The 56,532-nt window shown below is 64.1% G+C and carries 52 protein-coding genes, 2 pseudogenes and 3 riboswitches (1 of these 57 only partly in view); of the genes and pseudogenes, 33 read left to right on the top strand and 21 right to left on the bottom strand.

Annotated features, from left to right (window positions below):
• Window positions 1–330 carry the 5' end (the start) of an FAD-dependent oxidoreductase gene (locus PQR42_RS26575; protein WP_408388142.1) on the bottom strand. It extends 1,230 nt beyond the left edge of the window, so the window shows 330 of its 1,560 coding nt (coding positions 1–330); the start codon lies at window positions 328–330; the stop codon falls past the left edge of the window.
• Window positions 331–608: 278 nt separating this feature from the next.
• Between PQR42_RS26575 and PQR42_RS26570 the strand changes: the two genes are divergently transcribed.
• The 3 genes from PQR42_RS26570 (at window position 609) to PQR42_RS26560 (ending at window position 4,375) form a co-directional block, all read left to right on the top strand.
• Window positions 609–2,777 carry a hybrid sensor histidine kinase/response regulator family protein gene (locus tag PQR42_RS26570; protein ID WP_408388140.1) on the top strand — a complete coding sequence of 723 codons (2,169 nt, stop codon included), beginning with the start codon at window positions 609–611 and terminating at the stop codon, window positions 2,775–2,777.
• 143 nt (window positions 2,778–2,920) lie between these two features.
• Window positions 2,921–3,217 (top strand): hypothetical protein, encoded by a 297-nt coding sequence (locus PQR42_RS26565; RefSeq protein WP_408207460.1) that lies wholly within the window; start codon window positions 2,921–2,923, stop codon window positions 3,215–3,217.
• A gap of 135 nt (window positions 3,218–3,352) precedes the next feature.
• Complete coding sequence (locus PQR42_RS26560) at window positions 3,353–4,375, top strand: alpha/beta hydrolase (protein WP_408388138.1); 1,023 nt, start codon at window positions 3,353–3,355, stop codon at window positions 4,373–4,375.
• A gap of 15 nt (window positions 4,376–4,390) precedes the next feature.
• Here PQR42_RS26560 and PQR42_RS26555 read toward each other — a convergent pair whose 3' ends face one another.
• Entirely contained in the window at window positions 4,391–4,810 is a 420-nt protein-coding gene (locus PQR42_RS26555) for a secondary thiamine-phosphate synthase enzyme YjbQ (RefSeq protein WP_408180162.1), read from the bottom strand.
• A gap of 57 nt (window positions 4,811–4,867) precedes the next feature.
• Window positions 4,868–5,188, bottom strand: coding sequence for a thioredoxin family protein (locus PQR42_RS26550; RefSeq protein ID WP_408388136.1), 321 nt, complete (start codon window positions 5,186–5,188; stop codon window positions 4,868–4,870).
• 250 nt (window positions 5,189–5,438) lie between these two features.
• Between PQR42_RS26550 and PQR42_RS26545 the strand changes: the two genes are divergently transcribed.
• From PQR42_RS26545 to PQR42_RS26525, 5 genes and pseudogenes are all read left to right on the top strand, one after another.
• The gene (locus PQR42_RS26545) at window positions 5,439–5,735 is read left to right on the top strand and encodes a DUF2628 domain-containing protein (RefSeq protein ID WP_408207454.1); all 297 of its coding nucleotides are present in this window, start codon (window positions 5,439–5,441) and stop codon (window positions 5,733–5,735) included.
• A gap of 149 nt (window positions 5,736–5,884) precedes the next feature.
• Window positions 5,885–6,400 (top strand): hypothetical protein, encoded by a 516-nt coding sequence (locus tag PQR42_RS26540; RefSeq protein WP_408207452.1) that lies wholly within the window; start codon window positions 5,885–5,887, stop codon window positions 6,398–6,400.
• 173 nt (window positions 6,401–6,573) lie between these two features.
• The gene (locus tag PQR42_RS26535) at window positions 6,574–7,902 is read left to right on the top strand and encodes a sugar efflux transporter (RefSeq protein WP_408493969.1); all 1,329 of its coding nucleotides are present in this window, start codon (window positions 6,574–6,576) and stop codon (window positions 7,900–7,902) included.
• 360 nt (window positions 7,903–8,262) lie between these two features.
• Window positions 8,263–9,312, top strand: a pseudogene (gnd, locus tag PQR42_RS26530) (phosphogluconate dehydrogenase (NAD(+)-dependent, decarboxylating)); the annotation flags it as partial.
• Between the two features lie 17 nt (window positions 9,313–9,329).
• A complete protein-coding gene (locus PQR42_RS26525) occupies window positions 9,330–10,022 on the top strand; it encodes an HAD family hydrolase (RefSeq protein WP_408388132.1) in 693 nt (230 codons plus the stop codon).
• An 84-nt stretch (window positions 10,023–10,106) separates the two neighbouring features.
• On the opposite strand, the gene PQR42_RS26520 is transcribed toward PQR42_RS26525, so the two are convergent.
• Both PQR42_RS26520 and PQR42_RS26515 read right to left on the bottom strand, forming a co-directional pair.
• Entirely contained in the window at window positions 10,107–10,643 is a 537-nt protein-coding gene (locus PQR42_RS26520; RefSeq protein ID WP_408207444.1) for an ankyrin repeat domain-containing protein, read from the bottom strand.
• A 124-nt stretch (window positions 10,644–10,767) separates the two neighbouring features.
• On the bottom strand, window positions 10,768–10,893 hold the full coding sequence (locus PQR42_RS26515) for a hypothetical protein (protein WP_408207442.1): 126 nt from the start codon (window positions 10,891–10,893) through the stop codon (window positions 10,768–10,770).
• A 401-nt stretch (window positions 10,894–11,294) separates the two neighbouring features.
• Between PQR42_RS26515 and PQR42_RS26510 the strand changes: the two genes are divergently transcribed.
• Window positions 11,295–13,688: a phosphoketolase family protein gene (locus tag PQR42_RS26510; RefSeq protein ID WP_408388130.1), complete on the top strand. Its 2,394-nt coding sequence runs from the start codon at window positions 11,295–11,297 to the stop codon at window positions 13,686–13,688.
• Window positions 13,689–13,701: 13 nt separating this feature from the next.
• Window positions 13,702–14,862: an acetate/propionate family kinase gene (locus tag PQR42_RS26505; protein ID WP_408388292.1), complete on the top strand. Its 1,161-nt coding sequence runs from the start codon at window positions 13,702–13,704 to the stop codon at window positions 14,860–14,862.
• Window positions 14,863–14,864: 2 nt separating this feature from the next.
• Here PQR42_RS26505 and PQR42_RS26500 read toward each other — a convergent pair whose 3' ends face one another.
• Complete coding sequence (locus PQR42_RS26500) at window positions 14,865–15,125, bottom strand: BON domain-containing protein (RefSeq protein ID WP_408207438.1); 261 nt, start codon at window positions 15,123–15,125, stop codon at window positions 14,865–14,867.
• Window positions 15,126–15,241: 116 nt separating this feature from the next.
• The gene (locus tag PQR42_RS26495; RefSeq protein ID WP_408207436.1) at window positions 15,242–16,453 is read right to left on the bottom strand and encodes a D-amino acid dehydrogenase; all 1,212 of its coding nucleotides are present in this window, start codon (window positions 16,451–16,453) and stop codon (window positions 15,242–15,244) included.
• Window positions 16,454–16,637: 184 nt separating this feature from the next.
• Window positions 16,638–16,731: riboswitch (glycine riboswitch) on the bottom strand.
• A 211-nt stretch (window positions 16,732–16,942) separates the two neighbouring features.
• Here PQR42_RS26495 and PQR42_RS26490 point away from each other — a divergent pair.
• Window positions 16,943–17,575, top strand: coding sequence for a LysE family translocator (locus PQR42_RS26490; protein ID WP_408207434.1), 633 nt, complete (start codon window positions 16,943–16,945; stop codon window positions 17,573–17,575).
• A 16-nt stretch (window positions 17,576–17,591) separates the two neighbouring features.
• Here the strand turns inward: PQR42_RS26490 and PQR42_RS26485 are convergent, their stop codons facing one another.
• Window positions 17,592–18,824 carry an MFS transporter gene (locus PQR42_RS26485; protein ID WP_408207432.1) on the bottom strand — a complete coding sequence of 411 codons (1,233 nt, stop codon included), beginning with the start codon at window positions 18,822–18,824 and terminating at the stop codon, window positions 17,592–17,594.
• Window positions 18,825–19,119: 295 nt separating this feature from the next.
• On the opposite strand from PQR42_RS26485, the gene PQR42_RS26480 reads away from it, so the two are divergent.
• Window positions 19,120–19,515 (top strand): PaaI family thioesterase, encoded by a 396-nt coding sequence (locus PQR42_RS26480; RefSeq protein ID WP_408207430.1) that lies wholly within the window; start codon window positions 19,120–19,122, stop codon window positions 19,513–19,515.
• A 9-nt stretch (window positions 19,516–19,524) separates the two neighbouring features.
• Here the strand turns inward: PQR42_RS26480 and PQR42_RS26475 are convergent, their stop codons facing one another.
• Together PQR42_RS26475 and PQR42_RS26470 are read right to left on the bottom strand one after the other, a co-directional pair.
• Window positions 19,525–20,052: a GNAT family N-acetyltransferase gene (locus PQR42_RS26475; protein WP_408388128.1), complete on the bottom strand. Its 528-nt coding sequence runs from the start codon at window positions 20,050–20,052 to the stop codon at window positions 19,525–19,527.
• Window positions 20,053–20,060: 8 nt separating this feature from the next.
• Complete coding sequence (locus PQR42_RS26470; protein WP_408388126.1) at window positions 20,061–20,633, bottom strand: helix-turn-helix domain-containing protein; 573 nt, start codon at window positions 20,631–20,633, stop codon at window positions 20,061–20,063.
• A 294-nt stretch (window positions 20,634–20,927) separates the two neighbouring features.
• Here PQR42_RS26470 and PQR42_RS26465 point away from each other — a divergent pair, with 294 nt between their 5' ends.
• A complete protein-coding gene (locus PQR42_RS26465) occupies window positions 20,928–21,632 on the top strand; it encodes a YceH family protein (RefSeq protein ID WP_408388124.1) in 705 nt (234 codons plus the stop codon).
• Window positions 21,633–21,637: 5 nt separating this feature from the next.
• Here PQR42_RS26465 and PQR42_RS26460 read toward each other — a convergent pair whose 3' ends face one another.
• The 7 genes from PQR42_RS26460 to PQR42_RS26430 all read right to left on the bottom strand — a co-directional run bounded on the left by PQR42_RS26460 (window position 21,638) and on the right by PQR42_RS26430 (window position 28,312).
• A complete protein-coding gene (locus PQR42_RS26460) occupies window positions 21,638–22,156 on the bottom strand; it encodes an SLATT domain-containing protein (protein WP_408388122.1) in 519 nt (172 codons plus the stop codon).
• A 104-nt stretch (window positions 22,157–22,260) separates the two neighbouring features.
• Window positions 22,261–23,541, bottom strand: a complete 1,281-nt coding sequence (locus PQR42_RS26455) for an acyl-CoA dehydrogenase family protein (RefSeq protein ID WP_408207420.1) — start codon at window positions 23,539–23,541, stop codon at window positions 22,261–22,263.
• 141 nt (window positions 23,542–23,682) lie between these two features.
• The gene (locus tag PQR42_RS26450; RefSeq protein ID WP_408207418.1) at window positions 23,683–24,588 is read right to left on the bottom strand and encodes an ABC transporter permease; all 906 of its coding nucleotides are present in this window, start codon (window positions 24,586–24,588) and stop codon (window positions 23,683–23,685) included.
• 2 nt (window positions 24,589–24,590) lie between these two features.
• Window positions 24,591–25,505: an ABC transporter permease gene (locus PQR42_RS26445; RefSeq protein WP_408207416.1), complete on the bottom strand. Its 915-nt coding sequence runs from the start codon at window positions 25,503–25,505 to the stop codon at window positions 24,591–24,593.
• A 96-nt stretch (window positions 25,506–25,601) separates the two neighbouring features.
• Window positions 25,602–26,897 carry an ABC transporter substrate-binding protein gene (locus PQR42_RS26440; RefSeq protein ID WP_408207414.1) on the bottom strand — a complete coding sequence of 432 codons (1,296 nt, stop codon included), beginning with the start codon at window positions 26,895–26,897 and terminating at the stop codon, window positions 25,602–25,604.
• A gap of 87 nt (window positions 26,898–26,984) precedes the next feature.
• Complete coding sequence (locus PQR42_RS26435; RefSeq protein ID WP_408388120.1) at window positions 26,985–28,043, bottom strand: ABC transporter ATP-binding protein; 1,059 nt, start codon at window positions 28,041–28,043, stop codon at window positions 26,985–26,987.
• Entirely contained in the window at window positions 28,040–28,312 is a 273-nt protein-coding gene (locus tag PQR42_RS26430) for a hypothetical protein (RefSeq protein ID WP_408388118.1), read from the bottom strand. The genes PQR42_RS26435 and PQR42_RS26430 overlap by 4 nt, the downstream gene beginning before the upstream one ends.
• 45 nt (window positions 28,313–28,357) lie before the next feature.
• Here PQR42_RS26430 and PQR42_RS26425 point away from each other — a divergent pair, with 45 nt between their 5' ends.
• From PQR42_RS26425 to PQR42_RS26415, 3 genes are read left to right on the top strand one after another with little or no spacing between them, the layout of a single operon-like run.
• Window positions 28,358–29,323, top strand: coding sequence for a polysaccharide deacetylase family protein (locus PQR42_RS26425; protein WP_408388116.1), 966 nt, complete (start codon window positions 28,358–28,360; stop codon window positions 29,321–29,323).
• On the top strand, window positions 29,320–30,054 hold the full coding sequence (locus PQR42_RS26420) for a GntR family transcriptional regulator (protein ID WP_408388114.1): 735 nt from the start codon (window positions 29,320–29,322) through the stop codon (window positions 30,052–30,054). Before PQR42_RS26425 ends, PQR42_RS26420 begins: the two co-directional genes overlap by 4 nt.
• 9 nt (window positions 30,055–30,063) lie before the next feature.
• A complete protein-coding gene (locus PQR42_RS26415) occupies window positions 30,064–30,654 on the top strand; it encodes a flavin reductase family protein (RefSeq protein ID WP_408207406.1) in 591 nt (196 codons plus the stop codon).
• A 19-nt stretch (window positions 30,655–30,673) separates the two neighbouring features.
• Here PQR42_RS26415 and PQR42_RS26410 read toward each other — a convergent pair whose 3' ends face one another.
• A complete protein-coding gene (locus PQR42_RS26410) occupies window positions 30,674–32,260 on the bottom strand; it encodes a gamma-glutamyltransferase family protein (RefSeq protein ID WP_408388112.1) in 1,587 nt (528 codons plus the stop codon).
• Between the two features lie 408 nt (window positions 32,261–32,668).
• On the opposite strand from PQR42_RS26410, the gene atzF (PQR42_RS26405) reads away from it, so the two are divergent.
• The 9 genes from atzF (PQR42_RS26405) (at window position 32,669) to PQR42_RS26365 (ending at window position 41,947) form a co-directional block, all read left to right on the top strand.
• On the top strand, window positions 32,669–34,507 hold the full coding sequence (atzF, locus tag PQR42_RS26405) for an allophanate hydrolase (RefSeq protein ID WP_408388290.1): 1,839 nt from the start codon (window positions 32,669–32,671) through the stop codon (window positions 34,505–34,507).
• A 23-nt stretch (window positions 34,508–34,530) separates the two neighbouring features.
• The gene (locus PQR42_RS26400) at window positions 34,531–35,628 is read left to right on the top strand and encodes a BMP family ABC transporter substrate-binding protein (RefSeq protein WP_408388110.1); all 1,098 of its coding nucleotides are present in this window, start codon (window positions 34,531–34,533) and stop codon (window positions 35,626–35,628) included.
• Window positions 35,629–35,682: 54 nt separating this feature from the next.
• Window positions 35,683–36,798 carry an ABC transporter permease gene (locus PQR42_RS26395; protein ID WP_408388108.1) on the top strand — a complete coding sequence of 372 codons (1,116 nt, stop codon included), beginning with the start codon at window positions 35,683–35,685 and terminating at the stop codon, window positions 36,796–36,798.
• A complete protein-coding gene (locus tag PQR42_RS26390) occupies window positions 36,791–37,717 on the top strand; it encodes an ABC transporter permease (RefSeq protein ID WP_408207398.1) in 927 nt (308 codons plus the stop codon). The genes PQR42_RS26395 and PQR42_RS26390 overlap by 8 nt, the downstream gene beginning before the upstream one ends.
• Window positions 37,718–37,778: 61 nt before the next feature.
• On the top strand, window positions 37,779–38,471 hold the full coding sequence (gene biuH, locus PQR42_RS26385; RefSeq protein ID WP_408388106.1) for a biuret amidohydrolase: 693 nt from the start codon (window positions 37,779–37,781) through the stop codon (window positions 38,469–38,471).
• Window positions 38,472–38,473: 2 nt separating this feature from the next.
• Window positions 38,474–40,084: an ABC transporter ATP-binding protein gene (locus tag PQR42_RS26380; protein ID WP_408388104.1), complete on the top strand. Its 1,611-nt coding sequence runs from the start codon at window positions 38,474–38,476 to the stop codon at window positions 40,082–40,084.
• A complete protein-coding gene (locus PQR42_RS26375; protein WP_408388102.1) occupies window positions 40,081–40,776 on the top strand; it encodes a cysteine hydrolase family protein in 696 nt (231 codons plus the stop codon). Before PQR42_RS26380 ends, PQR42_RS26375 begins: the two co-directional genes overlap by 4 nt.
• Window positions 40,767–41,153 (top strand): oxalurate catabolism protein HpxZ, encoded by a 387-nt coding sequence (gene hpxZ, locus PQR42_RS26370; protein ID WP_408388100.1) that lies wholly within the window; start codon window positions 40,767–40,769, stop codon window positions 41,151–41,153. The genes PQR42_RS26375 and hpxZ overlap by 10 nt, the downstream gene beginning before the upstream one ends.
• A gap of 35 nt (window positions 41,154–41,188) precedes the next feature.
• Window positions 41,189–41,947, top strand: a complete 759-nt coding sequence (locus PQR42_RS26365; protein WP_408388098.1) for a GntR family transcriptional regulator — start codon at window positions 41,189–41,191, stop codon at window positions 41,945–41,947.
• Between the two features lie 30 nt (window positions 41,948–41,977).
• On the opposite strand, the gene PQR42_RS26360 is transcribed toward PQR42_RS26365, so the two are convergent.
• The 3 genes from PQR42_RS26360 to PQR42_RS26350 all read right to left on the bottom strand — a co-directional run bounded on the left by PQR42_RS26360 (window position 41,978) and on the right by PQR42_RS26350 (window position 45,030).
• Window positions 41,978–43,021 (bottom strand): rod shape-determining protein, encoded by a 1,044-nt coding sequence (locus PQR42_RS26360; protein ID WP_168790462.1) that lies wholly within the window; start codon window positions 43,019–43,021, stop codon window positions 41,978–41,980.
• A gap of 158 nt (window positions 43,022–43,179) precedes the next feature.
• Window positions 43,180–44,247 (bottom strand): ABC transporter substrate-binding protein, encoded by a 1,068-nt coding sequence (locus tag PQR42_RS26355; protein WP_408388096.1) that lies wholly within the window; start codon window positions 44,245–44,247, stop codon window positions 43,180–43,182.
• 166 nt (window positions 44,248–44,413) lie between these two features.
• A riboswitch (guanidine-I (ykkC/yxkD leader) is annotated at window positions 44,414–44,552 on the bottom strand.
• A 109-nt stretch (window positions 44,553–44,661) separates the two neighbouring features.
• Window positions 44,662–45,030, bottom strand: coding sequence for a MarR family transcriptional regulator (locus tag PQR42_RS26350; protein WP_408388094.1), 369 nt, complete (start codon window positions 45,028–45,030; stop codon window positions 44,662–44,664).
• 156 nt (window positions 45,031–45,186) lie between these two features.
• Here PQR42_RS26350 and PQR42_RS26345 point away from each other — a divergent pair, with 156 nt between their 5' ends.
• The 8 genes and pseudogenes from PQR42_RS26345 (at window position 45,187) to PQR42_RS26310 (ending at window position 56,224) form a co-directional block, all read left to right on the top strand.
• A complete protein-coding gene (locus tag PQR42_RS26345; RefSeq protein ID WP_408388092.1) occupies window positions 45,187–46,077 on the top strand; it encodes a sugar phosphate isomerase/epimerase family protein in 891 nt (296 codons plus the stop codon).
• Window positions 46,078–46,086: 9 nt separating this feature from the next.
• Entirely contained in the window at window positions 46,087–47,148 is a 1,062-nt protein-coding gene (locus PQR42_RS26340; RefSeq protein ID WP_408388090.1) for an isopenicillin N synthase family dioxygenase, read from the top strand.
• Between the two features lie 457 nt (window positions 47,149–47,605).
• A riboswitch (guanidine-I (ykkC/yxkD leader) is annotated at window positions 47,606–47,740 on the top strand.
• A 57-nt stretch (window positions 47,741–47,797) separates the two neighbouring features.
• Window positions 47,798–48,553, top strand: coding sequence for an urea amidolyase associated protein UAAP1 (locus PQR42_RS26335; RefSeq protein ID WP_408207377.1), 756 nt, complete (start codon window positions 47,798–47,800; stop codon window positions 48,551–48,553).
• Window positions 48,554–48,564: 11 nt separating this feature from the next.
• Window positions 48,565–49,221: an urea amidolyase associated protein UAAP2 gene (locus tag PQR42_RS26330; protein WP_408207375.1), complete on the top strand. Its 657-nt coding sequence runs from the start codon at window positions 48,565–48,567 to the stop codon at window positions 49,219–49,221.
• Window positions 49,218–52,814 (top strand): urea carboxylase, encoded by a 3,597-nt coding sequence (uca, locus tag PQR42_RS26325; RefSeq protein WP_408388088.1) that lies wholly within the window; start codon window positions 49,218–49,220, stop codon window positions 52,812–52,814. The genes PQR42_RS26330 and uca overlap by 4 nt, the downstream gene beginning before the upstream one ends.
• Window positions 52,811–54,253: pseudogene (atzF, locus tag PQR42_RS26320) on the top strand (allophanate hydrolase); the annotation flags it as partial. The gene uca and the pseudogene atzF (PQR42_RS26320), both read left to right, overlap by 4 nt.
• Window positions 54,254–54,278: 25 nt before the next feature.
• The gene (locus PQR42_RS26315) at window positions 54,279–55,250 is read left to right on the top strand and encodes an ABC transporter permease (protein ID WP_408388086.1); all 972 of its coding nucleotides are present in this window, start codon (window positions 54,279–54,281) and stop codon (window positions 55,248–55,250) included.
• A 59-nt stretch (window positions 55,251–55,309) separates the two neighbouring features.
• Window positions 55,310–56,224 (top strand): ABC transporter ATP-binding protein, encoded by a 915-nt coding sequence (locus tag PQR42_RS26310; RefSeq protein WP_408207367.1) that lies wholly within the window; start codon window positions 55,310–55,312, stop codon window positions 56,222–56,224.
• Window positions 56,225–56,532 lie beyond the last annotated feature (308 nt).

Below are 56,532 nucleotides of genomic sequence, written 5' to 3'. Positions count from 1 at the left end.
CGCCGGCCGGGGGAGTTTTTCCGGCGTGACCATCACGTCGTCGCCAGACACGACCACGGGATAGCGGTCGAGCGCGACCAGCGCGGGCGGTTCGAGCACGTTGCCGGTGGCGACGTCGAACGTTCCCTTGTGCCACGGGCAGATGATCCGGCCGTGGCATAGCGCGCCTTCTTCGAGTGGCGCGCCGGCGTGCGGGCAATCGGCGGAATAGGCGCGCACGGTATCGCCGTCGCGCACCAGCAGAATTTTTTCGTCGTTCACCACGACACGTTCAGCGCGGTCGGTTCGCAATTGCGAGAGCTGAGCGACGCATCGGGCAGTCGTGGGCATGGCCGGTTCCTCGCGGACGGTGGAATGAGCAAATTAGCAGCGCAGGCGGCGTGCGGCGTGCATGGGCACGCCGCGGTGCAGCACGCCTTTCACGTCGCCGAACTCCAATGGTTCAGCAATCCATGTGCCCGAATGCGCGCGGCGGCTCGAGCGCTATTTCCTCGCCCATCACGCTATGGAGAACGGCCGAAGTGCGGTAAATTCCGGAAAAGGAAATAGCGCACGAACATGCACCGGGCATGCCGTGCCGTGGCGTCCCTGACCTGTGTTGACCATTCATGGAGATCGTGACCGTGCAGCGTGCGGAACGTGCCGCAGTCGATTTCCCCATGCCTTCGCGCAATTTCGCGGCGACGCGGCGCATGCTGCTGATCCTCCTCGCCGTTTCGATCGTGTTTCCCCTGATCTGCCTCGCGGGCTACGGCTACTTCGATTACCAGCGCCGGATCGCCGATTCGAACGACATGATCGACCGTCTCGCGCGTGTGGCCGAGGAACAGGCCGTCAAGGTGCTGGATCTGAACCAGCAGATGTCCTCGCGCATCGTGGAACTGCTCGGCGATGACGGCGACGCACAGATTCGCGCGCGCGAAGCGATGTTGCACGACCGTCTGCGCGGAATCGGCGGCGACTTTTCGCAGGTCGCGTCTATCTATCTGCTTGGCGCGACAGGCGACCTGCTGGTGTCGAGCCGCACATTTCCCGCGCCCGCCATGTCGATCGCGCAGCGCGAAGACTTTACGAGCGCGAGAGCGATGCGCCCACAGCCGTATTTTTCGCTGCCGATGTTCGGCCCACTCTCGCAGACCGATGTGTTCACCACCGCGACGGGCCGCTCGGGTGCCGACGGTCAGTTCCTCGGCGTGGTCTCGGTGGCGCTGCGCAACGAGTACTTCTCGCGCTTCTATCGTGAACTGACCAACGGCGATTCGTCGCTGGCGCTGGGCCTGTATCGTCAGGACGGCAATCTGCTGGTGCGCTATCCGCCGTGGCCGGCCGGCGCGAAGCCCAGCCCGCGGAGCAAATTCACCCAGGCGTTGCGTGACAAACAGCTATTCGGCCACGTCCGTCTGAATTCCACGGTGGACGGTGTGGAGCGCCTGCTGGCGTTTCGCCGCGTCGGCGACTATCCGCTCTATGTGATGAGCGCCTACGCGACGTCGTCGATCGGCGAAGCGTGGCGGCGGCACTTCATCATGATCGCGGCACTCACCGCTGCACCCTGCATTGCCATCTGGCTGCTGGTCTTCTACTCGCTGCGTCAACTGGAAGGCGAGCGCCGCGCGTGGGAACGCTGGCAGGGCGAAGTGGCAATGCGTCTCTCCGCCGAAGCCTCGAGCCGGCAACTGCAGCGCATGGGCGCGCTCGGCAATCTCGTCGCGAACGTCGCGCACGATTTCAACAATCTGCTCATGGTGGTCTCCGCCAACACGGAGCTCGCGCGGCTCAAGCGCTTCAACAACGTCGAGAAGGAAGTGCTGGCGGTGGAGCGTGCCACCGCCACCGCCGAATCGCTTACGCGGCGCCTGCTGAGCGTGGCGCGCAAGCAGCCGCTCAAACAGCAGCCACTCGAGCTCGCCACGTGGCTGCCCGCCGCCGCGCCGCTGATCGACGCCGCGCTCGGCGACAACGTCGAGCTCGCCTTGAACATGGTCGATCACGTCTGGCAGGTGCTGGCCGATCCGACCGACCTCGAATTCGCCATCATGAATCTGGCCGTCAACGCGCGCGATGCGATGCCGCGGGGCGGACGCTTTGTGATTCGTTGCCAGAACAACCGGCTGGTCGGCAGCGATACCTTGCTGCCCGACGGCGAATACGTGCTGATCGCCTGTTCCGACGATGGCGAGGGCATGCCCGAGGCCGTCGCGCGGCGCGCCTTCGAGCCGCTCTTCACCACCAAGCTGCGCGGTTCGGGCACGGGCCTCGGCCTCGCGCAGGTGCTTTCGATGTGCGAACAGGCGGGCGGCACGGCGAAGATCGACAGCGTGCCGGGCAGCGGGACGACGGTCAGGCTGTATTTGCCGCGGTATCGCGAACGCCAGAAGACGTCGCTGGCGCAAGCCGAGACAGTGCAAGCTCCGGTGCCTGCGCCGAGCGGCGTCGTCCTGCTGGTGGAAGACAACGAGGATGTCGCGGCGGGCGTGGCGGCCGTGCTGGAGACCTTCGGCTGCGAGGTGCGCCATGAACCGACCGCCGACCAGGCGCTCGACGTTCTCACGGGCGGCGCACGCTTCGAGCTCGTGCTGTCCGACATCCAGATGCCGGGCAAGCTCAACGGCATCGACCTCGCGGAGAAAGTGCGCAGCGCGTGGCCGTCGCAGAAGATCGCCTTGATGACCGGCTATGCGGACGAACTCGAACGCGCGCGGCGGCTCGGCGTGGCGATACTCGCCAAGCCGTTCAATATCGACGAATTGCACGCGCTGGTGGCGTGTGAACCGTAAGGCTCGCCATTCACGGCGTACGGCCTGGCATGTTCGAAGTGTTTCATGACTCGCGGCACACCCCTTGCTGAGACGAGAACGAGGTATGCGTATCTGGCCGTACCGGCCGGCGCAACCCGCTTCTTTTCGCACAGGAGAAAGTCATGAACCTCAGAAACAAGACTCGCAGCGCAGTCCTCATCTCGGCCTTGCTCGCCGCTTCCTCAATCGCGATGGCGCAAGGCAGCGGGGGCGGCGGTGGCGGTCCGGCGGGCAACGACCCGAACGCGGGCACCAATGCCGGCGCGACCCGTGAAGGCGGCGACATGCAGGCATCGGGCGCGATGGCGCATTCGAAGTCGACTAAGAAGCATCACATGAAGTCGTCGAAGGCGAAGCCGGCAACCGACTCGACCAATATGCCGGGCGCGGACGCGAGCAGCGATACGAAGGGGCAGTAATGCCGCTGTAGCCCGCGTTGCATGCCATCCATAGGTACAGCGCTTGCTGAAATTGACCGCATGCACGGTTGTCGAGCGCCGGTCCTGAAAGCCTCCGATGAGTCCGTGCCCTTCATTTTCTGCAGGAGCATGGACATGACACTCGGCGATACGATCAAAGGCATGGTCGGCATGGATCCAACGGGACATGCCGATCCCGACATGAAAGCGGTGCTCGACGCGCTCAAGAGTCTCAACCCGAAAGCCATCGAAGATTGCACCGTGGAGGAGGCGAGGCAGCAGCCCACGCCCGCCGACGCCGTCAAAAAGCTGATGCAGGACCCCGCGTTCAGCGCGCGGCCTGCGCTGGAACTGGAGGCGGTGCGCACACGAGACATCATGATTCCCGGCGCGGCCGGCAGCAATTCGGCGCGGGTCTACACGCCGCAAGGCGAGGGACCGTTCCCGCTGATTCTGTATTTTCACGGCGGCGGCTGGGTGATCGCCGATCTCGATACCTACGATGCCACGCCGCGTTCCATGGCCGCCCAGAGCCGCGCGATCGTGGTGTCGGCGCATTACCGGCAGGCGCCGGAACACAGGCTGCCGGCGGCTCACGACGACGCGTTCGCCGCATGGGGCTGGCTGATCGGGAATGCGATGAGCGTCGGCGGCGACCCGGACAAGATCGCGATCATGGGCGAGAGCGCCGGCGCAAATCTGGCGATCAACGTATCGATCCGCGCGCGCAATACGGGCATCCGCATGCCGATGCACCAGGCGCTCATCTATCCGGTGGCGAGCAACAACATCGTGTCGATCTCTTATGAAGAGAATCGCAATGCCAGGCCCTTGAACAAGCCGATGATGCTGTGGTTCATGCATAACGTGATCAACAGCGAGAGCGATCTCACCAGTCCGTTGATCGACGTGGTGAGCGCGAATCTGTCACGCTTGCCGCCGGCGGTGGTGGTGACGGCGGGCATCGATCCGCTGCGCTCGGACGGCGAGAAACTCGCGCAGAAACTGCACGGCGCGGGCGTACCCGTCGAGCATCGCAACTATCGGGGCGCGACGCACGAGTTCTTTGGCATGGCAGCGGTGGTGCAGGCGGCGCGCGACGCGCAGGCTTTCGTGTCGCTCGCGCAGCGCCAGGCGTTCGGCGGGGCGCCGCTGTGAGCCGGTGAGCGGTCGTCATTCGCCGATCAGATGCAGCACGATGTCCCGATGCTGCGTGTGACGGCGATGTTCGAACAGATACAACCCTTGCCAGGTGCCGAGCACCATCTGCCCATGTTCGACCGGCACCGACAATTGCACTTGCGTGAGCGCGGTGCGCAAATGGGCCGGCATGTCGTCCGGGCCTTCGGCGTCGTGTTCGTAACGCTCGGCGTCTTCGGGTGCGAGGCTCGCGAAGTAGCGCTCCAGATCGCGCTGCACCGATGGGTCGGCGTTTTCCTGAATCAGCAGCGAAGCGGACGTATGGCGGCAAAACAGCGTCAGCAGGCCGGTATCGATGCCTTGCGCGGCGACGAAGCGGCGCGCTTCGTCGGTGAATTCGACGAGGCCGCGGCTGCGGGCCTTCACGCTCAGGTGGTGGATGGCTTGTCGCATGATAGGTGTCGGGTGGACATGGCGCGGCGCATAACAGGCAGCGTGCGCCGCTCGACCTCAGAGCGACGTCAGAACGTCCGCGATTGCCGCGGCGTTGGCCGGGCGGACCACGCGCGCGACTTCCGTGCCGTCGCGCATCAGGATCAGCGTGGGCCAGAGTTTGACCTTGAACGAGCGGCCGAGCGGCCGGCCCGGGCCGTCTTCGATCTTCAGATGCCTGAGGCCGTTGTGCGGTTCGAGGGCCTGGGCAATCGACGCTTGCGCGCCCTGGCAGTAGCCGCACCAGTCCGTGCCGAATTCGACCAAGGTGGCGCCCGGCAGGGCGTCGAGCTGGGCTCGCGAAGGGGCTTTGGAAGAATAGGCTGTCTGGGTTGCCATGCGTGCTCCGGAGCGGTTTAACCTGTACGCGCAGGGGACTGCGCTGCCGTGGCGTCCCCTGCGGGTGGATTTGCCAAGAGTAGCAGCTATGCGCGGGATCGTCAGTGAGCGTGGCTTTGCCCAATGCGCGGCACGGCACGCGGCGGCGTGAATTTCACGCAAACGCATATTCTTGCCGGCATGGCGTGTTAAACATTCGTCCGATGCTGCCGGCAGGCGGCGAATCAATCGAAGGCAGGAAAGGACAGAAATGGGCGAAAGGATTTATCTGCGGTACCCCGGCAAGGACGAAACCGTCGCGGTGGCTACCGGTTTCAGTTGGGGCGCGTGTCTGCTGGGCTTCGTCTGGGCCTTGTCGAAGAAGATGTGGTTTGCCGCTTTCGTCATGCTGTCGATCAACCTGCTGCTCTTCTGCTCCGGTCTGTGGGGTGAAACCGCCGACCTGATCGGACTCGTGCTGTCGGTGCTGTTCGGTATCGCTTGCGGTATGTATGGCAATCAGTGGCACCGCTGGACGCTGGAAAAACGCGGTTACGTCGTGCAGTAACGTGAGCTGCAAGGGGCGCTCGGGAATCGCAGCGCGGGAGCGGATATTGCTAGCCAGACGCCGCGCGTGCATGCACCGAAGCGAAGCGAAACGAAGAGAACGGAGCGCGCACCGTCGAACATATTCCCAACGCGTCATGGAGGCATCCCATGCCCAATGCAGTTGCACCACGCCGTTCCGCCGTGTTATCCAATCTGCTGCGCCGCAACCTGGCCGGCGCGGCGTTGGCCGTGTCGCTCGGCGTCGCGCCGTTTGCGCATGGCGCCGACGCGGCGAGCACCGCGCCGGGCGCGGGCATGGCCAATGCACCCGGCGCGTCGAGCGCCACGGCACCGACAGCTTCCACGGCTGCAGCGCCCGACGACACCTTCCTGCTCACCATTTTCCTGCGTCACGACGAGTCCAAGCCGCTGCCGAAGATCAACGACCAGTTGCGCGCACAAGGATTCTTCAAGACCTTTCCGCCGCCCGGCATCGAAGTGGTGTCGTGGTACGTGATGATGGGCATCGGCCAGGTGGTCACGCTGCGCGTGCCGGCGAGCCGTCTGCGCGAAGTCAACCGGGCGATCGAAACGACCGCGTGGGGCGGCTATCGCACCGAGTTTTATCCGACCTATGACTACAAGGCGCAAGCGCAGCACATGCGCGAAACGGACGGCAAGTAGCGTGCTGTACGCGGTCAGTTGTCCGGCAACGGTATGGTTTGCAATTTTGGGATGTGGTGGCGCGGGTTTACGCGCCCGCGAGCTAAGCCGATAATGCCCCGGTCGTTCCGGCCACGAAGTTTGCGGCGTGCATTGCGCGTCGCAGGCTCGCTCTCCCTGACCCACCGCCCCTCGTGTTAAAAACCTCACGTTTTTTCGACCTGCTGCGCATTCCTGGCTTCAAGCCGCTCGCCGCCGCGACGCTCATGCTCGGTGTGGCGATGTCGTTCACCGCTCCCTATCTCCCCCTGTTCGGCGTCGAGCGCGCCGGCATGACGCCGTTCAGGCTCGGCATCTTCATGACGCTGATCGCGGCGAGCGGGGTGCTCGCCAGCACTTTCGCGGGCCGCTGGAGCGACGCGAGCGGCCGGCACCGGCCCTTGCTGCTGGCCGCGCTGATCGCGGCGGCGCTCGGCTATCTGTGCTTATGCGTCGTGCGTGACTACCGGCTGCTGCTAGTAGTCGGGATCGTTTTTATCGGCGCGGGCGGCTCGGCCATTTCGATGGTGTTCTCGTTCAGCCGCGCGGCCTTGCCGGTAGCGGACCCGGCGGAGCGCGTCTTTGCCAGCGCGACCTTACGGACCATTCTGTCGGCGGCGTGGGTGTTCGGGCCGTCGGTGGGCGCGCTGGTGCTCGCCGCCAGCGGCTTTTACGGGCTCTTCCTGTTCGCCGCCGCCAGTTTCGGCGCCTGCGCGACGATTGTGTGGCGCATGCGGGAGCCGCAGGGCCATCTGGGCGATCACACGGTGGAAGACACGGCGTCGGAGCCGTCGGCCTCGATCACCGTGCCGCCGCTGACCACGCCCGGCGAAGAGGCGCACGAGGATTTGCCGGGCGTCGCCTCGGCCAACGACATCGGCCGCGCGGTCGCCGCGCTCACCTTGCTCGGCCTTGCCGCGAACGCGACCATGATCGTGCTGCCGCTCTACATCGTGCACGGGCTGAACGGCACGCATCTGGACGTGTCGGTCATGCTCGGCCTCGGCGCCTTGATGGAGATTCCGATGATGCTCGCGCTCGGCGCCAAGTCGTCGGCGCTGCACAAACCCAATTGGCTGGCCGCCTGCGCCGCGGTGCACGCGGTGTATTTCGTCGGCATGTCGCTGGCGGGAAGTGTCCACGTGCTGATTCCGATGCAGATGCTCAACGCATTCGTGGTCGCCGTGACCTCGTGCCTCGGCATGACCTATGTGCAGGATTTGATGCCACAGGCGCCGGGCCGTGCCACCGCGCTGTTCTTCAACGCGGCGCGCGTCGGCTCGATTCTCTCGGGCGTGTTGTCGGGCTTGCTGGTGCAGGCGTTCAGCTATCGCGGCACGTTTCTGTTCTGCGGCCTGCTGGCGCTGTGCGCGCTGGTGCTGTTCGCCGTGCCGGGCTATCGCTATCCGTTGATGTGGAACGCCGTGAAGCGTTTTACACGTTCGCAATATGGCAAGCTCCAGGCACGACAGCGACAGCGCTAGACGCGCCGGCTTCAACGGCAAACAGGAATTGTAAGAAGGCAGTCGGCCGAATCGAAGCCTGCGCGAGCGCCATGCCGCGCAACCCCGACGCAAGCTCACGCGCCAGAAACTTTACGCCGCGCAAAACCTCTGCAAAAAGGCGTATTGTCTTTCGATGCATGCGGCGATGCCCGCTTCGCTGCAAAAGCGAAGCAGGGCTGCTACGGTGTGTCCGGCGCACGCGAAAAAACACCACTACAGTAAGCTTAGCCAGGTGCGATCCCTGACGCCGCCACTGAAGCGCTCAGCGAAAACGCAGCACAGCCGCAGTAGAACGAAGCAAATCATCGAGGCAAATCCAGCAGCGCAACGAGGCACTTTCCGGAGCGAGATATGCAGCTAGGCATGATTGGATTGGGACGCATGGGCGCCGACATGGTGCGGCGCCTGACGAAGGGCGGTCAGCACTGTATCGCCTACGACGTACAACCGGCGGCGGTGGAGAAGCTGAAACAGGACGGCGTGGCGGGCGCGGCGTCGCTGGAAGACCTCGTCGCGCAACTCGAGAAACCGCGCGCCGTGTGGCTGATGGTGCCGGCCGCCGTGGTCGACATGACGCTGGAAAAACTCGTGCCCTTGCTGGAGCCGGGCGACATCGTGATCGACGGCGGCAACTCCTATTACCACGACGACATCCGCCGCAGCGCCGAACTGGCCGAGCGCAAGCTTCACTATGTGGACGTCGGCACGAGCGGCGGCGTGGCGGGTCGCGAGCGCGGCTACTGCCTGATGATCGGCGGCGAGCCGGAGATCGTGAAGCGGCTCGAACCGATTTTCGCGACGCTCGCGCCGGGTGCCGGCTCAGAGCCGGCCACACCGGGCCGTGTCGCCGGCTCGAGCACCGCGGATCAAGGCTTCCTGCATTGCGGGCCGCAGGGCGCGGGGCACTTCGTCAAGATGGTTCACAACGGTATCGAGTACGGCATGATGGCCGCGTATGCCGAGGGCTTGAACATTCTGCATCACGCCGACGCCGGCAAGCACGCGCGCGAGGCCGACGCCGAAACCTCGCCGCTGCGCCGTCCCGAGCTGTACCAGTACGACCTGAATCTCGCCGACGTCACCGAGGTCTGGCGGCGCGGCAGCGTGATCAGTTCCTGGCTGCTCGATCTGATCGCCGGGTCGCTCGTTAGCGACGTCGATCTGAAGAACTACGCAGGACGCGTATCCGATTCGGGCGAGGGGCGCTGGACCGTGGCGGCCGCCATCGACGAAGGCGTGCCCACGCCGGTGCTGAGCGCGGCGCTCTTTGCCCGCTTCAGTTCGCGCGGCGAGGCGGATTTCGCGAACCGGGTGCTCTCGGCCATGCGGAATGATTTCGGTGGCCACGCCGAGAAATCGGCCACGCCGTCCGATAAGCCGAAAAGCTGATTCCAGGGAGCCGCGCGATGCAAGCCACCACCTCCACGCCGCACGACGTCGTATTTTTGTTCGACTGCGACAACACCTTGCTGGACAACGACCATGTGCTCTCGGATCTGCGCGCGCACATGATGCGCGAGTTCGGCGCGGAGAACAGCGCGCAGTACTGGGAAATCTTCGAAAACCTGCGCGCCGAGCTCGGCTATGCCGACTACCTGGGCGCGCTGCAGCGCTATCGCTCGGAGCATCCGCGGGACACGCGGCTGCTGTTGATGTCGTCGTTCCTGATTGACTATCCGTTTGCGAACCGCCTGTATCCGGGCGCGCTGGATGCGCTCCGGCATGTGGGCGAGCGCGGTCCCACGGTGATCCTCTCCGACGGCGACGTGGTGTTCCAGCCGCGTAAGATCGCCCGCTCGGGGCTATGGGACGAGGTCGAAGGGCGGGTGCTGATCTACATCCACAAAGAGCTGATGCTCGATCAGGTGATGGAGTGTTACCCCGCGCGCCACTATGTGATGGTCGACGACAAGCTGCGCATTCTCACGGCGATGAAAAAGGCTTGGGGCGCGAAACTGACAACGGTGTTTCCCCGCCAGGGGCACTATGCATTCGATCCGAAAGAGATCGCCAGCAATCCGCCGGCGGATGTGACGGTGGAGCGGATCGGCGAGTTGGCGGAGATCGACGTGGAGTCGCTGTTGGCCGAGAAACGCTAGAGGGTTCGCGGTGCTCGCGCGTCTCCATGTACGTGTCATGCACTTGGAGACGCGCGAGCGCCGCATGCAAGCATGCGGTTCGCTTTATGAACCGAGTTCCTTGAGGCGCGCTTGCGCATCGCCGGCGCCCATGCGGCCCGCTGCATCCAGTGCGGTCACACCGTTCGCATCGCGAGCCTTCGGGTCCGCGCCATGCGCAATCAGCAATTCCATGATCGCCGTACGATTGAACATCGCCGCAATCATCAACGCGGTGCGTCCGTCCGGCGACGCTCCCTCGACATCCGCACCATGCGCGAGCAAGGTTTCGATCACGGTGTCGAAGCCCTTGAACGCCGCGCCTGCAATCGGCGTCTGTCCGTTGTCGTTACGCAGATCGGGGTCGGCGCCGTGTTCGAGCAGCGTGCGCACGGCGTCCACGTGACCGTGGTAGCTGGCGAGCATGACGAGGCTGTCACCTTTGTCGTTGCGCAGATTCGGTGGCACGCCTTTTTCGATCACCGCCGCGAGCATGGCGGCATCGCCGCTTCGCGCGAGGTCGAAAACCTGCTGCGCCAGTTCGAGCAGTTCCGGGTCGATCGGCTGGCCGGAGGGCGGGGAAGTCTCAGCGTGGTCCGTCAATGGAGTCTCCTTGCAATCAGGCTGGGCGCCCCAGGTCTCGGGAAGGCGGGAGACCACACGTGAAGGCGCCGGAAAGATTGCTCAGGATACACATTTTGCGCCGGCGACGCCCGCGCAGCGGCACTCACGCGTGGCCGAACAGCTTGACCAGCAAGCCGAACACGCCGATCAGAACGGCGACACCCGCAAACAGGAACACGAATGTCAGAACAAGGATCAACGGCGCTTTGAGGCGGCTGGGTATCGGCATGATTGAGTGTTCAGATAGGGGGCGAGCAAGGCGGGATGCGCCAGATGCGGTCCGCCGTCGCGCATGCAGCATGCGAAGCTTAAAGGCATTCACTTAATATGGGCTTAAAGTCTGGCGCATGAGGCGTGAGGCTGAGGGTTGTCACGGTCGCGAAGTCGCAGATGGATCAAGCTTTGGACGATTGCGCCGAACCATGCGGCGCGCTTCCTGTCACACTGACGATCAACGGACAAGGGCGCTAAAGCCCGCCGCCAACACGGGTCGTTGCCCGTACGCTTTTCTTATGTCATCCGCATGACAGGATGGCCGGCATCGCTGATTTCTTTCGCGCCGGCCACCTCACGAATCACCGTTGCCGCATCCGCCAACCTGCCTGACAGTCCTTTTCAAGGAGTGACGCCATGGCTGAAGCAACCTCCCATCCCACGCCGCCGCAAACTTTAGACGCCGACACGTTGCGCAACATGGATCGCTACTGGCGGGCCTGCAACTATCTGTCGGCCGGCATGATCTATCTGCGCGACAATCCGCTGCTGCGCGAACCGTTGAAGCCCGAGCACATCAAGAACCGCCTGCTGGGCCACTGGGGTTCGGACCCGGGGCAGAGTTTCCTGCTCGTGCATCTGAACCGGCTCATCAAAAAGCTCGATCTGAATGTGATCTACGTGGCCGGCCCCGGTCATGGCGCGCCGGCCACGCTGGCTCATTGCTATCTGGAAGGCCATTACTCGGAAATCTACCCCGACCGCAGCCAGGACGAAGCCGGCATGCAGCGCTTTTTCCGGCAGTTCTCGTTTCCCGGCGGCATCGGCTCGCACTGCACACCGGAGACGCCCGGCTCGATTCACGAAGGCGGCGAACTCGGCTATAGCCTCTCGCATGGCTACGGCGCCGCGTTCGACAATCCCGATCTGATCGTCGCCGTGATGATCGGCGATGGCGAAGCGGAAACCGGCCCGCTCGCCACCTCGTGGCACTCGAACAAATTCCTCAATCCGATCCGCGACGGCGCGGTGTTGCCGGTGCTGCATCTAAACGGCTACAAGATCGCCAATCCGACCATTCTCGCGCGCATTCCCCGCGAGGAACTCGAGGCTTTGCTGACCGGCTACGGCCACAAACCCTATTTCGTCGAAGGCGACGATCCCGCCGTCATGCATCAGCAGATGGCGGCGACGCTGGAGCAGTGCATCGTCGAAATCCGCGCGATCCAGCAGCGTGCGCGTGAAAGCAACGACGCGTCGCGGCCGCGCTGGCCGATGATCGTGCTGCGTTCGCCCAAAGGCTGGACCGGCCCGAAGGAAGTCGACGGACACAAGGTGGAAGGTTCGTGGCGCGCGCACCAGGTGCCGGTGCTCGATCCTGCGACCAACGGCAAGAGCCTGAAGTTGGTCGAAAGCTGGCTGCGCAGTTACGAGCCGGAAACGCTGTTCGATGAAGCAGGGCGCCTCGTGAAAGAACTGCGTGAACTCGCGCCCGAGGGCGCGCGCCGCATCAGCGCCAATCCGCATGCGAACGGCGGTCTGCTATGCAAGACGCTCGACATGCCGCCGTTTCGCGATTACGCGGTGGCGGTGAAAAAGCCGGGCGGCTCGTACACGTCGCCGACCGAGGTGCTCGGCAAGTTCCTGCGCGACGTGATGCGCAACAACATGACGAACTTCCGCGTGTTCGGCCCCGACGAGACCGCGAGCAACAAGCTGACCGCGATCTATGAAGCGTCCGAAAAAACCTGGCTCGCGCAAACCGAGCCGAGCGATGCGGACGGCGGCGAACTCGCGGTGGACGGCCGCGTGATGGAAATGCTCAGCGAACACACGCTCGAAGGCTGGTTCGAAGGCTACGTGCTGACCGGCCGCCACGGTCTGTTCGCCACGTACGAAGCGTTCGTCCACGTGATCGATTCGATGTTCAACCAGCACGCCAAGTGGCTGGAGAAAGCCAAGCGCGATCTCGGCTGGCGGCAGCCGGTGCCGTCGATCAACCTGCTGATCACATCGCTCGTGTGGCGTCAGGATCACAACGGCTTCACCCACCAGGACCCCGGTTTTCTCGATGTCGTCACGAATAAAAGCCCGGACGTGGTGCGCATTTATCTGCCGCCGGACGCGAACTGCCTGCTGAGCGTCGCCGACCATTGCCTGCGTTCGCGCGATTACGTCAACGTGATCGTCGCCGACAAGCAGCCGCATCTGCAGTATCTCGACATGGACTCGGCGGTCACGCATTGCACCAAGGGCATCGGCATCTGGGATTGGGCGTCGACGGATCAGGGCGTCGAGCCCGACGTGGTGATGGCCTGCGCGGGCGACATCGCGACCATGGAGGCGCTCGCCGCCGTGCAGATTCTGAAGGAGCAGTTCGCCGACCTGAAGATCCGCTTCGTCAACGTGGTCGACCTGTTCCGCCTGATGCCCGAGCATGCGCATCCGCATGGCCTGTCCAATCGCGATTTCGATTCGTTGTTCACCGCGACCAAGCCGGTGATTTTCAACTTCCATTCGTATGCGTCGCTGGTTCACAAGTTGACCTATAACCGCACGAATCACGACAACCTGCATGTGCACGGCTATCACGAGAAGGGCAACATCAACACGCCGCTCGAACTGGCGATCATCAATCAGGTCGACCGCTTTTCGCTGGCGATCGACGTGATCGATCGCGTGCCGAAGCTGCGCGGTGTCGGCGATCATGCAAAGGAATGGTTGCGCGGCCAGATCATCGAGCATCTGGCTTATGCGCATGCCGAGGGCATCGATAAGGAAGAAATCCGCAACTGGACGTGGAAAGGCTGAGCGAGGCATGACCATGCACACTGAAAACAGCGCTGACGATCGAACGATTCTGGTGTTGAACAGCGGTTCGTCGTCGCTGAAGTTCGGGCTGTTCAGGTATGAGGGCGATGACGAATCCCTGTTGCTGGAAGGCAGTGCGGAAGGCATCGGGCGCGACGACGGCAGTTTGCGGATCAAGGCGCCCGATGGCCGCGTGCTGGTGCGGCAGGAGCGCGTGCTCGAATCGCAGATCGACGCGTTGCAAAAGCTCGCGCAGGTGCTCACGGAACAGCACCATGCGCGGCCTTCGGCGGTGGGGCATCGGGTGGTGCATGGCGGACCGCATTTGCGCACGCATCAGCGCATTACCGCCGATGTGCGCCGTCAATTGCATGATGCCGTGCACTTCGCGCCGCTGCATATTCCGCCGGCGCTTGCCTTGATCGACGAGGCCGAGAAGATTTTCGACGACGCGCCGCATTTCGCCTGTTTCGACACGGCGTTTCACGCGACGCTGCCGCCGCGCGCGGTACACCTTGCGTTGCCGCGCCGCTATGCGGAAGCCGGCGTGATGCGCTACGGCTTTCACGGGCTCTCGTACGAATCGCTGGTGACGCGGCTCGGCGCCGACTTGCCGGCGCGCGCGGTGTTCGCGCATCTCGGCAACGGTTCGAGCGTATGCGCATTGCGCGACGGTAAATCGATCGACACGTCGATGGGTTTGACGCCGACCGGCGGCGTGCCGATGGGCACGCGCAGCGGCGATCTCGACCCGGGAGTGCTGCTGTATCTGATGCGCGTGGAGAAGCTCGATGCCGGCGCATTGGAGACCTTGCTGAATCGCCAGAGCGGCCTCGCCGGTTACGCGGATGGCGAAAGCGATATGCAAGCGCTGGAAAAACGCGCCGCGGCGGCCGATGCCAATGCGTCGCTGGCGCTCGATGCGTTCGCGACCGCCGTGCGCAAGACCATCGGCGGCTATGCGGCGCTGCTGGGCGGAATCGATTTGCTGGTGTTCACCGGCGGCATCGGCGAACACAGCCAGGAGATTCGCAAGCGCGTGTGCGACGGGCTGGCTTTCATGGGGCTAACGGAAAACGATCCGGCAGGCAAGGTGAGGGCGATTCACACCGAGGAGGAAAAGCAGATTGCGCGGCATTGCCGCGCGCTATTGCGTCAGGCAACGAAGGGCTGAACTCATTTGGCCTTGACGACCGTGTGATCCGACACGCCTGTTACCCCGAAGAGGCGTGTCACGTCTTCGAGCGCCGCGGCGCGTTGCTGATCGCGTTGCAGTTCGCCGCGCAGCGTGATGCGGCCGCGCGAGACGTGGACTTTCACAGCGTGTTCGGGGACCGCGGCGTCCCAGGCGAGACGCCGGGTCGCCTCCGCGGCGATCTGCGCGTCGCTCAGGCGTGCGCTGTCCGCTTTATGTTTCGCGGAGCGGGCATGCGGCATGGGTTCTCCACAGAAGTGATGCGAATGGGAGAACACTAGCAGAAACGGGAGATTTTGCATTTGGCGACGGCAGTCATGTCGAGCGGCCGCCGCCAGCCAAATCCCCGCAGCGGGCGCTACTGAATCGCGCCTGCCAACACCTGCGCCGTCGCGGCCGACAACGTCCAGCCCAGATGTCCATGCCCGGTGTTATAGAACACACCGCGCCGTTTGCCACGGCCCACCTTGGGCAACATGCTCGGCAACATTGGCCGCAAGCCCGCCCACGGAATCACGCGCGAGGTCGACACCTCGGGGAAATAACGCCGCGTCCAGTCCACCAGCGGCGCGATCCGGTCCGACCGGATATCGCGGTTGAAGCCGTTGATCTCCGCCGTGCCGGCCACGCGAAAGCGATCCACGCCGAGCCGGCTCGTGACGATCTTCGCGCTGTCGTCGAGCAGGCTGACCCACGGCGCGCGCTGCTGGCTGAGTTCGTCATCGAGGCAGACCGTGATCGAATAGCCTTTGACGGGGTAGATGTTCACGTGGTCGCCCAGCATCGACGCGAAATCGCGGCTCTTCACGCCCGCGCACACGACGATCCGCTCGAACGCGAACTGCTGCGACTCGCCTTCGAGATCGACCATCAGCGTAAAGCGGCCCTCGGCAGGCTGCTCGATCGACGTGATCTGCGCGTCGTAATGAAACTCGACGCCGTGCCGCACGCACGCCTCAGCAAGCCCGCGCGTGAACTTGTGAATATCGCCGGTCGAATCGGACGGCGTGAAGAAGCCGCCGTAAAAATCGCCGTGCAATGTGGGCTCGATGCCATGCAGTTCGCTCGCCGTCACCGGATTGCGGTCGAGTCCGCCTTCGCGCAGCAGTTCGTTTACCTTGCTCGCGGCATCGAACTCCTTGCGGGTCTTGTAGATGTGCAGAATGCCGCGCCGTTCGAGATCGAAGTCGATGCCCTCGGTCTCGGCGATCGAAAACAGATGCTCGCGCGCGGCAATCGCGAGCCGCACGGTTTCAACGGTGTTCGCCCGGTAATGCGGAATCTCGCGCAGGAATTCGCCCATCCACGAGTACTTGTGCCAGGTGGGCGTGGGATTGAGCAGTAGCGGGGCGTCGCGCGTGAGCATCCAGCGCAGGCCTTTCATGACGGTGGCCGCGCTGTTCCAGACTTCGGCATTGCTGGCGGATAACTGGCCGCCGTTGGCGAACGAGGTCTCCATCGCCGCATAGCGATGGCGCTCGAAGACGGTGACGTGGTGGCCGCGCTGAGCGAGGGCGTGAGCGGTCGTGACGCCGGTAATGCCGGCGCCGATAATGGCGATTCGTGACATGACATGGTCCAGAGTAGTTGAGCATCACCGGTGTCGATTTCGTGTCGAAACCGGCGTCGATGCCCCATCTGTCCATGTACCTGAGAGTTTCTTCCCCGCGGCAGCCGGGCCCGATGCGAGCCGTGTGCGGGGAATCCCCTTCGGTGGGCGCACAGGGGATTCCAGTGCGCCGCTCTCCAGATGTTCCTGCTGCGCGGTCCTTTTGCCTGAGAGTTTCCGGGGCGGTTGCTCCGTCGGCGTCGTCACGAACGTCTGACGATCTCTCCCGCGCTGCATTGCAGAACGGTTCGACAATACCGTTCAAAAAATTCCACCGCAAGTCTTTCCTGCGATGCACTGCGCAAGCGGTGGTTTGAAGCCGCGCGTCTGGAGATGAATGCGGCTCATGCTTCGATGCGAATTTTTCAAGCCCGGCTGCGAGGCTGAAATCGCCGGCATCGGCTATATTGGGCATCGCTGCCCGACTTCCAATTCACAGAGGAGAATGACGTGCCCGCCTTCCCAACGCTGCTCGCCTTCGGTCTGGTCTCGCTCGGCATGGTGCTCACGCCGGGGCCGAACATGATCTATCTGATCTCGCGATCGCTCTGCCAGGGCCGGCGCGCGGGTCTCATCTCGCTCGGCGGCGTCGCGCTCGGCTTCGTCTTCTACATGTTCTGCGCCGCGTTCGGCATTACCGCGCTGCTGTTGACGGTGCCGTACGCCTACGACGCGTTGCGCTTCGGCGGCGCGCTTTATCTGCTGTATCTGGCATGGCAGGCGGTCAAGCCGGGTGGCCGTTCGCCGTTTCAGGTGCGCGATCTGCCACACGACAGCCGCCGCAAGCTCTTTACCATGGGCCTCGTCACCAACCTCGCGAATCCGAAAATCGCGGTGATGTACCTGTCGCTGCTGCCCCAGTTCATTTCGCCGGGGCACGGCAGCGTGCTTGCGCAGTCCATCGCGCTTGGCTGCGTGCAGATCGTCATCAGCGTGACGGTCAATGCGCTAATCGCCAGCATGGCGGGTTCGATCGCGGTGTTTCTCGGCGGCCGGCCGGTGTGGCTGCAGGTGCAGCGCTGGCTGATGGGCACGGTGCTCGCCGGACTCGCGGTGCGCATCGCGCTCGATTCGCGTCGTTAAGCTGTCTTGAGGCGCGCTATCCGTTACGCGCCACGACCGAACCTCTGAACACCCAGCCGTTGAACAGCGCCCCGCAGAGCATCAACGCGCTGGTGATCAGAAACACCGCCTGCATGCCGAAATGCGCGCCTGCAAAGCCGCCCGCTAGCGGCCCCGCCACCTGTCCCGCGTAATTCGCTGAAGTCGCATAGCCGAGAATATAGCCGGCCGAGCGGTCGGGCACGTTGTGGCGGATCACGCTCGTGATAGACGGCAGCAGGCCGGCCAGCGCCAAGCCCATCAGAAAGCGCAGCGCCACCAGTTGCCAGCCGCTCGTGACGAATGCCTGCGGCACCAGCAAGGCCGCACACACGGCGAGACACGCCACGATCACCTTGGGCGCGCCGATGCGGTCGGCCAGACGCCCCACACGCGACGCCGCCAGCACGCTGCCCAGCGCCGAAGCCGACATCACGAAGCCCGACACGAGCGTGACGTGCCTTGCGTCGTGCACCAGTTGGCCGACGTACACGGTGATGATCGGCTCGATGGACATGTTGGCGAACATCAGCAAGCCGGCGGTGAACAGCATCGCCAGCACGGGACGCAGGTCCGGCACGGTGGCCCAGCCGGTCGGCGTATCCGCCGCGCGCGTTTTGCCGCGCGTGCGTTCGACTGGTTGCTCTTTCACAAGCAGCGTGGTTGCGATGAACGCGCAGAAGATCATCGTGCCGGCAATGAAAAACGTATTGCGGATGCCGATCAGCGGCGGCAACGCGCCGCCCACCAGCGGGCCGACCAGACTGCCCGCCATCACGCCCGAAGCCAGCGTGCCGAGCGCCCAGCCGGTGCGCGAGCGCGGCGTCTGCGTGGCGATCATCACGGTCGCGCCCGACGCATAGCCGCCGACGAGACCCGCCAGAAACCGCAATCCCACCAGTTGCCAGACATTCTGGGCGAGCCCGAGCAAGGACATCACGATGGCCATGCCGAGGCTCGCGCGAATCAGGATCAGCTTGCGTCCGTAGCGATCGGCCATGCGTCCCCACAGCGGCGACACCAGCGCGGCGGCGAGAAACGTCGCACCGAACGCGACGCCGGACCACTGCACGGCGGCCGCGGCCGTATGGACGCCGAGCTGCTGCACATAGAGCGGCAGGAAAGGCAGCAGCAACGTCATCGCGACGATGGTCGTGAACGAGCCGAACAGGCAGACATAGAGATTGCGCTGCCAGTGCGGTGCGCCGTCGGTGGGAGAGGTTGAACTCATCGAGCCAGGATGGGATGCGGGCGAATGACGTCGGGCCGCGGACGCGGCGAAAAACCGATTGTGCCTGAGAGCGGGCAATCGGACCGGTGAAGCGGGCAGGGGCGCGGCCGATCAATGAGCCATCGAGCGACGCATCACGGGCAAACCGATAACGTTAGCCGGCGCAGTCTGGTGCTGCCCTGACGATGCGGCCATGAACCCTGGTATGCTGACTATTGCGCCATTGCGCCATTGCGCCATCGATCTCGCACCACGCACGCCGCGCATTTTTCACCTTGAACACAAAGGTACGCCCATGTCCGACTTTCCCATCGACAACCCGTTTCTCGAATCGCTCGGCGTTCGTCTCACGCAATGGCGCGATGGCTACGCCGAACTGCTCATGCCGATCGACGCGAGCAAGCTCAATCGCCAAGGTGTGCTGCAAGGCGGCGCGATCGCGACGCTGCTCGACGCGGCGGCGGGCTATGCCGGACTCTTTGCGGCAAGCGGCGCACCGGCGCGGCATGCTTTCACGCTCTCGCTGACCACCAATTACCTGGACAAGGGGCTCGGCGAATCGGTCACCGCGAAAGGTTTTCTGGAGCGCGCGGGCCGCTCGATTTTCTTCTCGCGCAGCGAGGCCTGGGTGGACGGCAAGCTGCTGATCGCCAGCGCGCAGGGCACGTTCAAGTATTCACGGACGGCTTGATACAGAGGCTCATAGCGCCTTGTACATGATGGTGGTCGCATCGAACTCATGGGTGTGCGTGCCACGCGCGTATCCCGGGATCACGCCCGCCGTCCGATAACCCAGCCCGGTATAAAGCGGCTCGGCGTGGTCGCCGGTGCGGGTGTCGAGCGTGAGCAGGCTGCGCTGCAATCCATGCGCATGGCGTTCCAGTTCCGTCATCAGCGCCCGTGCGATGCCTTGACGGCGAAAGCCTGGATGGACCAGCAGCTTGCGCACCTCGGCGCGATGCCGCTGATTCGGCATCGTGTCGTAATCGAGTTGCACGGTGCCGGCGATCGTCTCGCCCTGACGCGCGACCAACAGCACCAGCCCGCCGGCACGCAACGAAGCCAGCACTTTGCCGCGCCAGAACGCTTCGCTCTCGTCGACACTGCACGGCATGACGAAGCCGACGCTGGCGCCGTCATGCACGCAGGCACGCAGCAATGCGCCGAGTTCTGGAAGATGGCGCGCGAGGTCGTCGGCGGTGAATGGGGTGATGGTGGTCTTGCTCATACGCTGGCTCACACGATGAAGAGAATGTAGCGGGCCGCGCTATGCGCGGGCGTCACGAAAGCGCTGGGGCCGAACAGTTGATAGCGCAGGCAGTCGCCTGGTTGCAGGTCGTGGGTCTGGCCGTCGACGGTGATTTGCAACTGCCCTTCGAGCAGGATCAGGTGATGTTCGAGGCCGGGCCGCGGCGACGCGTCGTAGGTGATGCGCACGCCCGCGTCGAGCTCGCATTCCAGCGCCTCGCCGCTCAGCGCCTGGGCGGGCGGCGACACGGAGCGCCGCCGGAAGCCGACACTCGCGTCGGTCCAGAGCGACTGGGCGTCGCGCGGCACGAGCGGCGCGAAGTCTTCCTCGACCATGTGCATGAGGCGCGACATCGGCAGGCCGTACGCGACGCAAAGCTTGCCGAGCACGCTGGCCGTCGGGCTCACGGCGGCGTTTTCGAGGCGCGACAGCGTCGCGCGGCTGACGCCGCTGAGCTTCGCGAGGTCGTCGAGCGACCAGTTGCGCTCTGCGCGCAGCGCCCGCAGACGCTGGGCGATGCGGCGGTCGATGGCGTTGTCGTCGGGAGGTGTGTTTTCCATATTCGGGAAAATATCTCGAATATGGGATTGGATCAAGAAGGAAAAAAATGCACGGGGCCGTGCGACCGGCCACGCTCGTCGAGGGCGTCGCCTTACCCATGAAAATCCACAGTCACCGTCTGCTCGTCTCGTGTCACACGAGCCTCACGCGCGCTTCTCCGCAGCGGAGATTCATACACCTGCGCGGTCTGAGCCGTTTATCATAGTGCCCACAAACCAGAAAGCGCCGCCCGGCTGTGCAGCGGTAAAGCACATCATCCACGAGACCCGGCGGCTCATGCCGCGACATCATCCATGAACTCCACTCCCGACGCTTCTTCCCGTCCTTCGATCCGTGCGCTGACCTTGCTTGAAGGACGCGTGCTCGGCGTGCTCGTCGAAAAGCAGCACACGGTGCCGGACAGCTATCCGCTTTCGCTGAACGCGCTGACTTTGGGCTGCAACCAGAAAACCGGCCGCGCGCCGGTGATGAACGCCACGGAAGCCGAGGTGCTGACCGCCATCGATGGATTGAAGCGGCTCAGCCTCGTGATGGAAGGCAGCAGCAGCCGCGTGCCGCGTTTCGAGCACAACATGAATCGGGTGCTGGGGCTGCCGAGCCAGTCGGCGGCGTTGCTCACCACCTTGCTGCTGCGTGGTCCGCAAACCGCGGCCGAATTGCGCCTGAACAGCGCGCGTCTGCATGGCTTCGCGGATATCTCGTCGGTCGAGGCGTTTCTCGACGAACTCGCGGCCAACGACCCGCCGCGGGTCGCGAAACTCGCTCGCACGCCGGGCGAGCGCGAGAACCGCTGGACGCATCTGCTATGCGGTGAAGTGAGCGCGAGCGAGTTGGCGCAGCCGGGTGCTGAAGACGACTCGGTGCCGCTGTCCGCGTTCGAGGCGGTCAAGGCCGAACAGAAGCGTCTCGCCGATGAAGTGAGCCGGCTGCAGATCGTGGTCCGCCGCATGGCAGCGGAATTGGGCATCGATGCAGCGGATCTCACCTCTGGAGAGTGAAGCCTTCAGGTATCGCGGTTGCGCTGCGGATCCGCTGACAACGTCCGCTGCGTGCGATAAAAAACACGCGGCGGCACATTGGGCGAATCTTCGGCGAGCCGGTCGAGTTCGTCGCGGATCGCGGTGAGGTAGTGGCCGTCGCGCGCGTCGGCATCGCCGGCGAAGATCGCTTCGAGCCTGCGGCGCACCGCGCCATAGCGCGCGCCGGCCGCGCGATGCTTTTCGGCGCGCTCGGCGTAGCGCAGGAACGTCTGCAGCGCGGCGGAGACCGCTGCCGTCACGCTCACGAGGCCGATGAAAATCCTGAGCGCCGGCGAAACCGCGGACAAGTTCAGCGATGCGAACACCGCCGTGCCCACGAAGGCGGTGAGGGCGGTCACCAGCCAGCCGACCTGGCGGTCGCGCGCCGATAGCAGATCAGCCATGTCGTAGTGGCTCATCTGGGATTCGCGCGCACGCCGGATCCATTTCAGCAGAAGCTGGTTCTCGTCGACCGGAGGCTCGTAGGCAGGCAGATTCTTCATGTCGCTCGTCAGGCTGTTCGGTTGCGCAAGCTTAGCGCATGCGTCTGACGATACTGTGCCACATGAAGCCGGCGACCCGCGAACCGGTCGCGCGATAGCGGTCTTTATGCCGGTGCCGCGGCTAGTTCCGTCGCCGATGCTGCTTGCCGCGCCACCCCGAAGCGCTCGCTATGCGCGTTGCCGTTCAGGTAAAAATCACCGATCGCGGCCTCGCGAATGATCGCGGGATTGTGCGACGCCAGCACGCGAGCATTGCGCCAGTAGCGATCGAAGCGGCGCGTCTCGCTGGTCGCCGATGCCCCGCCCACCTCGAACAGCAGCGTCGCCGCTTGCAGAGTTTGCTCGATGGCGATCTGTTGCGCCTGGAAGGTCTGGATGTCCAGGTGGATGTACGTCTGTTCGTTGGTGCGGCCTTCGTGTCGTGCGACCGAGACATCATCGATGGCACGCGCGAGCGACGCGCTGATGCTCTGTGTCGAGTAAGCCAGGCTCGCGAGGCGGCCGACCACGCGATGCACGAGCGGATTGTCACGCGGGCTCGATTCGCCCGGCACACCGAACGTGCGGGTTTTGGCCTGCGTGAACGCGACCGCATCGCGCAACGCCGCGCGGCTGATCCCCGCGAGGTTCGCGACATGCAGCGCCTGGTAGTAAGCCGTGAGCAGGCTGTTGCGACGCGGCTCCGAGGCGTTATAGCGCCGGTAGAGATTGTCGAGCGAGACTGGCACATGGGTAAAGCGCGCCGTGCCGCTGCCCGTGAGCCGCTGCCCGAAGCCGTCCCAATCGTCGATACGTTCGACGCCTGGCGTGTCGGCTTTGACGAGCACGCGCACATCGCTCTGGCCGTCGTGCGCGGTGACGTCCACCCAATCCGCGTACAGCGTGCCGGTGGTGTAGTACTTCTCGCCGTCCAGATACCATGCGCCATCGGTTTGCGTCAGACGCACGCTGTTGTTGGTGACGCCGGTGCGCTCCGACACCGCGCCACCGACAATCTGCCCTTGCGCCACCCGCGTGAGCCAGCGGTCGCGCAGCGATTCGTCGCCTTGTTCCAGCAGCGATTCGATAAAGCCACCATGCACGCGCAGGATTTGCGGCAGATTCGAATCCGCTTCGCCGAGGCGCGTCACCAGCGCGAAGAACTGCGCGAGTGAGATGCCTTCGCCGCCGTATTGCCTGGGCACGCGCAGTTTGGTGTAGCCCGCTTCGCGCAGCCACTCGACGGGCGCATAAGCAAGTTCGCGATGCTGCTCGCGTTCGACCGCGCCCTCGGCGATACGCGCGAAAACCGGCGCGAAGCGGCGGGTCAGCGGGTCGTCGCCGAAAAGTTGCGCGGCGTCGGCGATGCTGTGATCTGGGTTCGTTGCTGATTGAACTGCGGACATGGGTTCTCCGAAACAGGGTGCGCGCGAGGCGCAATCAGAGAACGGTAAGGGACGCGACAGGGTGCTAGCAACGAAGTATTTGGCCGATTCTTAGCAGCAGGAGTGAAATGGTTTTGGTGCGCGCCACGGCAAGCACACGGCTTATTTCAATCCCGCCACCGCACGCCTGCGCGCCAGCAATCGCACCACAAGCAGACACACGCCCATCACGGTCAGCGACAACACCGTCGTCATGGTGCCCAACGCGTAGATCACCGGCGTGGTCACCGACGTGGTGAGCCCCTGAAGCTCCAGCGGCAAGGTGTTCTGATCGCCGATCGCCTGCGAGGTGCGGGCAATCTCGTCCCATGAGAGCGTGAAGCCGAACATGGCGACACCCACCACCGACGGCCCGATGATCGGCAGCACCACGTGCCGGAAACTCTGCCACGGCGTCGCGCCCAGATCGCGCGACGCTTCTTCGTAAGCGGGATTGAAGCGGTTGAACACCGCGAACATGACGAGCAAACCGAACGGCAGCGTCCATGTCAGATGCGCGCCGAGTGCCGAGGTAAACAAGCCCATCGAAGTGGTGTAGCTATCGGCGAAAGACTGATAGCCCCACGCGGAAGCGAAGTACTTCACGCCATTATCCAGCAGACGGAACGTCAGGCCGATGCCGAGCGAAACGATAATGGACGGCATGATCAGACTGGCCACGGAGACATAAAACACCGCTGTATCGCCGCGAAACTTTCTGCGAAACGCGAGGCCCGCCGCGACGGAAAACAGCACCGTCAGCACCGTGACCGCCAACGCGAGCCGCACGGAACGTCCGAACGCGCCCCAGATATCGACATCGCCCACACCGTCGCGCAGCGCGGCGAACCAGTGCAACGACACACCGCGCATTGGAAAAGTCAGGCCGCCCTCCGGGCCCTGAAACGACAGAATGAAAATCGTGATCACGGGTCCGTAGAGAAACAGCACGAACAGCCCGAACAGCAGCGCGAGCCAATAGAAACTCGCCGGACGGCGTTCCCGATGTTTGAGGCGAATGGCCTGCATCTTCACAGCTCCTTGCGGATGTCGACGACCCGCGTCAAACCCCACACGATCATCAGCACGACGGCGAGCAGCATGATCGCGTTGGCGGCTGCCGCGGGAAATTGCAGGTAGCCGGTTTGCACCTGAATGATCTTTCCCACCGATGCGATCTGCTGGCCGCCCATCACGCCGACGGTCAGAAAATCGCCCATCACGATCGTGATAACGAAGATCGAACCGATCACGATGCCGGTTTTCGACAGCGGCAGCACGACGTCACGGACCACTTGCCAGCCGCTCGCGCCGGCATCGCGCGCGGCTTCGAGCAGCGACCGGTCGATACGCATCATCGCGTTGAAGATCGGCACGATCATGAAGAACGTGTAGAGGTGAACGAAGGCGAGCACCACCGAAAAGTTCGAATACAGCAGCCATTCCAGCGGCTGATCGATCAGATGCGCGCCGAGCAAGGCCTGATTCACGAGACCGTTGCGTCCGAGCAGCGGCATCCACGAAATCATGCGGATCACGTTCGAAGTCCAGAACGGAATCGTGCAGACGAGGAACAGCACGGTCTGCATGCTCGTGGTGCGCACATGAAACGCGAGAAAGTAAGCGATGGAAAAGCCCAGCAGCAACGTCACTGTCCACACGATCGCGCAGAACTTGAGCGTCGACCAGTACGTCTTGAAGGTGACGCAAACGTCGGTCAGCGACGAACAGCCGTTGAAGATCGCCGCGTAGTTTTTCAACGTGAACGCGGGAATGATCTGGTATTCGTTGAAGTCCCAGAAACTGACGATCAGCGTGATGACCAGCGGCACGATGAAAAACAGCAGGAACGTCAGCGAAAGCGGCGTCGCCTGCAGCCACGCCGGCGCTCGGCGGTGTTTGACGGGTTCGTCCCGCGCGTGCGAGGAAAGGTCGATCGTTGCCATGGGCGTATTTCTAAAGAATGGACTATGCGTTCATTCGGACAGGTGGTGACAGCCGGCGTGTCGCGTGCCGGCTGTCGTATCGAACCGCCGCGCCGATCAGGCCGCGATGAACTCGTTCCACTTCTGGACCATGTAGATGTTCTCGTCCATCACCGCGTTCCAGCAGGCAATCGCGCCCATGCGCTGGTTGTACGAGCCGCCGTCGCGCACGGTGCCGGTCTTTTCGAGCAATTGGCCGTCCGGCGCCTTGATGTCCTGCGCAGCCGGTTTGCCTTCGATCCAGTAGTCCCACTCGTATGGCTGCATGTGCGTCTTCGCGGTCTCGAGCACGCCCGAGTAATAGCCCTGACGCATCAGATACGCACCCGCCCAACCGTCCTGGAACCAGTTGACGAACTCATAGGCGGCGTCGAGCTTCTTGCCTTGCAGCGAACGCGGGAAACCGAAGCCGGACGCCCACGAACGATAACCTTCCTTAAGCGGCTGGAATTTGCAGGCGACACCCATGGTGCGGACTTTCGTCACGGCAGGCGACCACATCGACTGAATCACCACTTCGCCCGAGGCCATCAGGTTCACGCTCTCGTTGAAGTCCTTCCAGAATGCACGGAACTGGCCGGCGCGCTTCGCTTCGATCAGGATCTTGATGGTCTGATCGATCTCGGCCTTGGTCATGTTGCCTTTGTCGCCGTATTTCATGTGACCCATCGCCTCGATCGCCATGGCCGAATCCATGATGCCGATCGCGGGAATGTTCAACAGTGCAGCCTTGCCCTTGAACTGCGGATTGAGCAGTTCCGCCCAACTGTCGACGGGCCGCTTGATCAGGTCGGGGCGAATGCCGAGCGTGTCCGCGTTGTAGGTCGTGGGAATCAGCGTCATCCACTCGGTGGGCGTGGCGGAGAACGCCGTGGAGCGCGGACCGGTGAGGAACATCACCTTCTTCGGCGCGGTGCCTTGATCGCCGATCTTCTTGCCGTTGACTTCGCCACGCGTGAGCACCGGCGTGATCTTGTCGGCGAGCTTGATGCGCTTCGCGTCCATGCCGGCCAGCGTGCCGGCCGGAATCAGCTTCTTGAGCGCGAAGTATTCGGTGTCGACGATGTCGAACGAGTTCGGTTGCGTGATGATGCGTTTGGCGACGTCGTCGGTGGTCACCGGCACGTATTGAATCTCGATGCCGGTGTCTTCCTTGAATTTCTTCGCGATGTCGGCGCTTTGATTGACCGCTGTGCCGAGGTAGCGCAATGTGATTTTTTCCTGCGCGTGCACGTACGGAAAACCGGCAATGCCGGCCGCCGCCACCGCGCCCTTGATGAACGTGCGGCGCGACAGGCCTTTTTCCTTCACATCCGTTGCGGCCGCTGCCGGGCTTTCGTTCGTTTCACTCATTGCTTTCTCCTCAGTTGACGTTCGATTGACGTTTGGTTATCGCTTGTTCGAAGTTGCAGTCACGGATGGACGACGCGGGTTCGATACTCACGCCGCGAGCGGATGCGCGTGCCGCTCTTCCCACCAGACCACCACGCGTGCCTCGGGACCGAGCCGCGCCGGGTCGTAGTCGCCGTCGCTCACGAGCGAGACCAGTTCGGGCGACCCGTCGAGCGGATCGAGCGTCACGCGCAGATGCGTGCCCTGATATTCGGCTTCACGCACCGTGCAAGGCACGCCACCGATACGCGTCATGCCGTTGTCGCCGCTCGCGTTCTGCACCGGCGTAATGCCATGCGGCACGACGCGCAGATGATCGGCGCGCACGGTAAACGACCGGCCATGGGTATTGAAGACGTTGTGACCGCCGAGAAAGCGCGCGACAAATTCGGTGCGCGGACGGTTGAAGACTTCATGCGGCGTGCCGCTTTGTTCGATACGTCCATGACTCATCACCACGACGAGATCGGCGAGTGCCATCGCTTCTTCCTGCGAATGGGTAACGTGCACGAAGGTAATGCCGAGTTCCTTTTGCCAGCGCTTGAGTTCGGCGCGCATCTGCACGCGCAGGAACGGGTCGAGCGCGGAGAGCGGTTCGTCGAGTAACAGGCAGCCCGGCTGATTCAGCAGCGCGCGGGCGAGCGCGACGCGTTGCTGCTGCCCGCCGGATAGCTGCGCTGGTTTGCGTTCGGCGTACGCGGACATGGCGACCAGTTCGAGCAACTCTGCGGCGCGCTTGCGCCGCGCGTCTTTGCCGATGCCGCGCATTTTCAGGCTGAACGCGACGTTGTCGAGCGCACTCAGATGCGGAAACAGCGCGTAGTTCTGGAACACCATCGCTGTGCCGCGAGCAGCGGGCTCGGCGCGCGTGACGTTACGGCCGGCAATCAGAATGTCACCTTCGGTGACCGATTCATGCCCGGCGATCATGCGCAGCGTCGAGGTCTTGCCGCATCCCGATGGTCCGAGCAGGCAGCAGTACTGGCCGCCGGCGATGCGTAGATCGATCGCGTCGACGGCGAGCGAGTCGCCATATTGCTTCGACACGTGCACCAGCTCGATGTCGGCGGCTTTGGTTTCGAGCACCGTTGAGGCAGGCTGAATCATGAAGGGGTGTCCTCGTAATCGGCGAAGAGCGGGCACACAAAAACCAATGCCGCGCCTGAACGACGGCAAGCAAATGCAAGACATGTGCCATCGTTTGCTTCGAGCGCTTGATTGATTGCCGACACGCCGGTGTGCTTAACGTCTACGAGTTGGCTCACATATTGCAAACGATCCTCAGCGTCGATCGTTAGCGATTCCAACGATTCTTTTGCGCGATCACGGTGCGTGCCGGGTCCGTCGCGGGGCATGAACTGGCCATTCCGGTTCATGCACCGATGCGGCTCAGCGCTTTTCCTCACCCACGGCTTCTTCAAATGAACGACACACGGAACATGCCCGCCGCAGAGAGCCGCGCGCGTCAATTGCTCGCCACGCATGGCCGCTTCGCGTACCGCCCGATCACCGACAGCGACGCGTACCGCTGGCCTGGCGGCAGCGGGCTCGCGGTCTATCTGGGTTTCAACATCGAACACTTTGCCTTTGGCGAAGGACTCGGCGCCGCGCTCGGTCCGGTCTCGCCGCAACCGGATGTGCTGAACCATAGCTGGCGCGAGTACGGCAATCGCGTCGGTGCGTGGCGCTGCATCGAACTGTTCGATCAACTCGCGTTGCCCGCGGGGACGCTCATCAACACCGCGCTCTACGATCATTGCCCGGAGTTGATCGCGGCCTGCGTGGCGCGCGGCGACGAACTGATCGGCCACGGCCACACGAACGCGCACCGCCAGAGCGATCTCGACGAAACCGGCGAACGTGAGCTGCTTCTGCATTGCCGCGAACGGATCGCTGAAGTGTCCGGCACGGCGCCGCACGGCTGGCTTTCGCCGTGGATTTCGGAGTCTCATCTGACGCCCGATCTGCTCGCCGAGACCGGCTATCGCTATACGCTGAACTGGTGTCACGACGATCGTCCCGTGCGAATGGCCACACGCGGTGCGCCGCTGTGGTCGATTCCGTATCCGCAGGAACTCAACGATTTGCCGATGATGGTGGGCCGCCATATGGATGGCCGCGCGTTCGCCGACATGATCATCGACCAGTTCGACGAGATGCTCGAACAGGCCAATCGCGGCGCGCAGCCACAGGCGCTCGTGATGGGCATCGCGCTCCATCCGTATCTGGTCGGGCAGCCGTATCGCTTGCGGCATCTGCGCCGCGCGCTCGAGCATATCGCCGCGGCACGCGCCCGAGGCGACGTGTGGATCACCACGCCGGGCGCGATTGCAAATCATATGGACGTGATGGAGCGGGACGGCCTCGTGCGCCCGGCCGTCGCGTGAACGCGAAAGCCGGCGCGGCCACCGCGAAGAAAGCCGTGAAAGACGACGCGGATCTCGACGCACGCATCTACCAGTCGATTTTCGACGGCGTGCTGAATCATCGTCTGACGCCGGGCACGAAATTGCCGGAGCCCGAGTTGTGCCAATTGTTCGGCGTGGGCCGCGCGGTGGTGCGGCGCGTACTGGAAAAGCTCGCGTATGACGGCATCGTCGTATTGCGGCCGAACAAGGGCGCGGTGATCGCCGAACCGACGCCCGAGGAAACGCGCGAGATCTTCGAGGCGCGACGCTCCGTCGAACGGATGCTGGTCGAGCTGGCCGTGCAGCGCGCGAACGCCAAAGACATCAAGGCGTTGCGTCAACAGCTCGCGAGCGAACATGAAGCGATGCATCGCTTCGATCAGCCTTCCTGGGCGACGCTCGCCAGCGGTTTTCATATGCGCATCGCCGCGCTGGCGGGCAACTCGATTCTGCAAAACTATCTGAAGGAACTGGTCTCGCGCTGCTCGCTGATCGTCGGCGTGTATGAGCCGCCAGGACATGCGCCGTGCGAACACGCGGAGCACGCGGCGATCGTCGATTGCATCGAGGCGCGCGATGCAGCGGGCGCGATCGCGCATATGGAAGCGCATCTGCGCGACCTCGAAGAGCGGATCGAAACCTCGCGGATGCGTGGCGAAAAAAGCCTCGGCCAGTTGCTCGGCATTACCGCATCAGCGACTCCCAACTAGGCGGTGGACATGGAAATCGACTTCGAAGCGATCACCGAATACCAGCGTTACAAGCTGATGGCGAGCCTGATCGTGCCGCGTCCGATCGCGCTTGTCACCACGCTCGGCGCGGACGGCACGATCAACGCCGCGCCGTTCTCGATGTTCAACATGCTCGGCGAGGAGCCGCCGATCGTGATGATCAGCGTCAACCGCGTGGCCGACGGCACGCTGAAGGACACGGCGGTGAATATCGTGCGCACCGGCGAGTTCGTGGTGCATCTCGCGGACGAAGCCATCGCCGGGAAAATGCATCGCTGTGGGGAAAGGCTGCCGCCGAATGTGAGCGAGCTTGCCGAGGTCGGCTTGACGCCGGTGCCGAGTTCGCACGTCAAGCCGCCACGCATCGCCGAAGCGCCGGTCGCGTTCGAGTGCACGACGTGGGAGACGCTGGAGACGACGAGCCGGCAAATTTTCATCGGACGCGTGCATCGGCTGCACGCGCGGGACGAACTGATCGATACGAAAAGGTGGCGCGTGCGCTTGCAACACTATTTCCCGGTGGGCCGCTTCGGCGCGAGCGACTATGTGACGACGCGCGACCGCTTCACGTTAGAGTGACGCGTCGGCGCCCGGTGCGTCACACCGCAAGTGCCCGGCCGTCGCTGCGAGGATCGTGCGCGCCCGTGGCCGACCCGTCCGCCTCGATGCGAATCACGCCTGGATGCCCCGCCAACGGACTTTGCGCATCGATCGCGCTCACTTCATGTCCACGTGCGGCGAGTGCTGCGAATACCTCGGCACCGGCGTCTGCTTCGAGCTTCAATGCATCGCGCGTGTCGGAGAAAGTCTTGCCGAGCAGAAAGCGCGGACGGGCGAGGGCGGTCAGCGGGTCCATGCCGTAGTCGATCAACCGCGTGAGAATCGCGGCCAGCGTTTGCGGCTGACCGTCCGCGCCTTGCGTGCCGAATAGCAGTTGCGGGCGACCATCCTTCACATACATGCCGGGGTTGAGCGTATGGAAAGGCCGCTTGCCCGGCTGCACGGCGTTGTGATGCGCGGGATTCGTGCTGAACGACGCGCCGCGGTTGTGCCACAGAATGCCGGTGTCGCCCGCCACCACGCCACTGCCCCAATCGAAGTAGACCGTTTGCAGCACGCTGACGCTGCGGCCTTCGCGATCCGTCGCGCCGATGAACACCGTATCGCCCGGACGGAAAACATGCGGCCATGCTCGCGCTTTGCGCTGATGGATCGAGCGGGCGTGAGCGTCGAGTGTGGCGGGGGAGAGCATCTCGTCGACCGGCACGATATTGAACTCGGGATCGCAGACGAAACGATCACGGTCCACGAACGCGCATTTAACGGCTTCCACCAGCAGGTGATAGTAATCGGCGCTGCCTTCCGGAATCGATCCAAGATCGAAGCGCTCCAGGGTGCCCATGATCTGCAAGGTCGTCACGCCTTGCGTGGGCGGGCGCAGGCTCACCAGTTCACCACCGCGATAAGTGACACGCAGCGGCGCTTCATTCCGCGCATGCGTGCGGGCGAGGTCGCTAGCACTGAGTGGCGAACCGGCTTGCCGGAGACCATGGGTGATTCGCTCAGCCAGGTCGCCTTCATAGAATTCGCCTGCGCCGAAACGCGCGATCCGTTCGAGGGTCTTTGCCAACGCCGGTTGCACGAAGCGCTCGTCGATCGCGGGAATATGGCCGTGCGGCATGAAGGTCGCCGCGAAACCTGGCAACGCCTGCAATTCGTCGGCGCGCATGGTTTGCCAGAAATGCTGTGACGGTGTGACGGGATAGCCGTCGACGGCAAGTTCGAGCGCACGGTCGAACAGCGACGACCACGACTGCTCGCCGCCCCAAACGCTTTGGCTGATTTCGTAAGCCTGATGCCATGTATCGACGGTCGCGGCGGTGGTGATCGCGGACGCGGGACCGCGCAACGGGATCGCACCGTTGAACGCCGGCAGTTGCGCCACGGCCTGGCCAATGCCCGATAACGTGCGCATCGTCCCTTGCCGGTCGCCGATCACCCAGAAGGCGTCGCCGCCGAGTCCGGTGAAATGCGGATACGTCACACACAGCGCCGCGCCGATCGCGATGGCGGCTTCGATGGCGTTGCCGCCCGCGCGCAGGACGTCGCGGCCGGCCTCGCTCGCTAACGCGTGCGGACTGGTGACCATGCCGCCATGCGTGCCGGCGGGGTTCGGATTGTGCATCGAGGCTCCGCTACTGAGGGTTCGCCGGAAGGTGCCGCGAGTATAGGTCGCCAATTTTTAGCTTCGGTGATACGCGTGAGCGGCAAGATCACAAAACGAGGCGCGTGAGATGGTGCGCGCATTCATCACGGCCGGCACATCGCAGCCCGCGTTGCCGACGCGCGAGTCGGCGCGAATCCAGGGCGCGGGAGCCCCGAGTTGGTGAGCGCTGCACCATCGGAAGCGCGGAGCGGCGTGGTTTCATGGGCGGCGCGGTTGCTGTGACTGAAGTGGTGAAGTGCCTCCTGGCTTGGCTTTGAACCGAATCTACACGGCGGAAAAAGCAATTGGCATAGCTCCTGCTAATTCGAGTCCAAACTTGTATTCAAGATTGAACTCAAGGAAAAACAGGTGTCTATTTCTTCCCCCATGACGGTCAAAGGTCTGCTCGCGGCATACGCTGCGGGAAGCCTCACGCCGACCGAAACCGTGTCGTCGGCGCTGGCGCAAATCGACGCGATTGACCGGCCCGAAGTCTGGATTCTGCGCGTGCCGACAGCCGACCTGCAGGCCCGCGCGAAAACGCTCGAAGCGTTATACGAAGCACAAGGCAGCGCCGTGTTCGAACAGATGCCGCTGTTCGGCGTGCCGTTCGCGGTCAAGGACAACATCGACGTCGCCGGCTTGCCGACCACGGCCGCTTGCGACTCCTTCGGCTATACGCCGGACACATCGGCGTTCGCCGTGCAGCGGCTCATCGACGCCGGCGCCATCCTCATCGGCAAGACCAATCTCGATCAGTTCGCCACCGGCCTCGTCGGCACGCGTTCGCCGTATGGCGCCGTGCGGCACACCGAGTCGCCACTGCGCGTGTCGGGTGGGTCGAGCTCGGGCTCGGCGGTTGCCGTGGCAGCGGGTTGCGTGGCGTTTTCGCTCGGCACCGACACAGCTGGTTCGGGACGTGTGCCGGCGGGATTCAATGGGCTGGTCGGTCTGAAACCTTCGCTGGGACTGGTCAGCAAACGCGGCGTGGTGCCCGCGTGCCGAAGCCTCGACACGATCTCGGTGCTCGCACACGACGTCGACGATGCCTGGCGCGTGCTCGACGAAATCGCCTGCTTCGATTCGCTCGACGGCTACTCGCGCAAGGTGCCGAGCCTTGGCCTGCTGCGTTCGGCTCCGCGCATCGGCGTGCCGGAACGACTGGAGTTTTACGGCGATGCCATCGCGAGCCGGGCGTTTTCAACCGCACTCGATACGCTCACGACGCACCTACGTCTGCCAACGCAAGCTATCGACTTCGAATCGCTCAAGGCCGTTTCCGCCTTGCTCTACGACGGCCCGTGGGTCGCGGAACGGCGCGCCGCGCTCGGCACTTTCTTTGAAACCCATCATGAAGCGATCGATGCGGTCGTGGCTAAAGTGATCGGCAAGGCCGAGCAGTTCAGCGCCGCCGATGCCTTCAACGGCCAGTACGCGCTTGCCGATCTCAAACGCCACGCCGAAGCGCTCTTCGACACGATCGACGTCCTGATCGTGCCCACCACGCCGACACATCCGCTGATCGCCGACGTGCAGGCCAATCCCGTCGAACTGAACAGCCAACTCGGCTACTACACCAACTTCGTCAACCTGCTCGATCTGTGCGCGTTGGCCGTGCCGTGTCAGCGGCGCAGCGACGGTTTGCCGGCCGGCGTCACGCTGATCGCGCCGAGCGGCGCGGACCGCCGTCTCGCCGAACTCGGCGCGCGGATTCAGGCTTTGTTCGCGAATGCCGCGGAGGCTTCAACGACAACGACCACACTCATCCAGCCGTTGCCATTCCAGGAGCCCGCCATCACCCTCGCGGTAGTCGGCGCGCATCTACGCGGCCAGCCGTTGAACTGGCAACTCCAGGAAGCCGGCGCGCGTTTCGTGAAAGCGACGCACACCGCGCCCGGCTACAAGCTCTACGCGCTCGCCAACACCCAGCCGCCGAAACCCGGCCTCGTGCGCGCGACGCAGCAGCAAGGCCAGCCGATCGCCATCGAACTGTGGGAACTGCCGCTGCGCACCTTCGGCCAATTCGTCGCCGACGTGCCCGCGCCGCTCGGCATCGGCACATTGCAACTCGCCGACGGCCACAGCGTGAAAGGCTTCATCTGCGAGCCGTCCGCCGTGAGCGACGACAGCGGCGCACTCGACATCACGTCGTTCGGCGGCTGGCTCGCGTATCTGGCCAGCCTCAAGCCAAAGCCGCAAGCCGACACTCAGGCCAACGCTCTCTAACCCTCGATCAGGAATTGGACACCATGACCAGCCGCCGCCATTTCATCAAGAGCGCCAGCCTGTTGACGCTCGGCAACATTCTGCCCATCCAGTCGGTGTTCGCCGCGCCGAAGACCACCGTCGGCGTGATCTACGTCGGCGCGCGCGGCGATTACGGCTACAACCAGGCGCAGGCGCAAGCCGCCGCGGTGATCAAGAAGATGCCCGACGTCAAGGTGGTGGAAGAGGAGAACGTGCCCGAAACCATCGCCGTGCAGAAGACGATGGAAGCGATGATCGAACAGGACGGCGCCACGCTCATCTTCGCGACTTCGTTCGGCTACTTCGATCCGCACGTGCTGAAGATGGCGGCGAAGTATCCGAAGGTGCGCTTCGCTCATTGCGGCGGTTTGTGGAAGCAGGGCAACCCGTCGAACATCACCAGCTACTTCGGTTATATCGACGAGTGCCAGTACCTGAACGGCGTGGTCGCCGGCCATATGACGAAGAGCAAGAAGCTCGGCTTCGTCGCGGCCAAGCCGATTCCACAGGTGCTGCGCAACATCAATTCGTTCACGCTCGGCGCGCAGTCAGTCGATCCGTCGATCACCACGCAGGTGATTTTCACGGGCGACTGGTCGATGCCGGTCAAGGAAGCGGAAGCCACTAACAGCCTCGTCGATCAGGGCTGCGACGTGCTGACCTGTCACGTTGACGGCCCGAAGGTGGTGGTTGAGACCGCGGAAAAACGCGGCGCGATGAGTTGCGGCTATCACGCGAGCCAGGCCGCGCTCGCGCCCAAGGGTTATCTGACCGGCGCGGAATGGGATTGGGCGACACCGTACAAGCAACTGGTGACGGGCGCGCAAGCCGGCACGGCGCAGCCCAACGTACTGCGCGGCGGCCTGAAAGAGGGCTTCGTGAAGATGTCGCCGTACGGCGCGAAAGTCACGGCCACCGCGAAGCAGAACGCCGACGCGATCAGAAGCAGCATGGTGGCCGGCAACTTCGTGATCTTCAAAGGCCCGATGAAGGACAACAAGGGCGGCACGGCGATCGCTTCCGGCGCGAGTCACAGCCAGACCGACTACACCCTGGAAAGCATGAACTATCTGGTCGCGGGCGTCGTCGGCCAGATCTGATTCCGATGACGGCGATGTTTGCGTGACGACGTTTGCGTCAACCAAGGAGCCGTGATGCGCCCCAATGCCTCTGCCGCGAGAGTGATGCTCTCGTTCTTGCCCGCGTTGCCGACCGTGCTGGCGGTGCTCGGCACCTTGCTGCTGTTCTCGCTGTTCCTGCTGGTGCAGGGACAGCCGGCGCCCGACGCGATCGCGCTGATTTTCCAGGGCGCGTTCGGTTCCTCGTTCGCGTGGCAAAGCACCTTGCTGCGCGCCGCGCCGCTGATGCTGACCGCGTTGTGCGTCGCCTTGCCCGCGCAGGTCGGGCTGATCGTGATCGGCGGCGAGGGCGCGCTCGCACTCGGCGGCATGTGCGCCGCCATCGTCCCGCAGATGCTGCCGCATAACACGCCCTGGCTCATCGCCACGCCGTTGATGGCGCTCGCCGGCATGCTCGCCGGCGGCGTCTGGATCGGTGCGGTCGGCGCGTTGCGGCAGTGGCGCGGCGTCAACGAGACGATCAGCAGTCTGTTGATGTCGTATATCGCGATTGCGGTGTTCAAGCATCTCGTGGAAGGGCCGCTGCGCGATCCCGCAAGCCTGAACAAACCGTCGACGCTGCCGGTCCCCGACGCGATGATGATCGGCTCGATCCCCGGACTCGAAATACATTGGGGCCTGTTCTGGGGCATCGTCGCGTGCATCGCGGCGTGGGTGTTCGTGAAGTTCAGCACCAAAGGTTTTGCAATGCGCGTAGTGGGCGGCAGCAATCGCGCCGCGCGTCTGGTCGGCTTGCCGGTCAATGCGCTTGCGCTGACGGCGTGCGTGCTGGGCGGCGCAGCGGCCGGCCTCGGCGGCATGTTCGAAGTCGCGGCGGTGCAGGGCAGCGCGAACGCGTCGCTGCTCGCGGGCTACGGTTACGCGGGCATTCTCGTCGCCTTCGCGGCGCGCCAGAATCCGCTCGCGATCATCGCGTGCGCGCTGATGATCGGCGGCATCGAGGCAAGCGGCAGTCTGCTGCAACGGCGCCTCGACTTGCCCGACGCCACCACGCTCGTCCTGCAAGGCCTGCTGTTCGCCAACCTGCTCGCGTGGGAAGCGCTCGGCGGCCGCATCGCCACATGGCGCGTGAAGTTGCAGGCCGCCGCGCAGACCGATCTTCCCGTGCAACTGGAGCAGACCCATGCCTGATATGCACTCGCCCATCGTCATCCTGTTGCTGTCGCTGTTCGCGGGTGCGATCCGCGTCAGCACGCCTTATCTGTTCGTCAGTCTCGGCGAGTGTCTGACCGAGAAGGGCGGCCGCGTGAATCTCGGCCTGGAAGGCATTCTCGTGTCGGGCGCGATGAGCGGTTATGCCGGCGCGTTTCTGAGTGGCTCGCCGTGGGTCGGCGTGCTCGCGGCGGGCGCGGTCGGCTTGCTGCTCGGCTGTCTGCATGGCCTCGTGTGCTCATTGCCGCGCGTGTCGGACATCGCCTTCGGCATCGCGCTGATGTTGCTCGGCACCGGACTCGCGTTCTATCTCGGCAAACCGTTTATCGAACCGCAAGCGCCGATGCTGCCGTTCATCGATCTCGGCGCCTGGAGTTCGTCGCCGCAACTGCATAACGCGCTGCATCTGAATCTGCTGTTCGTGATCGGCGTGGCGCTCGCGTTCGTTTTGCAATGGGGCTTGCGCAATACGCGCTGGGGCATGGTGCTGCGGCTCGTCGGCGATCACGCGGAAACCGCGCGCGCGATGGGCTATCCGCTGACGCGCGTGCGCATCGCGGCGACGGCGGTGGGCGGCGTGTTCGCGGGCATCGGCGGTGCGTATCTGTCGCTGGTCTATCCGGGGAGCTGGAACGAAGGGCTTTCCAGCGGCCAAGGGTTGATGGCGGTCGCGCTCGTGATCTTCGCGCGCTGGCAGCCGTTGCGCTGTCTGTGGGCCGCGTTGCTGTTCGGCGCCGCGGGCGCGCTCGGCCCGGCGTTGCAGGCGATCGGCGTGACGAGCGGCTACTACCTCTACAACGCCGCGCCGTATGTGCTGACGCTCGTGATCATGATCATCAATTGCCGTCCGGATCGCACGCTGGCGGGCGCGCCAGGCGAGCTGAGCCTGACTCGCTGACATGCTCGCGCATCCGCGGACCTTGCCGATTCTCACGAACCCTACCCAGGATATTTCGACCATGACCCGATTCATCGAAGCGAGACCCTACCCGTGGCCCTACGACGGCAACCTGCGCCCGGAGAACACCGCGCTCGTGATCATCGACATGCAGACGGATTTCTGCGGCCACGGCGGCTACGTCGACAAGATGGGCTACGACCTCTCGCTCACGCGCGCGCCGATCGAGCCGATCAAACGCGTGCTGAAGGCGATGCGCGAGCAGGGCTTCACGATCATTCACACGCGTGAAGGGCATCGTCCGGATCTCTCCGATCTGCCCGCCAACAAACGCTGGCGCAGCCGCCGCGCGGGCACCGACGGCGTGGGCATCGGCGACGACGGTCCGTGCGGCAAGATTCTCGTGCGCGGCGAACCGGGCTGGGACATCATCGACGAACTGAAGCCGCTGGCGGGCGAGATCGTCATCGACAAACCCGGTAAAGGCTCGTTCTGCGCGACCGATCTCGAACTGATCCTGCGCACGCGCGGCATCGAGAATCTGATTCTGACCGGCATCACGACCGATGTCTGCGTGCACACGACCATGCGCGAAGCCAACGACCGTGGGTTCGAATGCACGGTGCTCGCCGACTGCTGCGGCGCGACCGACAAAAGCAATCACGACGCCGCCTTGCACATGATCACGATGCAAGGCGGCGTGTTCGGCACGGTGTCGGACTCCGGCGCCTTGCTGCAAATGCTAGGTGGATGATCATGTCGACCGTACGGCAAGCCCTCGGTGTTGAAGTGCTGAATGCGAGCAAATCGTTCGGCGCGTTTCGCGCGCTGGATGGCGTCTCGATCAAGGTGAAGGCCGGCACGATCCACGCGTTGCTCGGCGAGAACGGCGCGGGCAAGAGCACGCTCGTGAAGGGACTCGTCGGCTACGGCGTGCTCGACGACGGACAGATTGCCGCCGATGGCCGCGAAGTGCATATCCACTCGCCGCGCGACGCGCAGGCGCTCGGCATCGGCATGGTGTATCAGCATTTCACGCTGGCCTCGGGGTTGTCTGTCGAAGAGAACTTGCTGCTCGCGCGCGGGCAGATGCCGTGGAAAATCGACTGGAAAGCGGAGCGTGCGGCGCTCGCCGCGTTCATGCAGCGCATGCCGTTTCGCTTGCCGCTCGACGCGCCGGTCGCGTCGCTCGCCGCCGGGGAAAAGCAGAAGCTCGAAATCCTGAAGCAGCTCTACTTGCAGCAGCGCTTCCTGATACTCGACGAACCGACTTCCGTGCTGACGCCGCAGGAAGCCGACGAAGTGCTCGGCCTGATGCGCGACCTGACCACGAGCGGCGAGTTGACCGTGCTGATGATCACGCACAAGTTTCGCGAGGTGATGGCCTACGCCGACGACGTCACCGTGTTGCGCAAGGGGCGTCAGGTCGGCACCAGCGCGGTGGCGAACACCAGCCGCGACGAACTCGCCGCGTGGATGATGGGCGCGGTCGCAACGGACAACGCGCCTGTCATGGCCGCGGTGACGGAGAAACGCGTTCAGCGCAAACCGCTCGACGAGTCCGCGCAAGTGCGCCTCGCGTTGCGCGATGTATCCGTGGAAGACGATCGCGGCCACACAGCGGTGAAGCACGCGACGCTGTCCGTGCGCGCGGGCGAAATTCTCGGGCTCGCGGGCGTCTCCGGCAACGGCCAGAAGGAACTGGTGGAAGCGCTGGTCGGCCAGCGCCGGGTGAAGACCGGCGACATGCAGGTCGCCGGCAAACCTTACCAGGCGACCCGCGAACAGATGACGCAACGGCGGGTCTTCGCGATTCCTGAAGAGCCGCTGAAAAACGCCTGCGTCGGTGGCATGAGCGTGGCACAGAATCTCGCGCTGCGTGACTTCGACCGCGAGCCGTTGCGGCGCGGCGGCTGGTGGCTCGATCGCCGCGCCATGCGCGAGCGTGCCACGCAGTTGATCGGCGAATTCAACGTGCGCCCGCCAGTACCGGAACGCGCGATCGGCACGCTCTCGGGCGGCAACGTGCAACGCGCCGTGCTGGCGCGCGAACTCGGGCAGCCGGTGGATGTGCTGATCGTCGCGAATCCGGTGTTCGGACTCGACTTCGCGTCGGTGGCCGATATTCATGCGCGTCTGATGGCCGCGCGCGATATGGGCGCGGCGGTGCTGCTGGTCAGCGAGGACCTCGACGAACTGCTCGAACTCGCCGACCGCATCATGGTGATCGCCGAGGGCGAGCTGGTGTTCGAAACCCCGGCGGCCCGCGCGGATCGCACCGTGCTCGGCCAGCATATGGCCGGCCACGGCGACACGCCCACGCGGCCCGTCGCGCCGGCCGAAAAACTGAGGGAAGCCATCGAATGACATCGACTCACAGGGTAACGATCAACGCCCAACCCGGCCCGTTCAGTTTCGATTCCACGAAAACCGCGCTGGTCGTGATCGACATGCAGCGTGATTTCATCGAGCCGGGCGGCTTCGGCGAATCGCTTGGCAACGACGTCTCGCTGCTCGCGGAAATCGTGCCGACCGTAGCCGCGTTGCTGGCCTTCGCACGCAAGCATGGATGGTTCGTCGTGCATACGCGTGAATCGCATGCGGCGGATCTGTCCGACTGTCCGCCGGCCAAACGTCTGCGCGGCGCGCCGAATGCGCGCATCGGCGATGCCGGGCCGATGGGGCGCATCCTGATTCGCGGCGAGCCCGGCAACGCGATCATCGAGCCGCTCGCGCCGCTGGCCGGCGAACTGGTGATCGACAAACCGGGCAAGGGCGCCTTCTACGCGACGCGCCTCGGCGAGGAACTGGCGATGCGTGGCATCACGCATCTCGTGTTTGCCGGCGTGACCACCGAAGTGTGCGTGCAAACCTCGATGCGCGAGGCCAACGACCGTGGCTATGACAGCCTGCTGATCGAAGACGCCACCGCGAGCTATTTCCCCGCCTTCAAACAGGCCACGCTCGACATGGTGCGCTCGCAAGGCGGCATTGTCGGCTGGACCGCGCCTCTTGCTTCACTGACCAAAATCGACGAGACGACCCAAGCATGGAAGTAAATCAGCCCGAAATCGTGGCACAGGTGCACGCGGCGTTCATCGAATACGAGCGCGCGCTGGTCGACAACGACGTCGCGGCGATGAACGCGCAGTTCTGGCACACACCGGAAACGGTGCGCTACGGCATCGCGGAAATCCAGCATGGCGGCGAGGCGATCCGTGCCTGGCGTGAGCAGTGCGAGCCGGTGCCGAAGTCGCGCAAGCTGCATCGAACTGTAGTGACCACTTTCGGCACCGACTTCGCCACGGTCAGCACCGAATTCACCAGCGACGCCACGCCGTTGCTCGGGCGACAGATGCAAACGTGGGCGAGACTGAGTCCCGACGATGGCTGGAAAATCGTCGCCGCGCATGTGAGTCTTATCCCCAGCCCATGAAACGCCGATAATAAGAAAAAAGGGACCTTGGCATCATGAACGACGACCCGACGAATCTGCTGGAGACGCCCGCCGCTTCAGGCGTGCAGGAGGCGCCCGCCGCGCCGGCCGCGGCCAATCCGCTCGCCGAGCAGGTCTATCAGCAACTCAAGACCGATATCTTCAGCTTTCGCCTGTTTCCCGGCGATCGTTTTTCGGAAAACGGCATTGCGCAGCACTACGGCGTGTCACGCACGCCGATGCGCGACGGCCTGTTCCGTCTGCAACGCGAGGGCTACCTGGAGGTCGGCTTCCGGCGCGGCTGGAAAGTGTCGCCGATCAACTTCGATCAGCTCGATCAGCTCTACGATTTGCGCATCGTGCTGGAAGTCGCGGCGGTGGAGCGGGTGGGCGCGGGCGGCGACATCGCGCATGCGGCCGTCGAGGAATTGAAGGCGGTCTGGTGCGTCGCGCCCGAGTTGCGCGAGAGCGATCCGGTGAAAATGTTCGGCATGGACGAAAACTTTCACCGGCAACTCGTCGCCGCCACCGGCAATGCGGAAATGCTGCGCGTGCATAACGAAGTGACCGAGCGCATCCGCATCGTGCGGCGGCTCGATTTTCTGAAACCGCACCGCACCAGCGCTACCTACGACGAGCATTCCACCATGCTCAACCTGATCGAACGCAACCGGCTGACCGAAGCGATCATTCTGCTGCGCGCGCATATCACGCAGAGCAAGCTGGAAGTGCGCAAGATCACGCTCTCCATGCTCGCCGCGGCGCGCGACAGCAAGCTGCCGTTCGTGTCCTGAGCGGCCTGAGCGTCCGGATGCGCGCCAGGCTCACTCGTAAGAGAACGCGCCGCCGAACTTGTCGATGCGCTCAAGCGCCATGCCCGAGCCGCGCACCACGCAGGTCAGCGGCGCTTCGGCGACGAACACCGGCAAGCCGGTTTCCTCGGCCAGCAACCGGTCGAGATCGCGCAACAGCGCGCCGCCGCCCGCCAGCATGATGCCGCGTTCGGCGATGTCCGCGCCGAGTTCCGGCGGCGTCTGTTCCAGCGCGATCTTCACGGCCGAGACGATCTGGTTGAGCGGATCGGTCAGCGCTTCGAGAATCTCGTTGCTGGACACCGTGAAGCTGCGCGGAATGCCTTCCGACATATTGCGGCCCTTGACTTCCATCTCCTTGACCTCGGAGCCCGGAAACGCGGAGCCGATTTCCTTCTTGATCGCTTCGGCCGTTTGCTCGCCGATCAGCATGCCGTAGTTGCGGCGAATGTAATTGACGATCGCGTCGTCGAACTTGTCGCCACCCACGCGCACCGAGCCTTTATAGACGATGCCGCCGAGCGAGATCACGCCCACTTCCGTGGTGCCGCCGCCGATATCGACCACCATCGAGCCGGTCGGGTCCGAGACCGGCAGGCCCGCACCCGTGGCCGCGGCCATCGGCTCCTCGATCAGATAGACCTGCGAGGCGCCCGCACTGTGCGCGGCCTCCTTGATCGCGCGCCGCTCCACCTGGGTGGACCCGCACGGCACGCAGATGATGATGCGCGGCGACGGCGCGAACATACGCGACTCGTGCGCCATCTGAATGAAGCGCTTGATCATCTGCTGGGTGATGTTGAAGTCGGCGATCACGCCGTCCTTCATCGGGCGGATCGCCTCGATATTGCCCGGCACCTTGCCGAGCATCTGTTTTGCTTCCTTGCCGACGGCCAGAATGATCTTCTTGCCGTTCGGACCGCCTTCCTGACGAATCGAAACCACCGAGGGTTCGTCCAGCACGATGCCCTTGCCACGCATGTAAATCAGGGTGTTCGACGTGCCGAGGTCGATTGCCAGGTCATTGGAAAAATAGCCGCGCAGAAAACCGAACATGCAAATTCCTGTCTCTCGGAAGTCGGGCGCAGAGCGCCGCTTGGAGTGCCGCCCGAAGGCGGCAGGCGACCAGTTGACGGTCGGGAGAGACGCAAGAATAACAGTTTCGGGTCCGCGGGCTATTTCAGCGGTTTTGGTTGCTGTGCCTGGCGGGTCGCTTACTGCGCGTTGGCGAGTGCCGGATCGATATAGGCGCTCACGTTCTGCGACTGTTTGTAGACGGCGTTGCGCACGTTGAACTTGTCGGCGTTCACACTCGAACCGTACACGGAGTCCAGTCCGTCGCCCTTGGTGAAGGCCTTTTTCGCCGCCGCCGAGTCGAGCAGGTGCGTGCCTTTCAGCAAGGGCAGGTACTGCGCCGGCGTGAGACCGACCCGCGCGGACATGATCTTGACCGCGTCCGGCTGCGTCTTCGGATCGTTGATATAGGTCACGCAGCGGTACCAGACCTTGATCACCTTGGCCCAGTCGGCCTTGCGCGATTGCAGGCTGACGGGATTGACCGTGATCGCGTCGTAGATCAGGCCGGGGGCGTCGGCGGAAGTGAAGATCGGCCGCGAGCCCGGCACGCGTTTGAGCGCTTCGCCGGCGTTCGGTTGCCAGGCGCCGACCGCGGCGACGTCGCCGGACGAGGCGAGCACCTGAGGCAATTCGTTGGTCTTCGCATTGACGAGCGTGAGGTCCGATTCCTTCAGCGCGTGTTTTTCGAGCGCCGTGTCGAGCAACAAGTGATCGACGAGGCCCATTTCGACGCCGACCTTCTTGCCCTTCAGTCCTTCCACCGTGCGCACCGGCGGCTTGGCGACAATCATGTCGTTGCCGCTCGAGTAGTCGGTCAGCAGGATCATCACGTTCTTCGCGCCGCTTGCGCCGGTCACGAGCGCGTCGCCGTTGGTCGCGCCGACCGCGTCGAGTTTGCCGGCGGAGAACGCATCGAGCGACGCCGAGTAATCGAACCACTGGAAATTGACATCCACGCCGGCTTCCTTGAACCAGCCTTTTTCGATAGCGATCTGGAAAGCGACGAAGCCGGGCCAGTCGCTATAGCCGATGGCGAGCGGCGCGGCCGCAGCCTGCGCCGGGCTGGCGGCAAGACCCGCGGTAAAACCGATAGTAAGGGCGGCGGCCGCCGCTGCAAGCGCGCCGCGCACGCGCAGGGACGAGGCGAAGCGGGCAGGCGAGGTGAGCGAACCACGGGACGTACGGATGGATTCGAAGCGTTTCATCGTTTTCTCCAGGAGACCGGTCAATTGCGATAGTTGAGTTGGATCGCGCGGCGACTGCGCGATGAAACAACATGACCGGTTCCCGCGAGAGAACGACGACAACGCGCGGAAACTGCGGGAGACAAACACCGGCCACGGAGAGGCACGATAGACATTGCTATCGCCAATCTCCCGGGCTTTTGTCCCGCCGTGTAGTGCGGCCGGCGGTTCGTGCTTGCAAACAAACCTGCAATCGAACCGGCTGGCGCACCGGGCTGCTCTCGGACCAGACATTCTCGCGAACCGGAACCCTAGCATCCCTAAGATGCGACGCTGCCGCACCTCTCGGTCAAACATGTAGCGAGAAATATGCCAGCGAGGTTTGCGGCGGAGGCTACACGGACGCTTCAACACAAGTGCATCGCGCACGCGCCGTCAATCCAGCGCCGCGAACCGTTGATGCACATAGGCAAGAAACTGCTCCAGCCGTTCCTCGATCGAGGCCGCGAGGCTCACCTGCTTGATGCGGCGATCCTCGGCGGAACTCGTCTCCAGCAGCCAGCCGCTGTCGATCAACTCCTGCACGTAACGCACGGCGGTGCGGCGGCTCACGCCCGGCATGAATTCATAAAGCGCGGTCTTCGCGAAGTGGTCGTCCTGATCCACCCACATGCGGCAGAACAGATCGCTGTAGTTCAGGTCGTTCAAGCCGAGATCGCCGAAATGCGCCGACCACTGCCAGTCCATGTCGAGAATGGCGCGCGCGACGGCTTGCCCCTTGTTACGCGCAATTTTCTTCTTCATCGATTCACCACGAGGAGGAGGGCTGCACAGTTTAAGTGCTAATTGAGCCGGAAATCGGGCGCGCGAAAATAATGCACGGCCGCGTACGGATAGTTTATTGACTCGTGTTTTTCATGTGTACTATTGCATGCAAGTTTGCATGCAAATGGAGGGGCGATGAAATTCGAATTATTCAAGACGTTCTGGGGCTTCGACGGCGGTCCTCGCGATGCCGCGCCACTCGTGCGGGCGGCCGGCTTCGACGGCATCGAGGCGCCGGTGCCGGCCGACGGAGCGGCGCGCGACGCGTTTGCGCAGGCCATTGCGGACGAAGGCCTCGGCTTCATTGCCGAGATCACGACGGCCGGCAGCTATGTGCCGGAGCGTTCGGCGACGCCGGCCGATCATCTGCGGGACTTCGAGGAGAAGATCGTCTGGGGCAATCCGCTCGAGCCGCGCTTCTTCAACGTGATGGCCGGTTGCGATGCGTGGCCGGCGGCGGTACAGGTGGACTTTTTCTCGCGCGCCGTGGAGATCGCCGCGAAGCACGACGTGCTCTGCAGCTTCGAAACGCATCGCGGGCGCTCGTTCTTCAACCCGTGGATCACTCGCGACGTCGCGCGCGCCGTGCCCACGCTCAAGCTGACCTGCGACTTCAGCCATTGGGTGTCGGTGTGCGAGCGGCTGCTCGACAGCGAATGGGACACGATCCTCGAACTGGCGCCGCATGCGCATCATCTGCATGGGCGCGTCGGCTATCCGCAAGGTCCGCAGGTGCCGCATCCGGCGGCGCCCGAGTACGCGGACTGCCTCGCCTCGCATCAGCGGATCTGGGAAGCGCTGTGGACCGCGCAGATCGAGCAGGGCTACAGCGTCACGACGATGACGCCCGAGTTCGGCCCCGACGGTTATCTGCACACGTTGCCGTTTACGAACGCGCCGGTGGCCGACCTGTGGGAGATCAATACGTGGATGGGGCGCGAGGAACGGCGTCATCTGGCCGCGTTTCTCGCCGACCGTGAGGTTCGCGGCGGGCGGCAGGAACAAACCCACCCTCAGTTTGCTTAGGTATCTCTCATGAGCCAAACCCACACTCGTTTTCAGCAGTTACCCATCGTCGACGTCAGCGGCCTTTTCAGCGACGACAAGGACCAGCGGCTCGCGACCGCGCGCGAACTCGATCGCGCGGCACGCGAGGCCGGCTTCTTCTATGTCACCGGCCACCAGGTGTCACGCGAACAGCAACGCGCGCTGATCGAGCAGGCCAAACGCTTCTTCGCTGCCGAACATGACTGGAAGATGCGCTACTACATCGGCAAGTCGGTGGCGCATCGCGGCTACGTGCCCGAAGGCGAGGAAGTCTTCGCGGGCGGCAAGCGCGACAGGAAGGAAGCCTTCGATACAGGCCGCGAATTGCCCGCCGATGACCCCGACGTGCGCGCCGGCACGCCGATGCTCGGCCCGAATAGCTGGCCCGAACAACCGGGCTTTCGCGAGGCGGTGGGCGGCTATTACGAAGCGGCGTTCGAACTCGGCCGTGCCCTGTTTCGCGGCTTCTCGCTCGCGCTCGGCTTGCCCGAACAGCACTTCGACAGATATCTGCGCAAGCCGCCGAGCCAGTTGCGGCTGATCCACTATCCGCTTGATCCATCCGCGGAAGACCGGCCCGGCATCGGCGCGCATACCGACTACGAGTGCTTCACGATCCTGCTGCCGACCGCGCCCGGACTCGAAGTGATGAACGGCGAGGGCGAATGGATCGATGCGCCGCCGGTCGAGAACGCGTTCGTCGTCAATATCGGCGACATGCTGGAGGTGTGGACCGGCGGGACCTACGTCGCGACGTCGCATCGCGTGCGCAAGGTGAGGGAAGAGCGCTACTCGTTCCCGCTCTTTTTCGCCTGCGACTATCACACAGTCGTCGCGCCGCTGCCGCAGTTCGCGACGTCCGAGGCGGTGGCGAAATACCCGCCTGTCTCGGCAGGCGACCATCTGTTCGCGCAGACGGCGCAGAGCTTTACCTATCTGAAGGAACGTCTCGAACGAGGGGAGTTGGTGTTGCCCGATGGTTCGAAGGCTTTAGCGAGCTTCGGCCAGCAGGCGCGCTATGCGAGCACGGAGCTGGACGCTCAGGGCTGAGCGAAAACGCGCCGAGATCGGATAGCCAATGCCTGGATGCGCAGCATCACGACAACAGCGTCGCTCCGGTTACGAGCGGCGCTGTTGCTTTTGCAGCTCGATGAAACGTGCCGACATCAAGGTATAAAACGCGCGTCGAATGGCAGCAAGCGTCGGCATGATCGTGTGATGAACGGAGTGGACGTGGCGCATTGATACGCACACACCATGCCATCGTCTGGAGCCATGCGCCGCCGTTGCGCGCGCCGAGTTCGAGCCCAATCGTGGTGCCCGGCGCATCCAACTGGTGCGGACTCGCAAACAACGCTGGTGCGCGGGCGGTCGATCCACACACAACGAATTGAGCCGTTCAGACCATCCAATCCCTTGCCACGCCACACTTGCCCCATGCTCACCATGACCCTGGCACACAACTCGCTTAGCTACGCTGCGAGAGGTGCGAAGTAATTTGCATCATCTTCAGGATCGCTAGGGTTCCGGTCGTGCGCATTTCAATGCGCACGATGCCTGGTCCGAGAGCAATCCGGTCTTGCCGTTCACCTTCTTTCAAGGCGCCGGCGAGGCTCCACGGAGGGATAAAAGCCCGGGAGGTCGCGATGTCGGTCAATCGCCCTCTCATGCTTATTCCCAACCGATACCTGGAGCCTCCATGTCGACGCAATCCTCTGTCGATCTCGCACCGATCCCGCATGTGGCGTGGGAAACGGTGATTCCCGCCGGCACGCATTGGTCCGGCGTGCTGCGCCGTGGCATGGCGTTGCGCGTCGTCGATACCGAAGGCGGCGCGAATCTGGCCGCCGTGTTCTACCGGCACGACGAACCGCTCGAACGCTACAACATGGCCGATACGCTGAAGGCGCAGCACACCGCTCATCTGACGCGCGGCCACGTGCTCTATTCGGACATGGGCCGCGTGCTGGCCTCGATCACCGCCGACACGCTCGGCTGGCACGATCCACTCGGCGGCGTCGGCGACGCGGAACTGTTCGCGAGCAAATACGGCGAGGCGCGCTATCAGCAACATCGCAATGCGATGATCCGCAATGGCCGCGACAGTCTGCTGCTCGAACTGGCGAAGCACGGGCTCGGCACACGCGACCTCGTGGCCAACATCAACTTCTTCAGCAAACTCGCGATCGGCGAGGACGGCGCGCTCGACTTCGTAGTCGGCCATTCGCCGGCCGGCGCCGCGTTCGATCTGCGTTTCGAAATGGACACGCTCGCCGTGTTTTCGAGCGCGCCGCATCCACTCGACCCTTCATCCGAATACGAACCGAGGCCCGTCAAGCTGATCGCGTACCGCGCGTACGCAGCCGACGCCTGCGTACCGGCCGACGATGCCTGCCGCTCGGCGTGTCCCGAGAACGGGCGCGGCTTCGTCAACACCGACCGTCTGTTCGTTTAAGGAGACCCGCGATGCCTATCATCGAAAGCAAGCTCGAACTCCGTCATGCGGTCTACGACCTCACGCTGCCGTCCGGCGAACCGTGGCTGCATGAAGTCAAGCGCGGACAGGTGTTCCGCATTCTCGACCTGGAAGGCAATCAGGCGGTCGACACGCTCTTTTATAACAGCGCCGATCCGCTCGAACGCTATAGCGCGCAGGACACGATCCGCGCGCAACGCAATCTCTATCTGTCCGCCGGCAGCGTGCTGATGTCGAACCTCGGCAAGCCGATGCTCAGCATCGTGGCCGACACGTGCGGGCGCCACGACACGCTCGGCGGTGCTTGCGCCGCCGAGAGCAATACGGTGCGTTACGCGCTCGACAAGCGCTACATGCATAACTGCCGCGACAGCTTCCTGCATGCGATCACGCATTGCACGTGCGGCGCGGGCACGCAACTCGGCAAGCGCGACATCGTCAGCAACATCAACTTCTTCATGAACGTCCCGGTGACGCCGCTCGGCAAACTGACTTTCGAGGACGGCATCTCCGCGCCGGGCAAATACGTCGAAATGCGCGCCGAGATGGATGTCACGGTGCTGATCTCGAACTGCCCGCAGTTGAATAATCCGTGCAACGGCTACAACCCGACGCCTGTGCGACTGACGATATGGGATGCCCAATGAGATTCCACAAAGTCCTGATCGCCAATCGCGGTGAGATTGCCTGCCGCGTGATTCGCACGCTCAAGCGGCTTGGCATCGCGTCGGTCGCGGTGTATTCCGAAGCCGACCGCCACGCCATGCATGCGATGCTCGCCGACGAAGCCGTGTGCATTGGTCCGGCGCTCGCGGCGCAGAGCTATCTGAACGGTGCGGCGATTCTCGATGCGGCACGCGCGTGCGGCGCCGACGCCGTGCATCCCGGCTACGGTTTTCTGTCCGAGAACGCTGCCTTCGCGCAGGCTTGCGAGGACGCGGGGATCCGCTTCATCGGGCCAACGCCGCAGCAGATGCGCGAGTTCGGCCTGAAGCACACGGCGCGCGAGCTCGCGCAAGCCAACGACGTTGCGTTGTTGCCGGGCACCGGCTTGCTGCCCGACGTAAGCGCCGCGTTGCGCGAGGCGGAGTCGACCGGCTATCCCGTGATGCTGAAAAGCACCGCGGGCGGCGGCGGGATCGGCATGTCGCTGTGCCGCGACGCGGCGCAACTGGAGAGCGTGTTTGCGTCGGTCGCACGGCTGGGCGCAGCGAATTTTGCCAACGCGGGTGTGTACCTCGAAAAGTTCGTCGAAAACGCACGCCATATCGAAGTACAGATTTTCGGTGATGGCAAAGGCGGTGTGATCTCGCTCGGCGAACGCGATTGCTCGGTGCAGCGGCGCAACCAGAAGGTGATCGAGGAGACGCCCGCGCCTGGGCTTACGCACGCGGAACGAAGCGCGCTGCATGCGAGCGCCGTGCGCCTCGCCCAGGCGGTGAAGTACAAATCCGCGGGCACCGTGGAGTTCGTCTTCGACGCCGACACGCGCCGTTTCTATTTCCTCGAAGTAAACACGCGATTGCAGGTCGAGCACTGCGTGACGGAAGAAGTCACGGGCATCGATCTGGTCGAGTGGATGATCCGCGGGGCCGAGGGCGAACTCGCGCCGCTCGACGTGCTTGCGCCCGTGCCGCAGGGCGCGAGCATCCAGGTGCGCCTGTATGCGGAAGACCCGCACAAGCAGTTTCAACCGAGTGCGGGCGTGCTGACGCATGTCGCGTTCGCCGCCGGCGCGCGGGTCGACACCTGGGTCGATTCGGGCACGGACATCAGCGCGTTCTACGATCCGTTGCTCGCGAAGCTGATCGTCAAAGGCGAGACGCGCGAGGCGGCGCTCGCCGCGTTGCGCGCGGCGCTCGAGCAAACGCAGCTCTACGGCATCGAGACGAATCTCGACTATCTGCGCGCCATTGCCGGGTCGGCGACGTTTGCGCGCGGTGAGCAGACCACTGCGTTCCTGTCGCGCTTCATGTTCGCGCCGCATACGATCGACGTGCTCGACGGCGGTGTGCAAACCACAGTGCAGCAGACGCCCGGGCGCACCGGCTACTGGGACATCGGCGTGCCGCCCTCGGGTCCGATGGACGATCTGTCGTTCCGCCTCGCCAACGAACTGCTCGGCAATCCCGCCGACGCCGCCGGGCTCGAATGCGCGATGGTCGGCGCCACGCTGCGCTTCAACACCGCGACGCTCTTCGTGCTGGGCGGTGCGCCACTCGCCGCGACGCTTGACGGCGCACCGGTCGCGCTCTGGCAAGTTACGCGCGCGCCGGCGGGTGCGGTGTTCAAGCTCGGCGGGGTGACGGGCGCCGGCATGCGCGCATGTCTCGCGCTCAAGGGCGGCCTGCAAGTGCCGGACTATCTGAGCAGTAAGGCGACCTTCACGCTTGGCCAGTTCGGCGGCCACGCGGGGCGCGCGTTGCGCAAGGGCGACGTGCTGCATCTCGCCGATGGCGCGGGCCGCGGCGAAGCGGGCGCGCAACTGGACGCGGCGCGGGTGCCGGTGCTGACGCACGACTGGACGCTCGGCGTGCTCGACGGTCCGCACGGCGCGCCCGATTTTTTCACGCCCGACGATATCGCGATGCTCTACGGCACGCGCTGGACGGTGCATTACAACTCCAGCCGCACGGGCGTGCGCCTGATCGGCCCGAAGCCGCAGTGGGCGCGCACGGACGGCGGCGAGGCGGGGTTGCATCCTTCGAACATTCACGACAACGCGTATGCGGTCGGCGCGGTGGATTTCACCGGCGATATGCCCGTGATTCTTGGGCCCGACGGTCCGAGCCTCGGCGGCTTCGTGTGTCCGGTCACGGTGGTGGGCGAGCAATTGTGGAAGCTCGGCCAATTGCGCCCGGGCGATACGGTGCGCTTCGAACGGGTGCCGGTCAAAGCGGCGGAACGCGTGACGCAGGCGCGCGAAACAGGACACGATTGCATCCTCTATCGCGACCCGACGGCAGGCGAGGGCACCGGCGTGGTCTATCGCCGCTCCGGCGATCAGAACGTGCTGATCGAATACGGTCCGCTCGTGCTCGACCTGAACCTGCGCTTTCGCGTGCATGCGTTGATGAACTGGCTCGACGCGCACCGCTTGCCGGGGATCATCGATCTGACGCCGGGCATCCGTTCGCTGCAAGTGCATTTCGATCATCGCGTGCTGTTGCACGACGCGTTGCTCGCGCATCTGCAGCAAGCCGAGCGCGAACTGCCCGCCGTGGACGCGATGCGCGTGCCGAACCGCATCGTGCATCTGCCGCTCTCCTGGGACGACCCGTCGACGCGGATCGCGATCGAGCGCTACATGCAATCGGTGCGTCCCGACGCGCCGTGGTGCCCGAGCAATATCGAGTTCATTCGCCGCATCAACGGACTGAATAGCATCGACGACGTGAAGCGCATCGTGTTCGACGCGCGCTACCTCGTGATGGGTCTCGGCGACGTCTATCTCGGTGCGCCGGTCGCGACGCCGCTCGATCCGCGCCACCGTCTAGTCACCACTAAATACAACCCGGCGCGCACGTGGACGCCGGAGAACGCGGTGGGCATCGGCGGTGCGTATCTGTGCGTGTACGGCATGGAAGGGCCGGGCGGCTATCAGTTCGTCGGCCGCACCGTGCAGATGTGGAACCGCTATCGCACGACGCGCGAGTTCGAGGCGGGCAAGCCGTGGCTGCTGCGCTTCTTCGATGAGATCCGTTTCTACGAAGTCAGCGAGGCCGAGCTGGCCGAACTGCGCACGGATTTCATCGCGGGCCGCGCGAGCCTGAAGATCGAGGAGTCCGTGTTCGACCTCGGCGCGTACAACCGCTTCCTGAAGGACGAAGCCGAGTCGATTGCCGCGTTCAAAAGCACTCAGCAAGCCGCCTTCGACGCGGAGCGCGAGCGCTGGAACGCGGTTGGGCATGCCGAATACGTCGGCGAAACCGATTGCGATGCCGCCGCCGCCGACAACCCGGCGAACGACGCGCTCGCGGCCGGCCAGCAAGGCATCGTCGCCGATGTGTCGGGCAGCGTGTGGAAGCTGCTGGTCGGCAAAGGCGAACGGGTCAGCGACGGCCAGGTGGTCGCGATCGTCGAGTCGATGAAGATGGAAATCTCCGTCACCGCGATTGGCGACGGCGTCATCGAAACGATCGACTGCGCGGAAGGCGCGGCGGTGGTCGCGGGTCAACGCTTGATGGTGATGCGCGCCGGCATTGCAGCCGACGCCACCGAGGAGGCTACGTGCAAATGAAATCACACGACGATGTATTCCAGTTCATGTCGATCGCCGCGCTCCGGGCGCGCTATCGCGCCGGCAGCCTCACGCCCGCGCAACTGGTGGAAGCGGTCGCGGCCCGCACCTCGGGCGACGACCCGCATCACGCGTGGATCCGTCCTTTGAACCGCGACGAGATGATGCGTTACGCCGATGCGCTCGAAGGCCGGGACATCGACACACTGCCGCTCTATGGCGTGCCGTTCGCCATCAAGGACAACATCGATCTGGCCGGCATTCCGACCACCGCCGCGTGCCCCGCCTATGCGTACACGCCCACGGCCAGCGCTCCGGTGGTCGCGCGCCTGATCGCCGCCGGCGCGATTCCGATCGGCAAGACCAATCTCGACCAGTTCGCCACGGGTTTGTCCGGTCAGCGCTCGCCACACGGCGCGTGCCGCAACGCGCTCGATCCGCGCTACGCGTCGGGCGGTTCGAGTTCCGGCTCGGCGGTATCGGTTGCGCTTGGGCTGGCGGCGTTTTCATTGGGCACCGACACGGCAGGATCGGGGCGCGTTCCCGCGGCATTCCACGGCCTGATCGGACTGAAGCCGACCAAGGGCGTGTTGAGCACGCTCGGCGTGGTGCCGGCCTGCAAATCGCTCGACTGCGTGTCGATCTTCGCGCGCTCGGCAAACGACGCGCAGTGCGTGTTCGACGCCGCGCGCGGCGTGACGGCGAACGACCCGTATGCGCGCGAATTCGAGCCGCCGCAGAGCTCCGCACCGCATGCCGCGCAAGCGTCGCTGCGCGGTGTGCGCTTCGGCGTGCCGCGCGCGAACCAGCTCGAATTTTTCGGCGACGCCTCGTACGCGCACGCCTTCGACGCCGCGCTGACGCGCTTGCGTGCAGCCGGCGCCGAACTGATCGAGATCGACTTCGAGCCGTTTCTCGCCACCGCGCGGCTGCTCTACGAAGGGCCGTGGGTGGCGGAGCGGCTCGCGGCGATCCGCGAGTTCGTCGCCACGCAGCCGGACGCGCTGCATCCGGTGATCCGCGAGATCATCGGCGGCGCGGCGCGCTGGAGCGCGGCCGATGCGTTCGCCGCCTTCGACCGCCTCGCGTTCCTGCGCATGCAGGCCGCCGAAGTCTGGCAGCGGATCGACGCCATCGTCACGCCGACCTCGGCGACGACCGCCACCGTCGACGAACTGGAAGCGGACCCGATCCGCGTGAATTCGCGCTTCGGCTACTACACCAACTTCGTCAACCTGCTCGACCTGTCCGCGCTGGCGGTGCCGGCCGGCATCTGCACGGTCGGCAAACACGCGGGCCTGCCGTTCGGTGTGACCTTCGTCGCGCGCGCACACGAGGACGCCATGCTGCTCGATCTGGCGCGCGCATGGCTCGACGAAAGCGACGAACGCGACGATCGCGACGAAAAGCCCGCGGCCTCGACGTCCGCACACGACGCAACCGCAGTCCGCCTCGGAGAATCACATGGCCGTCATTGACAGAACCGAATGGTTCGCGGTGCGCCGCGAACTCTCCGTGCGCGGCAAATGGCTGTTGGGCGCGGGCTCGTTCCTGTTGCCGCTCCTCGTCTGGTGTCTGGTCAGCTACGTGCCGTTCATCTGGCATCCGCAAGTGCTGATCGACACTCCGGGCAGCGTCGACTATTTCCAGCCGGGCATGCGCGTCGACAAGGACGTGTTCGCCGACGAACTCGCCCACGCGCGCGACGCCCATACGGCCTTGCCGGCCGGCGAACCGGTCAACCCGGTGTATCTGCCCGCACCGCATGAAGTGCTGCGCGCGTTCTACACCGCGTTCACCACGCCGCCCGCATCGCGCGACGGCGTGTGGCTGCATCAGAGTCTATGGCACAGCATTCAGGTGATTTTCTGGGGCTTCGTGCTGTCGTCGGTGATCGGCGTGCCGATCGGCATCGTGTGCGGCACGTACAGCGCGATCGCGCGCTTGCAGGAGCCGTTCTTCGAGTTCTTCCGCTACTTGCCGGCGCCCGCGTTCGGCGCCTTGATGGTGGCGATCCTCGGCATTTACGACGGCCCGAAGATCGCGATCATCGTGATCGGCACGTTGTTCCAGCAGGTGCTGATCGTGGCCAACACCACGCGCAAGCTCGAATACGGCCTGTTCGAAGCCGCCATGACGCTCGGCACGAAGAAACTCAAGCTGCTCACGCACGTGGTGATTCCAGGCATCCTGCCCGACCTGTACCGCGACCAGCGCATTCTGCTCGGCTGGGCGTGGACCTATCTGATCGTGGCGGAACTGGTCGGCACCAGCTCCGGCATCACCTGGTACATCACGCAGCAGGCGCGCTACGAGCACTTCGAGAATGTCTACGCGGCGATCATGATGATCGGCATCATCGGCCTGGGCACCGATCTCGTGCTGGCCTTTCTCGGCCGCAAGCTGTTTCCGTGGGACCGCACGCTCAAGGCGTAGCGGACGGTTTCGTGACTCGGCATATCGCATGCACCGCACCGCATTCAAAGGATTCCATCATGTTAAATCCGCAACCCGTTCCGTCGTACCTGATCCAATCCGAAGCGGTACGCGAGCGTTTCGACCGCCTGAAGTCGCGCGAAGTGATTCTCGAAGTTCGTGACTTGGGCAAGCGCTTCGAGACGCCGCAAGGCGAGTGCACGGCGCTCGACGGCATCGACTTCAAGACGCACCGGCGCGAATTCGTCTGCGTGATCGGACCGTCGGGCTGTGGCAAGTCCACGCTGATCCGCATTCTCGCTGGCCTCGAACGGCAGACGAGCGGCAGCGTGCTGCTGGACGGCAAACCGGTGCAGGGACCGGGCGCCGACCGCGGCATGGTGTTTCAGGGCTACACGCTGTTTCCGTGGCTGACGGTCAAGAAGAACGTCATGTTCGGTCTGAAGATGAACGGCCACAGCACCATGCATGCCGAACGCGAGGCGTTGCAATGGCTCGATCTGGTCGGTCTGACGAAATTCGCCAATGCCTATCCGCATCAGTTGTCGGGCGGCATGAAGCAGCGCGTGGCGATTGCCCGCGCGCTCGCCAACCGGCCGCGCATTCTGCTGATGGACGAACCGTTCGGGGCGCTCGACGCGCAAACGCGCGCGAAGATGCAGACGCATCTGCTCGATATCTGGCGCAACATCGACGTGACCGTGCTGTTCATCACGCACGATCTGGACGAGGCGATCTTTCTCGCCGATCGCATTCTGGTCCTGAAGGCGAATCCCGGCGAGGTGCAGGAGTTGATCGAAGTGCCGGTGCCGCGGCCGCGCGACTATTCGCAGGTCACGTCGGCGGAGTTTCTGGCGACCAAGGCGCGGCTCGAGGCCTTGATCCATCCGCCGACTGACAACCACGATGACGAGGACGACGTCGTCAAACCGCATATGATCCGTATGACCGACGTCGCGGACAACGTCGAATAGATCGCAGCCCTCGCGGCGCCGGCACAAGGGCATACCGACGCATCCTCACCGAAACCGCCGTTCCGCCGCATTGCAGCGGGCGGCGCGCGGCCCGCGACCTGTTCGGCAGGATAAAGAAACTGCGGCACTCCGGTGCTGCGGCGCCGCATGCGGGGAAAACAGGCTCGGCTCTTGCGCCAGTCATGCAGGGGGTTCGTCGGAAACGGGCCGCCCGCGTCCCTAATAATGCGCATGAACATTACCGGATCGTAATCACCCGCCCGAGTGCTTGACGGTATGATTTCACCGTCAACGCCAAGCGGAGCAAC

This window comes from Paraburkholderia sediminicola (assembly GCF_046027355.1).
Lineage (GTDB): Bacteria > Pseudomonadota > Gammaproteobacteria > Burkholderiales > Burkholderiaceae > Paraburkholderia > Paraburkholderia sediminicola_B.
This window is presented reverse-complemented; position numbering and strand designations above follow the sequence as displayed.

Bases quoted from the DNA above. Each gene is read 5' to 3' on its own strand.
- PQR42_RS26350 (WP_408388094.1), bottom strand. From the start codon at position 45,030: ATGAAGAAGAAAATTGCGCGTAACAAGGGGCAAGCCGTCGCGCGCGCC.
- PQR42_RS26330 (WP_408207375.1), top strand. From the start codon at position 48,565: ATGCCTATCATCGAAAGCAAGCTCGAACTCCGTCATGCGGTCTACGAC.
- PQR42_RS26455 (WP_408207420.1), bottom strand. From the start codon at position 23,541: ATGTCCGCAGTTCAATCAGCAACGAACCCAGATCACAGCATCGCCGAC.
- PQR42_RS26375 (WP_408388102.1), top strand. From the start codon at position 40,081: ATGACATCGACTCACAGGGTAACGATCAACGCCCAACCCGGCCCGTTC.
- PQR42_RS26345 (WP_408388092.1), top strand. From the start codon at position 45,187: ATGAAATTCGAATTATTCAAGACGTTCTGGGGCTTCGACGGCGGTCCT.
- PQR42_RS26540 (WP_408207452.1), top strand. From the start codon at position 5,885: ATGCCCAATGCAGTTGCACCACGCCGTTCCGCCGTGTTATCCAATCTG.
- PQR42_RS26380 (WP_408388104.1), top strand. From the start codon at position 38,474: ATGTCGACCGTACGGCAAGCCCTCGGTGTTGAAGTGCTGAATGCGAGC.
- PQR42_RS26510 (WP_408388130.1), top strand. From the start codon at position 11,295: ATGGCTGAAGCAACCTCCCATCCCACGCCGCCGCAAACTTTAGACGCC.
- PQR42_RS26390 (WP_408207398.1), top strand. From the start codon at position 36,791: ATGCCTGATATGCACTCGCCCATCGTCATCCTGTTGCTGTCGCTGTTC.
- PQR42_RS26550 (WP_408388136.1), bottom strand. From the start codon at position 5,188: ATGGCAACCCAGACAGCCTATTCTTCCAAAGCCCCTTCGCGAGCCCAG.
- PQR42_RS26395 (WP_408388108.1), top strand. From the start codon at position 35,683: ATGCGCCCCAATGCCTCTGCCGCGAGAGTGATGCTCTCGTTCTTGCCC.
- uca (WP_408388088.1), top strand. From the start codon at position 49,218: ATGAGATTCCACAAAGTCCTGATCGCCAATCGCGGTGAGATTGCCTGC.
- PQR42_RS26315 (WP_408388086.1), top strand. From the start codon at position 54,279: ATGGCCGTCATTGACAGAACCGAATGGTTCGCGGTGCGCCGCGAACTC.
- PQR42_RS26460 (WP_408388122.1), bottom strand. From the start codon at position 22,156: ATGAAGAATCTGCCTGCCTACGAGCCTCCGGTCGACGAGAACCAGCTT.
- PQR42_RS26450 (WP_408207418.1), bottom strand. From the start codon at position 24,588: ATGCAGGCCATTCGCCTCAAACATCGGGAACGCCGTCCGGCGAGTTTC.
- hpxZ (WP_408388100.1), top strand. From the start codon at position 40,767: ATGGAAGTAAATCAGCCCGAAATCGTGGCACAGGTGCACGCGGCGTTC.
- PQR42_RS26360 (WP_168790462.1), bottom strand. From the start codon at position 43,021: ATGTTCGGTTTTCTGCGCGGCTATTTTTCCAATGACCTGGCAATCGAC.
- PQR42_RS26525 (WP_408388132.1), top strand. From the start codon at position 9,330: ATGCAAGCCACCACCTCCACGCCGCACGACGTCGTATTTTTGTTCGAC.
- PQR42_RS26565 (WP_408207460.1), top strand. From the start codon at position 2,921: ATGAACCTCAGAAACAAGACTCGCAGCGCAGTCCTCATCTCGGCCTTG.
- atzF (WP_408388290.1), top strand. From the start codon at position 32,669: ATGACGGTCAAAGGTCTGCTCGCGGCATACGCTGCGGGAAGCCTCACG.
- PQR42_RS26400 (WP_408388110.1), top strand. From the start codon at position 34,531: ATGACCAGCCGCCGCCATTTCATCAAGAGCGCCAGCCTGTTGACGCTC.
- biuH (WP_408388106.1), top strand. From the start codon at position 37,779: ATGACCCGATTCATCGAAGCGAGACCCTACCCGTGGCCCTACGACGGC.
- PQR42_RS26410 (WP_408388112.1), bottom strand. From the start codon at position 32,260: ATGCACAATCCGAACCCCGCCGGCACGCATGGCGGCATGGTCACCAGT.
- PQR42_RS26570 (WP_408388140.1), top strand. From the start codon at position 609: ATGGAGATCGTGACCGTGCAGCGTGCGGAACGTGCCGCAGTCGATTTC.
- PQR42_RS26310 (WP_408207367.1), top strand. From the start codon at position 55,310: ATGTTAAATCCGCAACCCGTTCCGTCGTACCTGATCCAATCCGAAGCG.
- PQR42_RS26545 (WP_408207454.1), top strand. From the start codon at position 5,439: ATGGGCGAAAGGATTTATCTGCGGTACCCCGGCAAGGACGAAACCGTC.
- PQR42_RS26435 (WP_408388120.1), bottom strand. From the start codon at position 28,043: ATGATTCAGCCTGCCTCAACGGTGCTCGAAACCAAAGCCGCCGACATC.
- PQR42_RS26430 (WP_408388118.1), bottom strand. From the start codon at position 28,312: ATGAACCGGAATGGCCAGTTCATGCCCCGCGACGGACCCGGCACGCAC.
- PQR42_RS26505 (WP_408388292.1), top strand. From the start codon at position 13,702: ATGCACACTGAAAACAGCGCTGACGATCGAACGATTCTGGTGTTGAAC.
- PQR42_RS26340 (WP_408388090.1), top strand. From the start codon at position 46,087: ATGAGCCAAACCCACACTCGTTTTCAGCAGTTACCCATCGTCGACGTC.
- PQR42_RS26355 (WP_408388096.1), bottom strand. From the start codon at position 44,247: ATGAAACGCTTCGAATCCATCCGTACGTCCCGTGGTTCGCTCACCTCG.
- PQR42_RS26445 (WP_408207416.1), bottom strand. From the start codon at position 25,505: ATGGCAACGATCGACCTTTCCTCGCACGCGCGGGACGAACCCGTCAAA.
- PQR42_RS26470 (WP_408388126.1), bottom strand. From the start codon at position 20,633: ATGGAAAACACACCTCCCGACGACAACGCCATCGACCGCCGCATCGCC.
- PQR42_RS26480 (WP_408207430.1), top strand. From the start codon at position 19,120: ATGTCCGACTTTCCCATCGACAACCCGTTTCTCGAATCGCTCGGCGTT.
- PQR42_RS26465 (WP_408388124.1), top strand. From the start codon at position 20,928: ATGAACTCCACTCCCGACGCTTCTTCCCGTCCTTCGATCCGTGCGCTG.
- PQR42_RS26515 (WP_408207442.1), bottom strand. From the start codon at position 10,893: ATGCCGATACCCAGCCGCCTCAAAGCGCCGTTGATCCTTGTTCTGACA.
- PQR42_RS26485 (WP_408207432.1), bottom strand. From the start codon at position 18,824: ATGAGTTCAACCTCTCCCACCGACGGCGCACCGCACTGGCAGCGCAAT.
- PQR42_RS26440 (WP_408207414.1), bottom strand. From the start codon at position 26,897: ATGAGTGAAACGAACGAAAGCCCGGCAGCGGCCGCAACGGATGTGAAG.
- PQR42_RS26495 (WP_408207436.1), bottom strand. From the start codon at position 16,453: ATGTCACGAATCGCCATTATCGGCGCCGGCATTACCGGCGTCACGACC.
- PQR42_RS26415 (WP_408207406.1), top strand. From the start codon at position 30,064: ATGGAAATCGACTTCGAAGCGATCACCGAATACCAGCGTTACAAGCTG.
- PQR42_RS26560 (WP_408388138.1), top strand. From the start codon at position 3,353: ATGACACTCGGCGATACGATCAAAGGCATGGTCGGCATGGATCCAACG.
- PQR42_RS26425 (WP_408388116.1), top strand. From the start codon at position 28,358: ATGAACGACACACGGAACATGCCCGCCGCAGAGAGCCGCGCGCGTCAA.
- PQR42_RS26500 (WP_408207438.1), bottom strand. From the start codon at position 15,125: ATGCCGCATGCCCGCTCCGCGAAACATAAAGCGGACAGCGCACGCCTG.
- PQR42_RS26335 (WP_408207377.1), top strand. From the start codon at position 47,798: ATGTCGACGCAATCCTCTGTCGATCTCGCACCGATCCCGCATGTGGCG.
- PQR42_RS26365 (WP_408388098.1), top strand. From the start codon at position 41,189: ATGAACGACGACCCGACGAATCTGCTGGAGACGCCCGCCGCTTCAGGC.
- PQR42_RS26555 (WP_408180162.1), bottom strand. From the start codon at position 4,810: ATGCGACAAGCCATCCACCACCTGAGCGTGAAGGCCCGCAGCCGCGGC.
- PQR42_RS26475 (WP_408388128.1), bottom strand. From the start codon at position 20,052: ATGAGCAAGACCACCATCACCCCATTCACCGCCGACGACCTCGCGCGC.